Source organism: Streptomyces beigongshangae, assembly GCF_019710745.1.
In the GTDB taxonomy this organism is placed as follows: domain Bacteria; phylum Actinomycetota; class Actinomycetes; order Streptomycetales; family Streptomycetaceae; genus Streptomyces; species Streptomyces beigongshangae.
This window is the reverse complement of the sequence record NZ_JAHKJW010000005.1, coordinates 161,742-218,795: the sequence shown is the minus strand read 5'-3', so window position 1 is coordinate 218,795 and position 57,054 is coordinate 161,742. Positions and strand designations below refer to the sequence as shown.

50 protein-coding genes are annotated in these 57,054 nt (G+C 70.7%); 23 read left to right on the top strand and 27 right to left on the bottom strand.

The genetic code is table 11. The annotated features are described in order from the left end of the window. Nucleotides 1-153: 153 nt before the first annotated feature. Nucleotides 154-1,491 carry an MATE family efflux transporter gene (locus KM933_RS06160; RefSeq protein ID WP_221348911.1) on the bottom strand — a complete coding sequence of 446 codons (1,338 nt, stop codon included), beginning with the start codon at nt 1,489-1,491 and terminating at the stop codon, nt 154-156. Between the two features lie 459 nt (nt 1,492-1,950). Between KM933_RS06160 and dnaB the strand changes: the two genes are divergently transcribed. Together dnaB and KM933_RS06150 are read left to right on the top strand one after the other, a co-directional pair. After that, on the top strand, nt 1,951-3,426 hold the full coding sequence (dnaB, locus tag KM933_RS06155) for a replicative DNA helicase (RefSeq protein WP_221348909.1): 1,476 nt from the start codon (nt 1,951-1,953) through the stop codon (nt 3,424-3,426). Between the two features lie 118 nt (nt 3,427-3,544). Then, complete coding sequence (locus KM933_RS06150; protein WP_221348907.1) at nt 3,545-4,945, top strand: serine hydrolase domain-containing protein; 1,401 nt, start codon at nt 3,545-3,547, stop codon at nt 4,943-4,945. Between the two features lie 57 nt (nt 4,946-5,002). Here the strand turns inward: KM933_RS06150 and KM933_RS06145 are convergent, their stop codons facing one another. Continuing rightward, entirely contained in the window at nt 5,003-5,455 is a 453-nt protein-coding gene (locus tag KM933_RS06145; RefSeq protein WP_221348906.1) for a GNAT family N-acetyltransferase, read from the bottom strand. A gap of 78 nt (nt 5,456-5,533) precedes the next feature. Next, the gene (locus tag KM933_RS06140) at nt 5,534-5,998 is read right to left on the bottom strand and encodes a MarR family winged helix-turn-helix transcriptional regulator (protein ID WP_221348904.1); all 465 of its coding nucleotides are present in this window, start codon (nt 5,996-5,998) and stop codon (nt 5,534-5,536) included. A gap of 139 nt (nt 5,999-6,137) precedes the next feature. On the opposite strand from KM933_RS06140, the gene KM933_RS06135 reads away from it, so the two are divergent. Next, entirely contained in the window at nt 6,138-7,400 is a 1,263-nt protein-coding gene (locus KM933_RS06135) for an MFS transporter (RefSeq protein WP_221348902.1), read from the top strand. A 12-nt stretch (nt 7,401-7,412) separates the two neighbouring features. Beyond that, nucleotides 7,413-7,850 carry a GlcG/HbpS family heme-binding protein gene (locus KM933_RS06130; protein WP_221348900.1) on the top strand — a complete coding sequence of 146 codons (438 nt, stop codon included), beginning with the start codon at nt 7,413-7,415 and terminating at the stop codon, nt 7,848-7,850. A gap of 9 nt (nt 7,851-7,859) precedes the next feature. Here KM933_RS06130 and KM933_RS06125 read toward each other — a convergent pair whose 3' ends face one another. Continuing rightward, on the bottom strand, nt 7,860-8,726 hold the full coding sequence (locus KM933_RS06125) for a GNAT family N-acetyltransferase (protein ID WP_221348898.1): 867 nt from the start codon (nt 8,724-8,726) through the stop codon (nt 7,860-7,862). Nucleotides 8,727-9,385: 659 nt separating this feature from the next. Here KM933_RS06125 and KM933_RS06120 point away from each other — a divergent pair. Further along, on the top strand, nt 9,386-10,813 hold the full coding sequence (locus tag KM933_RS06120; RefSeq protein WP_221348896.1) for a globin domain-containing protein: 1,428 nt from the start codon (nt 9,386-9,388) through the stop codon (nt 10,811-10,813). 149 nt (nt 10,814-10,962) lie between these two features. Here KM933_RS06120 and KM933_RS06115 read toward each other — a convergent pair whose 3' ends face one another. The 4 genes from KM933_RS06115 to KM933_RS06100 form a co-directional block, all read right to left on the bottom strand. Continuing rightward, a complete protein-coding gene (locus KM933_RS06115; protein WP_221348894.1) occupies nt 10,963-11,445 on the bottom strand; it encodes an NUDIX domain-containing protein in 483 nt (160 codons plus the stop codon). 66 nt (nt 11,446-11,511) lie between these two features. Next, the gene (locus KM933_RS06110; protein ID WP_221348892.1) at nt 11,512-12,417 is read right to left on the bottom strand and encodes a LysR family transcriptional regulator; all 906 of its coding nucleotides are present in this window, start codon (nt 12,415-12,417) and stop codon (nt 11,512-11,514) included. A 249-nt stretch (nt 12,418-12,666) separates the two neighbouring features. Then, nucleotides 12,667-13,806 carry a cystathionine gamma-lyase gene (locus KM933_RS06105; RefSeq protein WP_260333105.1) on the bottom strand — a complete coding sequence of 380 codons (1,140 nt, stop codon included), beginning with the start codon at nt 13,804-13,806 and terminating at the stop codon, nt 12,667-12,669. Between the two features lie 205 nt (nt 13,807-14,011). Continuing rightward, entirely contained in the window at nt 14,012-14,389 is a 378-nt protein-coding gene (locus tag KM933_RS06100) for a phage holin family protein (RefSeq protein WP_221348888.1), read from the bottom strand. A gap of 60 nt (nt 14,390-14,449) precedes the next feature. Between KM933_RS06100 and KM933_RS06095 the strand changes: the two genes are divergently transcribed. The 4 genes from KM933_RS06095 (at nt 14,450) to KM933_RS06080 (ending at nt 16,699) form a co-directional block, all read left to right on the top strand. After that, nucleotides 14,450-14,767, top strand: coding sequence for a cupin domain-containing protein (locus tag KM933_RS06095; RefSeq protein WP_221348887.1), 318 nt, complete (start codon nt 14,450-14,452; stop codon nt 14,765-14,767). Nucleotides 14,768-14,940: 173 nt separating this feature from the next. After that, nucleotides 14,941-15,153, top strand: a complete 213-nt coding sequence (locus KM933_RS06090; RefSeq protein ID WP_221348885.1) for a DUF5326 family protein — start codon at nt 14,941-14,943, stop codon at nt 15,151-15,153. A 202-nt stretch (nt 15,154-15,355) separates the two neighbouring features. Then, on the top strand, nt 15,356-16,159 hold the full coding sequence (locus KM933_RS06085; RefSeq protein WP_260333104.1) for an IclR family transcriptional regulator: 804 nt from the start codon (nt 15,356-15,358) through the stop codon (nt 16,157-16,159). 99 nt (nt 16,160-16,258) lie between these two features. Beyond that, the gene (locus KM933_RS06080) at nt 16,259-16,699 is read left to right on the top strand and encodes an SsgA family sporulation/cell division regulator (RefSeq protein WP_221348882.1); all 441 of its coding nucleotides are present in this window, start codon (nt 16,259-16,261) and stop codon (nt 16,697-16,699) included. A gap of 7 nt (nt 16,700-16,706) precedes the next feature. On the opposite strand, the gene KM933_RS06075 is transcribed toward KM933_RS06080, so the two are convergent. After that, a complete protein-coding gene (locus tag KM933_RS06075; protein WP_260333103.1) occupies nt 16,707-17,981 on the bottom strand; it encodes a YibE/F family protein in 1,275 nt (424 codons plus the stop codon). A 21-nt stretch (nt 17,982-18,002) separates the two neighbouring features. On the opposite strand from KM933_RS06075, the gene KM933_RS39035 reads away from it, so the two are divergent. Next, nucleotides 18,003-18,167: a hypothetical protein gene (locus KM933_RS39035; protein ID WP_260333102.1), complete on the top strand. Its 165-nt coding sequence runs from the start codon at nt 18,003-18,005 to the stop codon at nt 18,165-18,167. Between the two features lie 242 nt (nt 18,168-18,409). Further along, nucleotides 18,410-20,284 (top strand): phosphomethylpyrimidine synthase ThiC, encoded by a 1,875-nt coding sequence (gene thiC / locus KM933_RS06070; protein ID WP_260333101.1) that lies wholly within the window; start codon nt 18,410-18,412, stop codon nt 20,282-20,284. A 267-nt stretch (nt 20,285-20,551) separates the two neighbouring features. Here thiC and KM933_RS06065 read toward each other — a convergent pair whose 3' ends face one another. The 3 genes from KM933_RS06065 to KM933_RS06055 form a co-directional block, all read right to left on the bottom strand. Next, on the bottom strand, nt 20,552-21,424 hold the full coding sequence (locus tag KM933_RS06065; RefSeq protein WP_221348878.1) for a hypothetical protein: 873 nt from the start codon (nt 21,422-21,424) through the stop codon (nt 20,552-20,554). A 183-nt stretch (nt 21,425-21,607) separates the two neighbouring features. Further along, complete coding sequence (locus KM933_RS06060) at nt 21,608-22,795, bottom strand: metallophosphoesterase (protein WP_221348876.1); 1,188 nt, start codon at nt 22,793-22,795, stop codon at nt 21,608-21,610. A gap of 191 nt (nt 22,796-22,986) precedes the next feature. Further along, entirely contained in the window at nt 22,987-24,099 is a 1,113-nt protein-coding gene (locus KM933_RS06055) for a LacI family DNA-binding transcriptional regulator (RefSeq protein ID WP_221348874.1), read from the bottom strand. Nucleotides 24,100-24,530: 431 nt separating this feature from the next. Between KM933_RS06055 and hisC the strand changes: the two genes are divergently transcribed. The 6 genes from hisC to KM933_RS06025 all read left to right on the top strand — a co-directional run bounded on the left by hisC (nt 24,531) and on the right by KM933_RS06025 (nt 35,443). Then, nucleotides 24,531-25,637, top strand: a complete 1,107-nt coding sequence (hisC, locus tag KM933_RS06050; RefSeq protein WP_221348872.1) for a histidinol-phosphate transaminase — start codon at nt 24,531-24,533, stop codon at nt 25,635-25,637. Nucleotides 25,638-26,103: 466 nt separating this feature from the next. Then, nucleotides 26,104-27,609, top strand: a complete 1,506-nt coding sequence (locus tag KM933_RS06045; RefSeq protein WP_221348870.1) for a cytochrome ubiquinol oxidase subunit I — start codon at nt 26,104-26,106, stop codon at nt 27,607-27,609. A gap of 17 nt (nt 27,610-27,626) precedes the next feature. Beyond that, nucleotides 27,627-28,631: a cytochrome d ubiquinol oxidase subunit II gene (gene cydB, locus KM933_RS06040; protein WP_221348867.1), complete on the top strand. Its 1,005-nt coding sequence runs from the start codon at nt 27,627-27,629 to the stop codon at nt 28,629-28,631. Between the two features lie 203 nt (nt 28,632-28,834). Then, nucleotides 28,835-32,413, top strand: coding sequence for a thiol reductant ABC exporter subunit CydD (gene cydD / locus KM933_RS06035; RefSeq protein WP_221348866.1), 3,579 nt, complete (start codon nt 28,835-28,837; stop codon nt 32,411-32,413). Nucleotides 32,414-32,544: 131 nt separating this feature from the next. Continuing rightward, on the top strand, nt 32,545-34,224 hold the full coding sequence (locus tag KM933_RS06030; RefSeq protein WP_221348863.1) for a sensor histidine kinase: 1,680 nt from the start codon (nt 32,545-32,547) through the stop codon (nt 34,222-34,224). 172 nt (nt 34,225-34,396) lie between these two features. Continuing rightward, nucleotides 34,397-35,443 (top strand): peptidoglycan DD-metalloendopeptidase family protein, encoded by a 1,047-nt coding sequence (locus KM933_RS06025; protein ID WP_221348861.1) that lies wholly within the window; start codon nt 34,397-34,399, stop codon nt 35,441-35,443. 51 nt (nt 35,444-35,494) lie between these two features. On the opposite strand, the gene KM933_RS06020 is transcribed toward KM933_RS06025, so the two are convergent. The 6 genes from KM933_RS06020 to KM933_RS05995 form a co-directional block, all read right to left on the bottom strand. Further along, a complete protein-coding gene (locus tag KM933_RS06020; protein ID WP_221348859.1) occupies nt 35,495-36,382 on the bottom strand; it encodes a Cof-type HAD-IIB family hydrolase in 888 nt (295 codons plus the stop codon). Nucleotides 36,383-36,456: 74 nt separating this feature from the next. Beyond that, nucleotides 36,457-37,359: an LLM class flavin-dependent oxidoreductase gene (locus tag KM933_RS06015; protein ID WP_221348857.1), complete on the bottom strand. Its 903-nt coding sequence runs from the start codon at nt 37,357-37,359 to the stop codon at nt 36,457-36,459. A gap of 68 nt (nt 37,360-37,427) precedes the next feature. After that, nucleotides 37,428-37,745 (bottom strand): hypothetical protein, encoded by a 318-nt coding sequence (locus KM933_RS06010; RefSeq protein ID WP_221348855.1) that lies wholly within the window; start codon nt 37,743-37,745, stop codon nt 37,428-37,430. After that, on the bottom strand, nt 37,685-38,680 hold the full coding sequence (locus KM933_RS06005) for a hypothetical protein (protein WP_260333098.1): 996 nt from the start codon (nt 38,678-38,680) through the stop codon (nt 37,685-37,687). Before KM933_RS06005 ends, KM933_RS06010 begins: the two co-directional genes overlap by 61 nt. A gap of 210 nt (nt 38,681-38,890) precedes the next feature. After that, nucleotides 38,891-39,439 (bottom strand): RNA 2'-phosphotransferase, encoded by a 549-nt coding sequence (locus KM933_RS06000; protein ID WP_221348853.1) that lies wholly within the window; start codon nt 39,437-39,439, stop codon nt 38,891-38,893. Between the two features lie 187 nt (nt 39,440-39,626). After that, nucleotides 39,627-41,453 (bottom strand): SDR family oxidoreductase, encoded by a 1,827-nt coding sequence (locus KM933_RS05995; RefSeq protein ID WP_221348851.1) that lies wholly within the window; start codon nt 41,451-41,453, stop codon nt 39,627-39,629. Nucleotides 41,454-41,684: 231 nt separating this feature from the next. On the opposite strand from KM933_RS05995, the gene KM933_RS05990 reads away from it, so the two are divergent. The 5 genes from KM933_RS05990 to KM933_RS05970 all read left to right on the top strand — a co-directional run bounded on the left by KM933_RS05990 (nt 41,685) and on the right by KM933_RS05970 (nt 45,744). Continuing rightward, nucleotides 41,685-42,701, top strand: a complete 1,017-nt coding sequence (locus KM933_RS05990; RefSeq protein WP_221349007.1) for an ABC transporter ATP-binding protein — start codon at nt 41,685-41,687, stop codon at nt 42,699-42,701. Then, nucleotides 42,691-43,644, top strand: coding sequence for an ABC transporter permease (locus KM933_RS05985; protein ID WP_221348849.1), 954 nt, complete (start codon nt 42,691-42,693; stop codon nt 43,642-43,644). Before KM933_RS05990 ends, KM933_RS05985 begins: the two co-directional genes overlap by 11 nt. A 49-nt stretch (nt 43,645-43,693) precedes the next feature. After that, nucleotides 43,694-44,605 (top strand): ABC transporter ATP-binding protein, encoded by a 912-nt coding sequence (locus KM933_RS05980; RefSeq protein WP_221348848.1) that lies wholly within the window; start codon nt 43,694-43,696, stop codon nt 44,603-44,605. Nucleotides 44,606-44,616: 11 nt separating this feature from the next. Beyond that, nucleotides 44,617-45,336, top strand: a complete 720-nt coding sequence (locus KM933_RS05975) for an ABC transporter permease (RefSeq protein WP_221348846.1) — start codon at nt 44,617-44,619, stop codon at nt 45,334-45,336. Nucleotides 45,337-45,462: 126 nt separating this feature from the next. Beyond that, a complete protein-coding gene (locus KM933_RS05970; protein WP_221348844.1) occupies nt 45,463-45,744 on the top strand; it encodes an SGM_3592 family protein in 282 nt (93 codons plus the stop codon). Between the two features lie 338 nt (nt 45,745-46,082). Here KM933_RS05970 and KM933_RS05965 read toward each other — a convergent pair whose 3' ends face one another. From KM933_RS05965 to KM933_RS05925, 9 genes are all read right to left on the bottom strand, one after another. After that, complete coding sequence (locus KM933_RS05965) at nt 46,083-46,943, bottom strand: HAD family hydrolase (protein WP_221348842.1); 861 nt, start codon at nt 46,941-46,943, stop codon at nt 46,083-46,085. A gap of 5 nt (nt 46,944-46,948) precedes the next feature. Then, nucleotides 46,949-48,226 carry a serine--tRNA ligase gene (gene serS, locus KM933_RS05960; RefSeq protein WP_221348840.1) on the bottom strand — a complete coding sequence of 426 codons (1,278 nt, stop codon included), beginning with the start codon at nt 48,224-48,226 and terminating at the stop codon, nt 46,949-46,951. 548 nt (nt 48,227-48,774) lie between these two features. Then, entirely contained in the window at nt 48,775-49,707 is a 933-nt protein-coding gene (gene pheA, locus KM933_RS05955) for a prephenate dehydratase (protein ID WP_221348838.1), read from the bottom strand. A gap of 80 nt (nt 49,708-49,787) precedes the next feature. Continuing rightward, nucleotides 49,788-51,266 (bottom strand): iron uptake transporter deferrochelatase/peroxidase subunit, encoded by a 1,479-nt coding sequence (gene efeB, locus KM933_RS05950; RefSeq protein WP_430727285.1) that lies wholly within the window; start codon nt 51,264-51,266, stop codon nt 49,788-49,790. Between the two features lie 8 nt (nt 51,267-51,274). Next, nucleotides 51,275-53,254 carry a copper resistance CopC/CopD family protein gene (locus KM933_RS05945; RefSeq protein WP_221348833.1) on the bottom strand — a complete coding sequence of 660 codons (1,980 nt, stop codon included), beginning with the start codon at nt 53,252-53,254 and terminating at the stop codon, nt 51,275-51,277. Nucleotides 53,255-53,268: 14 nt separating this feature from the next. Then, nucleotides 53,269-53,823, bottom strand: coding sequence for a copper chaperone PCu(A)C (locus KM933_RS05940; RefSeq protein WP_221348832.1), 555 nt, complete (start codon nt 53,821-53,823; stop codon nt 53,269-53,271). After that, nucleotides 53,820-54,497: an SCO family protein gene (locus KM933_RS05935; protein ID WP_221348830.1), complete on the bottom strand. Its 678-nt coding sequence runs from the start codon at nt 54,495-54,497 to the stop codon at nt 53,820-53,822. The genes KM933_RS05940 and KM933_RS05935 overlap by 4 nt, the downstream gene beginning before the upstream one ends. 120 nt (nt 54,498-54,617) lie before the next feature. Further along, nucleotides 54,618-55,370, bottom strand: a complete 753-nt coding sequence (locus KM933_RS05930; protein WP_221348828.1) for a YcnI family copper-binding membrane protein — start codon at nt 55,368-55,370, stop codon at nt 54,618-54,620. A 128-nt stretch (nt 55,371-55,498) separates the two neighbouring features. After that, nucleotides 55,499-56,374, bottom strand: a complete 876-nt coding sequence (locus KM933_RS05925; protein ID WP_221348826.1) for a hypothetical protein — start codon at nt 56,372-56,374, stop codon at nt 55,499-55,501. A gap of 223 nt (nt 56,375-56,597) precedes the next feature. On the opposite strand from KM933_RS05925, the gene KM933_RS05920 reads away from it, so the two are divergent. Then, nucleotides 56,598-57,053, top strand: coding sequence for an ATP-binding protein (locus KM933_RS05920; protein WP_221348824.1), 456 nt, complete (start codon nt 56,598-56,600; stop codon nt 57,051-57,053). The last annotated feature ends 1 nt before the right edge of the window (nt 57,054 follow it).

Genomic DNA, 57,054 nt, shown 5'->3' with positions numbered 1-57,054 from the left:
CAGAGCTGAGAGAAGGGCCGCACCCGCTCGGGTGCGGCCCTTCTTCAATCAGCTCTTCAATCAGCTCGTCAATCAGCTCTTCAGTCAGCGCGGGCTCCGTTTCACGTGAAACGGCATATGGAGCGCGTTTCACGTGAAACGGCCGGCATACGGTCAGCGGGTGGCACCCACGACGACCCAGTGGCCCGAACGCGTGCGCAGCCACAGGGTCAGCATCCGCACCGCCATCATGAGGGTCATCGCGGCCCAAACCGCAGTGAGTCCGCCACCGGCGGCAGGTATGAGCAGTGCCATCGGCGCGAAGACCGCCAGGGTGAGCAGCATGGCCCGCGCAAGATACGGCCCGTCTCCCGCGCCCATCAGTACGCCGTCCAGGACGTAGACGACGCCGCAGACCGGCTGGGAGAGCGCCACCATCAGCAGGGCGGGCAGCGCGATGCCATGGACGGTCGGGTCACTGGTGAACAAGGGGAGGAACAGAGGACGAGCGGCGATCACCAGGCCACCGAGTACGACGCCGACGGCGATGCCCCACTCAACCATCCGTCGGCAGGCTTCCCGGGCTCCCTGGGTGTCGCCCGCGCCGAGGTGGCGCCCGATGATCGCCTGCCCGGCGATGGCGATGGCGTCGAGCGCGAAGGCGAGCAGGCTCCACAGGGACAGGATGATCTGGTGGGCCGCGATGTCGGCGTCCCCGAGCCGGGCGGCCACCGCGGTCGCGATCATCAGGATCGCACGCAGTGAGAGGGTCCGGACGAGCAGAGGTGCGCCGGCCCGGGCGCAGGCGCGTATGCCGGCGGCGTCGGGTCGCAGGGAGGCGCCGTGCCTGCGGGCTCCGCGGACCACCACGACGAGGTACGCCACGGCCATACCGAGCTGGGCCATGACGGTTCCCCAGGCGGATCCGGCGATGCCGAGGTCCGCGCCGTAGACGAGACCCGCGTTCAGGGCGGCATTGGCGACGAAACCGGCGACGGCGACATAGAGCGGGGTCCTGGTGTTCTGCAGACCGCGCAGGACACCGGTGGCGGCGAGGACGACGAGCATGGCGGGGATGCCGAGCGCCGAGATGCGCAGATAGGTGACGGCGTACGGGGCAGCTGTGTCCGAGGTCCCGAAGAGCCCCACCAGAGCGGGTGCGGTGGGCAGGACGACGGCTATGACGGCGGCGCCGAGCAGCAGGGCGAGCCAGATTCCGTCCATGCCCTGACGGATGGCGGCCTGCAGGTCTCCTGCTCCGACCCGGCGGGCGACGGCGGCCGTGGTGGCGTACGCGAGGAAGACGAAGACGCTGACAGCCGTGGCGAGGAGGGCGGAAGCGACTCCCAGACCGGCGAGCTGCGCGGTGCCGAGGTGGCCGACGATGGCTGTGTCGGCCATGAGGAAGAGAGGCTCGGCGATGAGCGCGCCGAAGGCCGGAACCGCCAGCGCGACGATCTCTCTGTCGTGCCTGCGCCGGGTGACCCTGGAGGGCGCGGGAGCCTGTGTCATGCACATCAATCTAATCTTCCACAGGTAAGAGATGCAAACGCTGTAAGACCCTTACTGGCAAACGCGTGCGACGCCCTGCCGCACACTGTTCGCACGGATCTTGGTCCGATGGGAAAAGTTTTTCTTCTGCACAGCCGGTGGATGGGATAAGTGCAGGTCAGGAGCGCTGTGGAAAAGTTGCTGAGGGCTTGTTCACAGGGCTGTCCACCGGGTCGTGCACAGGTTTTGCGGGGTTCTCCACAGCATCGGGGCTGTCGTCCACAGGGCCTGTGGATAACCAGATTGGCTGACGCTGCCCGCGGGCCTACCGTGGTGCGGCACCCTCTCCCTCCTCCGTCCTCGGAAACCCCGCAAAACCGACGCGTCAGAACCGGAGTTGGGCGTCTTATTTGTCAGTGTCGTGCCGTAGGAATGAGGGGCACGGCGAGGTCCGCTCGGCGGACGGGAGGAGGTGGCCCGGTGAGTATTTCCGAGCCCTTGGACGACCCGTGGGCCGACAGCGGTCCCAGCGATCGTCTGCCCGCCTCCCGTCGGCGCCACGACGGTGGCCGGAGCCGTGAGGACCAGCACGACCGCGGTGCGGACAACGGCGCCTGGGACGGTGCGGGCTCCTCCTTCGAGCGCGTCCCGCCGCAGGACCTGGACGCCGAGCAGTCGGTCCTCGGCGGCATGCTGCTCTCGAAGGACGCCATCGCCGACGTCGTCGAGGTGCTCAAGGGCCACGACTTCTACCGGCCCGCGCACGAGACCGTCTACGGCGCGATCCTCGACCTCTACGCCAAGGGCGAGCCGGCCGACCCGATCACCGTCGCCGCCGAGCTCACCAGGCGCGGTGAGATCACCAAGGTCGGCGGCGCGACGTATCTGCACACCCTGGTCCAGACGGTCCCGACGGCGGCCAACGCCGAGTACTACGCGGAGATCGTCCACGAGCGCGCCGTCCTGCGCCGCCTGGTCGAGGCCGGTACCCGCATCACGCAGATGGGTTACGCGGCCGACGGCGACGTGGACGAGATCGTCAACAGCGCCCAGGCCGAGATCTACGCGGTCACCGAGCAGCGCACGACCGAGGACTACCTGCCGCTCGGCGACATCATGGAGGGCGCGCTGGACGAGATCGAGGCGATCGGCTCGCGGTCGGGGGAGATGACCGGTGTGCCGACGGGCTTCACCGATCTCGACCAGCTCACGAACGGACTGCACCCCGGCCAGATGATCATCATCGCGGCCCGTCCCGCCATGGGAAAGTCGACGCTGGCGCTGGACTTCGCCAGGGCCTGCTCGATCAAGCACAACATGCCGAGCGTGATCTTCTCGCTGGAGATGGGCCGTAACGAGATCGCCATGCGTCTGCTGTCCGCGGAGGCGCGCGTGGCCCTTCACCACATGCGTTCGGGCACGATGACCGACGAGGACTGGACCCGGCTCGCCCGCCGGATGCCGGACGTATCGGCCGCTCCTCTCTACATCGACGACTCGCCGAACCTGTCGATGATGGAGATTCGCGCCAAGTGCCGCCGCCTCAAGCAGCGTGCCGACCTGAAGCTCGTCATCATCGACTACCTGCAGCTGATGCAGTCGGGCGGCAAGCGCTCCGAGAGCCGCCAGCAGGAGGTCTCGGACATGTCGCGAAACCTGAAACTGCTGGCCAAGGAGCTGGAACTGCCCGTCATCGCGCTGTCGCAGCTGAACCGCGGTCCCGAGCAGCGCACGGACAAGAAGCCGATGGTCTCCGACCTGCGTGAGTCCGGCTCCATCGAGCAGGACGCGGACATGGTGATACTGCTGCACCGCGAGGACGCCTACGAGAAGGAGTCCCCACGCGCCGGCGAGGCGGACATCATCGTGGGCAAGCATCGAAACGGCCCGACGGCCACCATCACGGTCGCTTTCCAGGGCCACTACTCACGCTTCGTGGACATGGCGCAGACCTGACGCCCGCCCGGAACAGACCTGATGGCCGCCCAGGAGCCGATGTGATCTCCGCCCCGGAAAGGACGCCGCGGAGGTAAATGCGCTCGACGCGGGAGGCCAGGGCGGGTGGACTTGCGCCATGACGACGACACCCGGGCAGACGCCCGCGGAAGAGCTGCTTCCCGCCACGCGCCGTGCCCTGCTGCACACGATCGCCACCGCCCAGGCAGAAGGGCGGGCACCGTCGCTGGTCGCGGCGGTGGTGCGGGGCGGGAAGACGGTGTGGCACGGGTCCCGCACCTCGGTGGAAGGGCACGGACCCGACGAGAACGTGCAGTACCGCATCGGTTCGATCACCAAGACGTTCACCGCCGTCCTGGTCCTGAGACTGCGCGACGAGGGGACGCTCGACCTGGGCGATCCCCTGGAGAAGCATCTTCCGGGCACGGGAGCGGGGGAGGCGACGATCGCCGAACTCCTGGCGCACACCGGAGGGCTGGCCGCCGAGTCGCCGGGCCCCTGGTGGGAGCGCACCCCCGGCTCGCTGCGCCCCGAACTGGCCGACGTCCTGGGCGAGCGGCCGCACCGGCATCCGGTGGGGCGGCGGTTCCACTACTCGAACCCCGGCTACACGCTGCTGGGGGCGTTGATCGAAGAGGTGCGGGGCGCTCCGTGGGAGGACGTCCTGCGGCGCGAGGTGCTCGAACCGCTGGGGATGCGCCGGACGAGCGGACAGCCGCGGACACCCCACGCCGGCGGCTGGGCCGTGCACCCCTGGGCGGACGTCATGCTTCCCGAGCCGAGCGAGGACCTGGGGCGGATGGCGCCGGCCGGACAGCTCTGGTCGACCAGCGGTGACCTGGCACGCTTCGCGGTTTTCCTCACGCACGGCGACGACCGGGTGCTGAGCACGGAGTCCGTACGCGAGATGCGGACGCCCGCCGCACCGGCCGGGGCGGAGGAGGTTGCGGCCGGCGCCGCGTACGGACTGGGGATGCAGATCCAGCACCGGGACGGCCGGACCCTGGTGGGGCACGGCGGTTCCCTGCCGGGCTTCCTCGCCGGACTCATGATCGGAGTCGAGGACGACCTGGCCGCCGTCGTGCTCGCCAACTGCACCTCCGGCCCGCCGGTGTCGGCGGTCGCCGCCGACCTCGTACGCATCGTCGCGGAGGCCGAACCCCGGATTCCCGAGCCCTGGCGGTCCCTGCCCGAAGTGGACCGGGCCGTACTGGATCTGGCGGGGCCGTGGTACTGGGGGACGCATGCCTTCGCGCTGCGGCTGACGGCCGACGGGGACGTCACGCTCGGACCGCTGGCGGGCGACGGCCGGCGCTCGCGCTTCCGGGCCGGGGACGACGGAAGCTGGACGGGACTCGACGGCTACTACGCCGGTGAGCTTCTACGGGCGGTGGAAGGACCGAACGGGTCGGTCACCCACCTGGACCTCGGCTCGTTCGTGTTCACGCGGCAGCCGTACGGTGACGGGGCTCCTGTCCCGGGCGGGGTGGACCCCGAGGGGTGGCGAGGGATCAAGTAGGCGTCCTGTTTCACGTGAAACAGGACGCCTTGGGTGTGTTGTTTCTCCTGGACGCGTTCAGAGCCGCAGCTTGAAGCCGACGTGCGACGCCTCGAAACCGAGACGCTCGTAGAACCGGTGCGCATCGGTCCGGGTGGCGTCGGAGGTGAGCTGCACCAACTGGCAGCCCTCGCTCCGGGCGCGGTCCAGGGCCCACTCGAGGAAGTGGGTGCCCAGACCGCTGCCCCGCTCGTCGGCGTGAACGCGTACGGCTTCGATGATCGCGCGGGTGGCTCCCTTGCGGGCCAGCCCGGGGACGATCGTGAGCTGGAGGGTGCCGACGACCCGGCCCTCGCGCACGGCCACGACCACGTGCTGGTGAGGATCGTTGTTCAGGCGTTCCAGCGCGGTCAGATACGGGGTCAGGTCGTCCGGTGACTCGCGCTGGGCGCCCAGGGGGTCGTCGGCGAGCATCGCGACGATCGCGGGAAGGTCGTCCGCGGCCGCGGGGCGTACTTCAAGATCTCCCATGCCGACAGCCTATGCATAGCGCATCCGGTACCGGACGGGTCTGCAGCGTGCCCTCCCGCCCCGCTTCGGGTCTGTCGCCTATGCGGGCGCGGGCAGACCCGCCGATTCCACGACGCGTACCAGAGGGGCCAGTTCGGGGTTCTCGGCCGCTTCGTCCAGCGCCTCGCGCAACGCCGCCTCGTTGGTGGGGCGGGCCTTCGCGAGGAGTTCGAGTCCCGCCTCGCTGACGTTCGTGTAGATGCCCCGGCGGTCGGTGGGACACAGGTAGCGAGAGAGCAGACCCCGGTCCTCAAGACGGGTGACCAGGCGCGTGGTGGCGCTCTGGCTGAGGACGACCGCGTCGGCGACCTGGTTCATCTGCAGGTGCCCGCCCTCTCCGTCGTGCTGGCGGCTGAGGACGTCGAGCAGCGAGTACTCACGCACGCTCAGACCGTGCCGACTCTGCAGGGCCCGCTCGATGTGCGTCTCGATCCTCCCGTGCAGCAGGGAGAGGGCGCACCAGCCCTGGGCGAGAGCGGTGAGCGCGGGATCCGTCGCTGTCATGGCGTTTCCTCCGTCCTGGAGCGGCTGTCACCAGGGTAGGGCACAGCCGCAATAGCCCGCGCTTGCATTTATCCCGCGTCTGCAACTATTGTGAACGCACTTAAAGCGCCCCTGCAATCTTCTGGGAAGGTTCTCCCCCATGCCTCTCGCGCTTCTGGCCCTGGCGATCGGGGCCTTCGGAATCGGGACCACCGAGTTCGTGATCATGGGTTTGCTGCCCGAGGTCGCGAGTGACTTCGGTGTCTCCATCCCCACTGCCGGTTTCCTCGTGACCGGCTATGCGCTGGGAGTCGTGTTCGGCGCGCCCCTCATGACGGTCCTGGGCACCAAGGTGTCCCGCAAGCGGATGCTGATGCTGCTGATGGGCCTGTTCATCGTCGGCAACCTGCTCTCCGCCGCCGCCCCCACGTTCTCCGTCATGCTGGTCGGACGCGTGGTCGCCTCGCTCGCGCACGGTGCCTTCTTCGGTATCGGCGCGGTCGTCGCCGCCGACCTGGTCGCGCCGGACAGGAAGGCCGGTGCCATCGCGATGATGTTCACCGGCCTGACCGTCGCCAATGTCGTCGGCGTACCGCTGGGCACACTCATCGGGCAGTCCGCCGGCTGGCGCCTCACCTTCGCGGGCGTCGCGGCCCTGGGCGTCCTCGGGCTGGCCGGCATCGCCTGGCTCGTGCCCGACGCGTCCAAGCCGGAAGGCGTGCGACTCCGGCACGAACTGGCCGCCTTCAAGAACGTCCAGGTCCTGCTGGCCATGGCGATGACCGTCCTCGGCTTCGGCGGAGTCTTCGCGGCGATCACCTACATCACGCCGATGATGACGCATGCCGCCGGTTACGCCGACGGTTCCGTCACCTGGCTGCTCGTCCTGTTCGGCCTCGGCATGGTCGGCGGCAACCTCGTCGGCGGCAGGTTCGCCGACCGCGCACTGATGCCGATGCTGTACGTGTCACTGGGCGCCCTCGCGGTCGTCCTCGCCCTGTTCACCCTCACCGCGCACAACAAGATCGCGGCGGCCGTGACCATCGCCCTGATCGGCGCCCTCGGCTTCGCCACGGTTCCGCCGCTGCAGAAGCGGGTGCTCGACCAGGCGCACGGTGCGCCGACGCTCGCCTCCGCCGTGAACATCGGCGCCTTCAACCTCGGCAACGCCCTGTCGGCATGGCTCGGTGGCGTCGTGATCGCCGCCGGCCTGGGATACACCGCCCCCAACTGGGTCGGCGCCGTCCTGGCGGCCACGGCCCTGCTGCTCGCCGTCCTCTCGGCCGCCCTGGAGCGCCGTGACGACGCGGCGCGAGGAACCGGCGCAGCGCACGGGGCTGACGCGACCGACCCGGCCGCCGTGACCGTCGCCCAGCCGGAGCGGGCGCAGTCAGCGCAGTCACGGGCCGTCACCCACCACTGAGGAGAAACCCTTATGAGCACCACCACCGTCATCCCGCTGTCCATCCAGGACGCCGAAGCTCTCGTCACGGTCGCCCGTCGTACGGCGGAGGCCGGCGGTGTCGCCGCCAGCGTCACGGTCCTCGACGCGGGTGGCCACCTGCTCGCCTTCCGGCGGGACGACCGAGCGGTGCTGATCTCGGGTGAGACCAGCACGCGCAAGGCGTACACGGCGCTGCAACTCGACGCCCCCACCGCGGACCTCGTCGAGGCCGTGCAGCCGGGCGGCCTCTTCCATACCCTGCCGACCGCGCTCGACCGCCCGCTCCTGTTCATCGCGGGCGGAGTCCCGGTCCACCGCGACGGCCGCCTGATCGGCGCGGTCGGAGTCGGTGGCGGCGCGCCCGAGCAGGACCACGCCTTCGCCACGGCCGCGGTACGGGCCCTCGTGCAGGAGGACGGGCACGCCTAGAGAGGTGGCTCAGCCCGCCGCCACCGTGAGCGGGGCGAACCGCCGCGTCCAGTCGCCGGGCAATTCCCCGATGCCGTACGTCATGACCGCGTTGAAGCCTGTGGGGGCGAGCCCGCGCTCCTTCACCCACGCGAGCAACTCCTCGTGCCGTACGTCGATGTCGGTGCGCAGAGGGAGGTCGGTACGGGAGGCCAGTGAGGCGACGAGCGCCTTCGCCACCTCGGTGTCCCGGGCGATCAGCGGGCCCACGACCTGGCTGTCGATATTGGGCCAGGCCGCCGCGTACCCGATGACCCGGCCGTTCTCCTCGGCGACGCGCAGCTGGTCGGAGAAGGCGGGCAGCCGCGTGATCATATGCGTCCGGTCGGCGCCGAAGACCCCCTCGTCCAGGAGCAGGATCGCGGCGAGGTCCCCGGCCGTGGCCGGACGCGTGGCGACCTCGGGCTCCGGGCCGCCGGGAGTGAAGGTGCCGCGGACCATCTCGGCCCTGCCTACGGCCTTGAAGCCGAGCTCCTCGTAGAGAGGGCGTCCGTACGGCGTGGCGTGCAGGGTCAGCGGGGTGGTCCCCAGCTCGGTCATGACATGGCGCATGAGCCGCCGCCCGATGCCCCGGCGGGCGTGCTGCTCGGCGACCAGAACCATACCGATGGCTGCCAGGTCGGGCTGGTCCCGTGGCCCGTAGGAGGTGACGACGCAGGCGGTGACGAGACCTCCGCCGGGGTCGTCGATCCCGTAACCCGTGCCGGCGGCGAGCAGCAGACCCCACTTGTGTTCCTCGCGGGGCCAGCCCCGGTTCTCGGAGAGGTCGGCGCAGGCGGAGAGATCGCGAGGCGTCAGACGGCGGATGGGCAGAGCGGCGGGGGAAGGAGTCGACACGCAGGTCAGGCTGTCCGACACAGGGCTCCGGCGTCCACCGGTTTGCGGGTGGTCGTACAGATCCTTTGCCCTCGTCGGGTCAGTTTCACGTGAAACACCGTGCCGAGTGCAAGATCCGACGGCGTCCGACAGTGGGACTGGCACCGTGTACGGGCCTCGGAGTACAGGGCGAGACTTCATCTCCTCCGGGGCCGTTCACTCACTCCCATGAAGGGCGTGATCTACGGGATGCCTATGAATTGGTGTGCCCCGTCCGGTAATTGAGAGAACCGCGGGGATGTCCTCCCACAATTCCTGACGTAAGGAAGCCTGGACTTGTACGTCGGACGGCGGCCGGTATGGTCGACTCCGGTTCGTGTCCGGCGAGGTGGCCGCACCTCTTCGCATCCCGTCGGGGCGAACGGAGAGCAATGCAGCGTAATGGGGCAGGGAGATCCAAGACTCGCATTTCTGTTTACATGACCGGCCGTCGGTACCGGGTGGGATGCTGCGGTGGCAGTAGTGCGGCCAATGTCACATTGCCGGCTCACTTGTTCGCAGGTGTGTGAGCCGGGGTTCAATGTGCCGTATTGGCCGGCAGGGCGGACGGGGTGGAGCAAGCAGTCAGCGGGGGAAAGCGAGCATCTTCCGACCGAGGAGGTGCGCAGACCGACCGAAAGATGTTCGAGGCGAGGCACAGCATGGACGCTCCGGCCACCACGTCGGCCGACAACGGCACTTCAGGGGGTGGCGGCGGAGGCGGCTGGTTCACGCCGCACACACCGCCCGAACCGCCCGCGGACGGCAGGCAGGAGGCGACCGAGGGGCGGCGTCTGGCCGCGTTCCGTCCCGTCGGCAGGTCCGCGGCAGGGGAGGGCGGCCCCGTGCGGCGCCGAATACCCCCGAACGCCGATTCCGGCCCGACCGCCCAGCCCGGCCCGATCGCCGATCCCGGCCGGGCTGTTCAGCAGGGTCCGGCTGCCGCCCGACCCGCCTCTCCCGATGCCGTTCTCATCCGCCGCACCATGGACGCGGTGGAACCGGTCGCCGACAAGGTCACCTCGTACTTCTACGCGTTGCTCTTCGTGCGCCACCCCGACCTGCGCCCCCTCTTCCCCGCCGCGATGGACGCCCAGCGGGACCGGCTGCTCAAGGCGTTACTGACCGCGGCCGAGCACATCGACAACACCGAGGTACTCGTCGCATACCTGGAGAACCTCGGCCGCGGTCACCGCAAGTACGGCACCCGCCCCGAGCACTACCCGGCCGTCGGGGAGTGCCTCCTCGGCGCCCTCAGCCGGTTCGCGGAGCCGGTCTGGAACCAGGAGACGGAAGGGGCCTGGGTCAGGGCGTACACGAAGATCTCCCAGGTGATGATCGACGCCGCGGCCGAGGACGAACTGCGTGCCCCGGCCTGGTGGTATGCCGAGGTGGTCTCGCACGATCTGCGGACCCCGGACATCGCCGTCGTCACGGTCCGGCCCGATCAGCCGTACCCCTTCCTGGCCGGGCAGTACACGAGCCTGGAGACCCCCTGGTGGCCGCGCGTCTGGCGGCACTACTCGTTCGCCTCGGCGCCCCGGTCCGACGGACTGCTGTCCTTCCACGTGAAGGCGGTCCCGGCGGGCTGGGTCTCCAGCGCGCTGGTGCACCGCGCCCGCCCCGGCGACGTCATCAGGCTCGGGCCGCCCGCCGGCACGATGACCGTGAACCACACCACCGACAGCGGGCTGCTCTGCCTGGGCGGCGGCACCGGCATCGCACCCATCAAGGCTCTGGTCGAGGACGTCGCCGAGCACGGGCGGAAGCGGCCGGTCGAGGTCTTCTACGGTGCCCGCACCGATCACGACCTGTACGACATCGACACCATGCTCCGGCTGCAGCAGAGCCACTCATGGCTGTCGGTGCGCCCCGTGATCGACCAGCAGGCCCACCTCCAGCTGCCCGACGTGGTGCGCGAGTTCGGCCCGTGGGACGAGTACGACGCGTATCTCTCGGGGCCGCCCGGCATGATCCGCAACGGTGTGGACGTCCTCCGGGACATCGGCATCCCGTTCGAACGGATCCGTCACGACGCGGTGGAGGAACTCGTCGCGACACGCGACTGACTCCGCCCAGGACCGACGTGCACGGAAGGTCCCGCCCCCCCCGGGCCCCGGCTCGCACCACCCGACCCGGCGGGCTTCGGCTCGCAATGGTGGATCGGCGCCCCGGCTCGCCGCGGCGGAGCGGAGCACCGGTCCACCGCCTCGGGGCGTCAACCCAGGTCGGGCGCGTGCATCGCCCGTACGCCCTCGATGTTCCCGTCGAGATAGTGCCGCAGCGAGAGCGGTACGAGATGGACGGAGGCGATGCCGACCCGGGTGAAGGGAATCCGCACGATCTCGTACTCGCCGCAGGGCTCCTCGATCTCGGGACCGTGACGCAGCGAGGGGTCCATGGACTCCAGGCGGCAGACGAAGAAGTGCTGCACCTTCACACCGGTCGAGCTGCTGTCCTCGCCGATGTGCTCGACGGTGTCGACGAAGCAGGGCACGACATCGGCGATCTTGGCGCCGAGTTCCTCGTGCACTTCACGGTGGAGCGCCTCGACGACGGTCGTGTCCTCCGGCTCGACTCCACCGCCGGGTGTCAGCCAGTAGGGATCGACTCCGGGCTTGGTCCGCTTGATCAGGATCAGGTCGTCGCCGTCCAGCAGGACAGCCCGGGCGGTGCGCTTGACCACGGGTCGATCGGTCATGGGAGGAATGTGGCCCGGTTGGTTCCACGTGAAACATCGCCGTGCCGACCGGACGAAGCATCTCCGTCACGACCAGCCGGCAGCGGCCCGGGTCAGCCATTCGTGCGCCCGCGCGATATGGGGCATGGCCAGAGTGCCGGTGCGTACCACCAGAAAGTACGTACGAATCGGAGGTACTGCCGGCTCGGTCAGCGCGACCACGTCGCCCCGCCGCAGAGCCGGCCCGCACAGGTACCGGGGCAGCACCGCGAGCCCCGCGCCGGTGGTGGCACAGGCGAGCACCGCGCGCAGGTCGGGGACGATGACGGTACCGGACGCGGCGGGCAGGGAGTCGAAGACGGAGGCCCAGTAGCGGGTGAGGAACGGCAGTGACTCGTGCACCTCCACCACCGGCAGGTTCTCCAGTGCGTGTGCGCCCTTGTGCCGTAATGCGCCGGAGCCGATACGGGCGACCCAGCGCGGTGCGGCGACCAGTACGTGCTCCTCGTCGCAGAGCGGAGTCGCGGTGAGCAGGGAACCCCGTGGGCGGGCCGTGCTGATGGCCAGATCGTGATGCCCGGCGGCGAGTCCTTCCAGCGATTCCTCCGCATTGCCGAAGGAGGCCCGCAGCGCGAAGCCGTGGCCGTCGTCGCCGATCAGCTCGGTGAGTGCGGGCAGTGCGCGTTCGGCGGTGAATTCCGGCGGTCCGGCGAGGTGGAGGGTGCGCAGGGAGGAGTCCGCACCGAGACCGGTCTCGGTGATCTCCACCAGGGCGTCGAGGTGCGGGGCGGCCTTGTGGGCGAGTTCGTCGCCGATCGTGGTGGCGGTCACCCCGCGGGCCTGACGCAGGAACAGAGGGCGGCCCAGCTGCCGTTCGAGCGTGCGGATCTGGGCGGTGACGGCGGGCTGTGAGAGGCCGAGCAGGGCGGCGGCGCGGGTGAAGGAGCCGGCCCGGTGCACGGTCACGAAGGTCCGCAGCAGAGCCAGGTCCATGGCGTTCCTTCCTTCCCCGGCTCCTCGGAAGTCCCCCACTATAAATATGTCGATAGGCTTCTGTCGCTACCGTGATTGGACACTGACACAGAGTCAACTAGCCTTGTGCGCGCGGTTCTCGGTATGCGGAACCGGGACGGTCCGAGCCACGAGGGGGGAGGCTCGGGCCGTCCACTGTCCGCTCGTCCGCCGTCCGTCCGCCCGTCCGCCGTACGTACGACGGCTACCGGCCGGCCGCCCGGCGCATGCTCACTTCGCGGACACTTCGAGCGCCCGCAGGACGTCCGCCACGAGGTCCTCAGGATCTTCGGCACCGACCGAGAAGCGGATGAAGCCTTCCGGAACCGCGTCGCCGCCCCACCGGCCGCGCCGCTCGGCCGTCGACCGCACCCCGCCGAAGCTCGTCGCGTCGTCCACCAGCCGCAGCGCGTCGAGGAAACGGTCGGCACGCGCGCGCGTGGGCAGCGTGAACGACACCACGCACCCGAAGCGCCTCATCTGCTGCGAGGCGATCCTGTGCGAAGGGTCGCCGGGCAGCCCCGGATAGCGGACCCCGAGCTCCTCGGACCAGTCCCGCAGCGTTTCGGCGATGATCTGCGCGGTCGCGTTCTGCCGGTCCACGCGCATCTGCAGCGTGGCGAGCGAGCGATGCGCGAGCCATGCCTCCATGGGGCCCGGGATCGCTCCGACGATCTTGCGCCAGCGCCGGACGGAGGCCATCGCGGAGGCATCGACACCCGCGACGTACCCCAGCAGGACGTCTCCGTGACCGGTGAGCTGCTTGGTGCCGCTGGCCACGGAGAAGTCGGCGCCCAGCTCCAGCGGCCGCTGCCCGAGCGGGGTCGCCAGGGTGTTGTCGACCGCGACGAGACAGCCGCGGGCGTGGGCCGCCTCGACGAGCCGCCGCACGTCGCACACGTCGAGCCCCGGGTTCGACGGGGTCTCGATCCACAGCAGCTTCGCTCCGTCGAGGACCCCGAGCTGGGCGTCGCCGCCGGTCGGCGCCGTACGCACCTCGATCCCGTACGCCTCCAGCTGTCCGCGTACCAGCGGCAGGGCCTGGTAGCCGTCGTCGGGCAGCACGACCGTGTCACCGGCGCTCAGCTGCGAGAAGAGGACGGCCGAGATGGCGGCCATGCCGGACGCGAGGACGAGCGTCTCGACGCCGTCCCGTCCCGGGGCCTCCAGTTCGCCGATCGCGCGTTCCAGATGGGTCCACGTCGGGTTCTCGTCGCGCCCGTAGGTGTACGGGCCGGTCGGGTCGCCCGGCAGGTGGAAGTGGGCGGCGAAGACCGGGCCCGGGAGGGTCGGCTCGTGTTTGACCGGTTCGGGCAGTCCTGCCCGCACGGCACGGGTGCCGTCACCCGCTCCCTCGTAGGAGTCCGTCATGCTGCCTGTCCTTCCCCTTGCCCACATGCTGCGGCGAGCAGTCCGGAGCCCGCCGCCCCCACTCTCTCAGGACCCTTCTCGAAACCAGCCATCCCCCCACAAGAGGGATCCGGCGGAGGGGGTCGGCAGAGAGGTCCGGCAGAGGGACCGGGTACGTCGAGGCCGCCGGTCGGAGAGGGCGCGGGGCGGCGGAACGCCCGGTCGCTCAGTCCCTGTCCGGGAGGACGACGTTCAGCGCCCAGGACACGATCGAGACGATGAGACCGCCCAGGACGGCGGTCCAGAAACCGTCGACGTGGAAGCTCAGGTCCAGCTTGTCCGCCAGCCACGAGGTGAGCAGCAGCATCAGGGCGTTGACGACCAGCGTGACCAGGCCGAGCGTGAGGATGAACAGGGGGAGGGTCAGGACCTGCACGACCGGCTTGACCAGAATGTTCACCAGACCGAAGAGCAGCGCGACGAGCAGGAGCGTGCCGACCTCCTTGCCCGTGCTGTCACCGGTCAGTGTGATCTTGTCCAGCAGCCAGACCGCCACGGCCAGAGCGGCCGCGTTGGCGATCGTCTTGACTAAGAAATTCTTCATGTGTCTGATCGTGGCAGAAGAGACCGGACACGAGCAGCGGGGCAGGGGCGGACCAGAGCGATGAAGGCATTCCGGCTGGACGAACTGGAGGCGGAGCGCGCCGCCAACGACGGCGCGTACCTCCAGTTCCTGCGCGAGAAGAACATGTCGGTCGGCCTGTACGCGCTGGACGCGGGCACGCAGGACCCACAGCAGCCCCACCGCCAGGACGAGGTGTACTTCGTCGTGAGCGGCCGGGCCGCGATCACGGTGGGCATGGAGACGACGCAGGTGGCGCGCGGCAGCGTCGTGTACGTTCCGGCGGGGGTGGCCCACAAGTTCCACCACATCAGCGAGGATCTGCGGGTTCTGGTGGTCTTCTCTCCGCCGGAGAGCTGACACCGCTCTCAGGGTTCCCTAGGGGGACGGTCAGGGGAGGACAAGGGGTGCGAAGCCCCCGCCGGCGCCCCTGCCGCGCCTAGCATCGAGGACAGGACGAGCCGGGACCCGCCGGATCACGGAACGGGCCGGTACAGACTCGGAAACGGGCAGAGAGACGAGGGACGAGGGCGATGCGGGAGATCTTCGCGGGGATGCCGTGGTGGGTTAAGTGGGTCGCGGTGCCGGTCATCGCCCTGGTCGTGTTCGGCGGCCTGATAGCGAGCGTCGTCGGCTTCGTGATCGGCCTGCTCTTCAAGCTGTTGGTCTTCGTGGCACTGGTCGGCGGCCTGATCTACGTGGTGCGGAAGTTCATGTCGACCTCCTCGTCGAGGAGCGACTGGTAGACGGCGGCGCGGAGGGCGGGGGCCGGCAGTTCCCTCGGGCAGTTCCCTCGGGTGGGGGAAGTTTTCGATGCATGGCGTAAGCGATCGGTGGCAGGCGGTTAAAGTCCGGAACTCGACGCGAGGTCGATCCTCGCGGGCTGCGTACCGAACCCTCCCGTGAATCCCCCGCACGGGCGGCCCCCTCGCGCTTCGGGAGTGACCCTTGGCCACGGTTGACACCGCGTCCGCAGGACCGCAGGCCGCCATCTCCGAGCCGCACACCACGACCCTCATCGGCTCGGTCCGGCGGGCGATGCGTCTCCTGGAGTCCGTGGCGCGTCACGAACAGGGGGCGCCCGCGAAGCAACTGGCCCGGGAGGCCGGGCTTGCTCTCCCCACGGCGTACCACCTGCTGCGCACCCTGGCGCACGAGGGCTATCTGCGCCGCGAGAAGGGACTGTTCTTCCTCGGTGAGGCCACCGAGCGCCTGAGCGGCAGCGGCGCCCAGCAGAAACGTCGCAGCACGCTCTCCGACGCGCTGGGCAGCTGGCGCGACGCGATCGGTGCCCCGGTGTATTACGCCGTCTACCGGAACGGCGAGATCGAGCTCCAGTGCGTCGCGGACACCCCGGGCAATCCGGCGGTCGAGGAGTGGGCGGACTTCCGCGAGACGGGGCACGCGCACGCGCTCGGCCAGTGCCTGCTGTCCCAGCTCGACGAGGACGCGCGCAGGGACCATCTCGACCGCCATCCCACGCAGGCCCTCACGCCGTACACGGTGCGTGACGACCGGGCCCTGCTGCGACGCCTCGCGTCGACGCGGCGCATGCAGCCCGTGATCGAATGCCAGGAGTACGCGCTGGGTGTGGTCTGTGCCGCGATCCCGATCACGATGGGCAGTACGGCCGCCGCGGTGGCCCTCTCCCTGCCGTCCCACCAGGCCGACCGGCTGCTGTCGGCGGCACGGCAGTTGCAGACAGGGATCGACGGACTGCTGGCCACTTTTGCGCTCTCTATCAGCATCTGAAAACTCACTCCTTGTGATCTGGTGTACACGATGAGCAAGATGCCAGAAGTGCTTAGGTGGACGATCCCCGGCCATGGACGGCAAACGACAGGGCAAGTGATGAGCGAGTCGGTAGTACAGGCAGAAGTCATGATGAGCTTTGTCGTCTCGGAGGAACTTGCCTTCCGGATCCCGGTGGAGCTGCGTTACGAGACCTGCGATCCCTACGCCGTGCGTCTGACCTTCCATCTGCCGGGTGACGCCCCGGTGACCTGGGCCTTCGGCCGCGAGCTGCTGATCGACGGAGTGGGCCGCCCGTGCGGCGACGGAGACGTGCACATCGCCCCTTCGGACACCGAGGGGTTCGGCGATGTGCTGATCCGGCTCCAGGTGGGTGCGGACCAGGCACTGTTCCGCTGCGGTACGGCGCCCCTGCTGGCGTTCCTCGACCGGACGGACCGGCTGGTCCCCCTCGGGCAGGAACGGTCCCTCGCCGATTTCGACACCCATCTGGACGAAGCTCTGGACCGCATCCTGGCGGAGGAACAGAGCGCGGGGTGAGGCGGACTCAGTGCTTGCGGCGGCGGCCGCTCCCACCGCGCAGCGGCGCCCTCGAACCGGTCTGCGGCTGCGGCTGCGGTTCCTGGGCCGGGGCGGCGTTGCCCGGACGGTCCGCCGACACCACCAGGGCTGCAAGGGCGGTCGTGACCGGCACGGAGGCGACCAGTCCGATCGAGCCGACCAGGGTGCGCACGATCTCCTCCGCCACCAGTTCGCTGTTGGCCACCGTCCCCACGCTGCTCTCGGCGATGGAGAACAGCAGCAGCAACGGGAGCGCCGCGCCGGCGTAGGCGAGGACGAGCGTGTTGACGACGGACGCGATGTGGTCGCGGCCGATGCGGATGCCCGCGCGGTACAGCCCCCGTCGGCCCATCGTCGGATTGGCCTCGTGGAGTTCCCACACCGCCGACGTCTGCGTCACCGTGACGTCGTCGAGCACACCGAGCGAGCCGATGATGACCCCCGCGAGCAGCAGACCGCTCATGTCGATGGACGGGTACAGCCCGTGGATCAGGCCGGTGTTGTCATCGGTGTTACCGGTCAGGGCGGCCCAGTCGATGAACAGCGAGCCGAGCAGCCCGATCAGCAGCAGGGACAGCAGGGTCCCCAGTACCGCGACCGAGGTCCGGGCCGAGAGGCCGTGGCACATGTAGAGCGCGATCAGCATGATGGCGCTGGCTCCGACCACCGCAACGACCAGCGGGTTCGACCCCTGCAGGATGGCAGGCAGGATGAAGAACGTCAGGATCAGGAAGCTGACGGCGAGTGCGACCAGCGCCATGACACCGCGCATCCGGCCCACCACGACCACGGCGAGGGCGAAGATGCCGGCGAGCAGCGCCATCGGGAACTTGCGGTTCACGTCGGTGACCGAGTACTGCAGCTCTTCGGGGGCGTCGGGCGCGTACGCCACGATCACCTCCTGACCCTGTTCCAGCTGCCGTGAGGAGTCCGGCTGGACGATCTCCGTGAAGGTACGGCCCTTGTCCTTGCCGGAGTCCACCCGGACCGTGGCCTTCTTGCAGGTGCCCGAGGCCTGTTGCTGGGCCGACGAGCCCTCGGCGGTCGAGGTGTCACCGGTCGGGGTCCCTCCGGAGGCGTTCACCGACTTGCAGTCGACCTTGTCGACCTTCGTGACGGTGGCCTGCTGGGTCTGCCGGTCGAAGCCGACACCCGTGCGCTCGTGTTCGGGAGCGCCGCCGGGCCAGAGCACTGCGAGGCCGACGACGACCGCTGCGGCGAAGGGAATCAGCACCGCGGCGATGATCTTGCGCAGGCGCATGGAGGCAGGGGCCGCGGGGCCATGACTGTGCGAGTGGCCGTGCCCGCCGTCACCGGGCCGGCCGCCCCCGCCACCCCCTCCGGGGCCATGGGATCCGGGTCCGCCGCCTTGTCCGGGTCCGCCGCCGTGACCGTGGCCGTGGCCGTCATGGCCGTGTCCGTGGGGCGGTTCGGACGGCGGGAGTGAGGGCTGCTGCGTCGTGGTCACTGACCGATCATCGCAAGAACGAGAGATGCCTACTGTTCACCGCGCCCATTGTGACGCTAGCGTGGAAGCACCTTTTGCATACGCGGGAGCTCGGAGCACCGGGCTGAGAGGGCGCTGACCTCCGTATCCGCGATGTTTCACGTGGAACATCGCCGAACGGAAAACGCTGCGTCGACCGCCGAACCTGTTACCGGGTAATGCCGGCGTAGGGAGTAGGTCTCATGACCGAGAACAGCGTACGCACGCCTGTCTCCAGCCAGACGAACGGGGCGCTCACCCCGGCCGACGGCACCGATGGGTCCGCGCCGTCCGGGAGCGACGGGCCGGCGGCCCCGCCGGAGAGCGGCGGAACGGGGCGGTCCATCGGCTGGCACAAGGCATATGTCGAGGGCTCGCGCCCCGATCTGAGGGTGGCGGTCCGTCAGGTGCACCTCACCAACGGCCGTTCGGTGACCCTGTACGACACGTCCGGGCCGTACACCGATCCGGCCGTCGCCACCGAGGTACGCAGGGGTCTGGCGCCTCTGCGGGACCACTGGATCGTCGCCCGCGGCGACACCGAGGAGTATCCGGGGCGTCCCGTGCGCCCCGAGGACGACGGGATCAAGCACACCTCGCCGCGCGGCGGTCTGCGCAACCTCGACGCGGTCTTCCCGGGGCGTCCGCGGCTGCCCCGCAGGAGCCGCGACGGGCGTGCGGTGACCCAGCTCGCGTACGCGAGGCGGGGCGAGATCACACCGGAGATGGAGTACGTGGCCATCCGGGAGAACGTCGCCCCCGAAGTCGTACGCGAGGAGATCGCGGCGGGCCGTGCCGTGCTGCCCGCCAACGTCAACCACCCGGAGATCGAGCCGATGATCATCGGCAAGCGGTTCCTGGTGAAGGTCAACGCCAACATCGGCAACTCCGCGGTCACCTCCTCCATCGAGGAGGAGGTCGACAAGATGACCTGGGCGACGCGGTGGGGCGCCGACACGGTGATGGACCTGTCGACCGGCCGCAACATCCACACCACACGGGAGTGGGTGCTGCGCAACTCCCCCGTGCCCATCGGCACGGTCCCCCTCTACCAGGCACTGGAGAAGGTCGACGGGCGGGCCGAGGAGCTCACCTGGGAGATCTACAAGGACACGGTCGTCGAGCAGGCCGAGCAGGGCGTGGACTACATGACCGTCCACGCGGGTGTGCGTCTGCCGTACGTCCCGCTGACCGCGAACCGCAAGACCGGCATCGTCTCCCGCGGCGGCTCGATCATGGCGGCGTGGTGTCTGGCGCACCACAAGGAGTCGTTCCTGTACGAGCACTTCGAGGAGCTCTGCGAGATCCTCGCCGCGTACGACGTCACGTACTCACTGGGCGACGGCCTGCGGCCCGGGTCGATCGCGGACGCCAACGACGCGGCGCAGTTCGCGGAGTTGCGCACGCTCGGTGAACTCACCCGGATCGCGAAGCGTTTCCACGTACAGACCATGGTCGAGGGCCCGGGACATGTCCCGATGCACAAGATCAAGGAGAACATCGACCTTCAGCAGGAGATCTGCGAGGAAGCTCCGTTCTACACGCTCGGCCCGCTGACGACGGACGTCGCCCCGGCGTACGACCACATCACCTCCGGTATCGGTGCCGCGATGATCGCCTGGTGGGGCACGGCGATGCTCTGCTACGTCACGCCCAAGGAGCACCTGGGCCTGCCGAACCGTGACGACGTCAAGACGGGCGTCATCACCTACCGGATCGCGGCCCATGCTGCGGATCTCGCCAAGGGGCACCCGGGCGCACAGGAGTGGGACGACGCGTTGTCGGACGCCCGCTTCGAGTTCCGCTGGGAGGACCAGTTCAATCTGGCCCTCGATCCGGACACGGCCCGGGAGTTCCACGACGAGACGCTCCCGGCCGAACCGGCCAAGACGGCGCACTTCTGCTCCATGTGCGGCCCGAAGTTCTGTTCGATGAAGATCAGTCACAGCATCACCGAACAGTTCGGGGGCACGGCGTCCGCGGGGGCCTCGCCCGAGGAGGTCGCCGAGGGCATGCTCCAGAAGTCGAGGGAGTTCGCCGCGGCGGGCAACCGGGTCTATCTGCCTCTGGCGGACTGAACCGGCGCACCCACCGGCTCCGTCCGTCCGCGCGAGGGGACCCCGCCGGCCCCGCCGGGGTCTCCTCGCCGGCCACCGCTGTCCTGGCGCACCCTGCCCGGTCGAACCTCGTCCTGGCGCACCCCGCCAGGGCAGCGGAGGCCAGGCGTACCTCGCCGAGGCGTGACCTGCCGAGGCAGAGAAAAGATCGACGACGGTGTCCCGTCGTCGATCAGTCTCGGCAGGCAGGCTCCTTGACCGGGTTGCTCGGGATGCTCGATTACTCGGTTACTCGGGAGCGTGCTCCGGCCCCCCGAAGTCCGGGCTGCTGAAGTCCGGACTCGAGAAGCTGGGGCGGGGACCCGCTGCCGGTCCGCCGTCGGGGCTGCTGAACCCCGGTCGGTGGTAGCCGAGCTGCGGGATCCGGTTGGCCGGTGCCGACGGCTGCGTACGGCCGAGGGCGGCGGTGCCCGGGTCCGCGAGGGCCGCCCTGAGGAACGGCATGATGCCGTCCTCCAGGAGGGCGTCGCGCCACGCCTGCCTGGCGCGGTCGACCTCCTCGTTGTGTTCGCCGTGCGCGTCGGCCTGGAGCGAGCTGGCGCCGTTGCGCAGGGCGGTGAGCAGCAGACCGACCGCGGCGACCAGGATCGCGGCGGCCGTGATGGCGCCGAAGACCCAGCCCGTGGTGAGGAGGGTCTGGGTGATGCCCGGCTGGGGGTCGAGCATCTTCAGGATGTAGCCGACGAGCAGGAAGATCGCCGCGGCCGTGCCGGCGAGGACGGGAGCGAGCACGGCGACCACCGCGGCGACACCCGCCCCGGCGGTCTCGGTGACCTCTCCCATGGTGGTGGCGAGCCCCACCGCGCTCGTGCCCGGATCCGTGGAACTGGGGGATCCTTCACGGACGGGAGGGGTGGACGGCGCCGGCCGGCGCAGTTCCTCGCGGACCTTCACGTAGTGCTGGTACTCGGTCGCCGCGGCCGCCGTGATGAGTGCGGTGGCGTTGAGCGCCATCGTGCGCAGCTGTTCGGGATTGAGCCGCTGACCGACAGCGGCGAGTTCCGGTCGGTGTGGTGCGGAGCGCAGCGCCTCGTCGAGGATCCGCTCGTACTCCTGGCGGTCCTCGATCAGCAGGTGCTGCGGAACGCTGTTCATGTGCATCCCCCGATGCTCCGTAGGGCTTGGGGCTCGGCATGCTGACGAGCCGTCGGGCAGAAACGGAGGGGAGCCTGCTACGGATAAGCCGATGGTAGAGCGGGGACGGCACAGGGTGACAGAGGGTTTCCAGAATTTGCCCCGGTACCGCGTATGTCCTCCACCGAAGGACAACTGCCCCGGAATGGCTCAGTTATCCAGGGGAAGTTGCTGTACCAGCAGTTTTCCGGCCATGGTCACGCCGCCGTCCATCCCGATCGCGAGTTTGTCGGCGTACACATGGGGTTCTTCGACGACAGGGGCGGACGAGTCCCCGCCGTCCTCCGAACCGACGTCCCCCCGGAGGTACGGAATGGGGCTGTGGCCGTGGACGATGCGTGAACCGCCGTACGTCTCCAGCAGGGAGCGCACCGCCTGCGCGCCACCGTCGTCGCGGAACGCGAAGCGCTTGGTGAACTTGCGGAAGAGGTCCCAGCACTCGTCGGCGTCATTACGGGTGAGGGTTTCGCGGATGGTGTCGTTGACCGCTTCGATGGAGTCGCCGTAGTCGAGATAGGCGGTCGTGTCGGAGTGCACGAGCAGGTGCCCGTCGGCCAGTTCCATCGCGTCGAGGCGGGCCATCCACTGCAGATGGTGGTCCTGGAGGCGCTCCATATCCGTCTTCTGGCCACCGTTGAGCAGCCAGGCGGCCTGGAAGGTGGCGGTCCCCGCCCCGGAGTTGACGGGGGTGTCCCCGAACCGCCGGGCGCCGAGCAGCAGCAGCTCGTGGTTGCCCATCAGCGCCTTGCAGTAGCCGCCGGCCGCGGCGGCCTCCGCGGACAGCCGCATCACGAGGTCGATGACGCCGATCCCGTCGGGCCCGCGGTCGGTGAAGTCGCCGAGGAACCACAACCGCGAGGTCCCGGCGACCCAGCGGCCCTCGCTGTCGATGAGCCCTTTCTCGCGCAGCGCGGCGACGAGCTCGTCGAGATAGCCGTGCACGTCACCGACCACGTACAGCGGTCCCGGCCCCTCGTCGGGCTGCGGAACCCGCCCGGCCTCGGGATCGACGGCCACCTGAACCGTGTCACCGCGGTTGATGACGGGCAGATCGCGCTCCGTCGGCGTGTAGCCTTCCGGCTCCCCGCCCGGGACGCCGGCCCCACCGTGCGGCGGTCCCGCGTAGGGACCCGGCTGCCCGTACCGCTCCGCGGGCCCGGTGTACGGCTCGGCGGCCTGGTCGTACGGCTCGGCCGGGCGGTCGTACGGAGCCGTTGGCTGCGGGTGGGGTCCGGGCGGCCCCGCGTACGGACCGGCATCGTGGACGTACGCCGGCACGCGGAAGTCACGCACCGTCGGCGTCCGCATCTCGGGTCCCTGACCGGCCCCCTGAGTCATCGACCCCTCCACCACCATCGCGCCGCATCTGCACCGCGTCGGACTGCCTGGTCGCAGCGGCCCGCGGTGTCGTCCGCCCATCATAGGAATGCGGATCGCGCCATGTGATGACCCAGGGGTGGTGAATCGGGGCGGAGCCCCGGTTCACCGTGGTTTTCTCCCGAATTGAGAGGGCCTTCCCCCGTGTGAGGTCACTCCTCCTCCGGGGACCTGGGTGGACTGACGGTCGTCCGTGGCGGCCGTCGCTCGGAAGAGGTGCGCACGATCAGCTCCGTCGGTATCACCTGTTCGACCGGTTGATCGGTTTCCACCCCCTCGATGGCGTCGATGAGGAGCTGGACCACGGCCGTACCGATACGTCGTGGTTTGAGGGAGAGCGTCGTGACGGGCGGCTCGGTGTTGGCGTAGACGGTGGACTCGCTGCAGCACACGAGAAGCAGGTCGTCCGGTACGCGCAGCCCGTAGCGCCGGGCCGCCGCGAGGAGGTCGGTGCCGTTCGGGTCGAACAGTCCGTAGACGGCGTCGGGCCGGTCGGGCCGGGCGAGCAGCCGGTCGGCCGCGACCGCTCCCGCGCAGGGATCGTGCGCGGGATATGCCTCGTACACGGGGTCCTGGCCCACGCGCTCGCACCAGCGGAGATACGCGGTCGTGGAGAGGTGGGTGTACGTGTCCGTGGTCGTGCCCGTCAGCAGGCCGATCCTGCGGGCCCCGGCGTCGGCCAGGTGGTCGAGGATGCCCAGGACCGCGGCCTCGTGGTCGTTGTCCACCCAGGCGGTCACCGGCAGCGAGCCGGCCGGGCGGCCGTCCGAGACCACGGGTAACCCCTGGCGGACCAGTTCGCTGACGACGGGGTCCTGGTCGGAGGGGTCGATGACGACCGTCCCGTCCAGGGCCACGTTCGACCACACGTCGTGGCGCGAGGTGGCGGGGAGGATGACCAGGGCATAGCCCCGTGCGAGCGCGGCCGAGGTGGCGGATCTGGCCATCTCCGCGAAGTACGCGAACTCCGTGAAGGTGAAGGGCTCGTCTCCGTAGGTCGTCACGGTCAGGCCGATGAGGCCGGACTTGCCGGTACGGAGCGTCCGGGCCGCCGCGGAGGGGCGGTAGCCCAGCCGGTCGGCGACCTCGCGGACATGGCGTCTGGTGGCGTCCGGAAGCCGCCCCTTGCCGTTGAGCGCGTCGGACACCGTCGTAATGGAGACTCCGGCGGCCGCGGCCACGTCTCTGATGCCGGCCCGGCCCGGCCGGCTGCCTCGGCGGGAGGTATCCGACCGGCTCACCTGGTGCTTCCCTGCTGCTGTCATGGCGAGCCGATAGTAGGGCTCATGAGGTGGGGTAGTGCGGACGCATATGCACGCGTTGACAGGCACGTTTCTGCATGGTCAAAAATGGACAACTGCCTTTGAAAGAAAGAAGGTTGACCGTTTAAATGGCAGTACGTCACTTGTCGACGCGCATAGGCCTGCCAAATGAGCCATGTTTCGAAGAGGTCTCAACTCACCTGCACGAGGGATGCGCGCCACGGCGCAAGCTACCGGCGCGGACCATGAGGGACGGCGCGCCCTCTCTTTCGTACGCCTTCGGGTGCCGATGCCCGGGAGTGCGCCCCGGATGTCCGGCGCCGTCCGGGACATCGGTCCCGGGCCGTACGCGGCGGCCCCGAACCCTCTTAAGGTGAGCAGTATTGGCAGCCGGCGGTGGTGACGAGCCGGCCACGGTCACGAGGAGGACTGCGGTGAGCGAGACGAGCCCGAAGCTGCGAGCCGAGCTGGAGGACATCCCCACCTACAAGCCGGGGCGCGGCCCGTCGGCGACCACCGCCGAAGCCGCTCCGGTGGTGTACAAGCTGTCCTCCAACGAGAACCCCTATCCGCCGCTGCCGGGCGTGCTGGAGAGCGTGAGCACGGCGGCCGGCGCCTTCAACCGCTACCCCGACATGGCGTGCACGGGACTGATGAGCGAGCTGTCGGACCGGTTCGGTGTGCCGCTCACGCACCTGGCCACCGGCACCGGCTCGGTCGGCGTGGCCCAGCAGCTGGTGCAGGCGACCTCCGGACCGGGCGACGAGGTCGTCTACGCCTGGCGGTCCTTCGAGGCGTACCCGATCATCACGCGTATCAGCGGGGCCACGGCGGTCGAGGTGCCGCTGACGCCGGGGGACGTGCACGACCTCGACGCGATGGCGGACGCGATCACCGACCGGACGCGGCTGATCTTCGTCTGCAACCCGAACAATCCCACGGGGACGGCGGTGCGGCGGGCCGAGCTGGAACGATTCCTCAACCGGGTGCCCGGCGATGTCCTCGTGGTCCTCGACGAGGCGTACCGGGAGTTCATGCGTCCCTTCGAAGGCGAAGGGGGCGAGGTGCCGGACGGTGTCGAGCTCTACCGGGAGCGGCCGAACGTGTGCGTGCTGCGTACGTTCTCCAAGGCGTACGGTCTCGCCGGGCTCCGGGTCGGCTTCGCGATCGCCCACGAGCCGGTGGCGGCGGCGCTGCGCAAGACCGCCGTGCCCTTCGGCGTGAGCCAGCTCGCCCAGGACGCGGCGGTGGCGTCGCTGCGGGCCGAGGACGAGCTGCTGGGACGGGTCGGTGCGCTGGTGGCCGAGCGCGCGCGTGTGGTCGGGACGCTGCGCGGACAGGGCTGGACGGTGCCGGACACGCAGGCGAACTTCGTGTGGCTGCGGCTCGGGGACCGGACCGCCGACTTCGCCGCGGCGTGCGAGCGGGCCGGGGTCATCGTGCGGCCGTTCGCGGGCGAGGGGGTCCGTGTGACGGTGGGCGAGACCGAGGCCAACGACATCTTCCTGCGGACGGCGGAGAACTTCCGCAAGGAGCTCTAGCCGCTTCCGGCCCGGCGGTCCGCGCCTCCGCGCGCNACGACATCTTCCTGCGGACGGCGGAGAACTTCCGCAAGGAGCTCTAGCCGCTTCCGGCCCGGCGGTCCGCGCCTCCGCGCGCTCCGGCCGTGCCTCCTGTGCCCGGTGCCTCCTGTGCCCGGGGCCTTCTGCGTCCCCGGTCGTCCCGGTCCACGAACCAGGCCCCGGCGTCCCGTGAAGACGGGACGCCGGGGCCTGACGTCTATGGCGTAACTCACTTTCCCAAAAAGCGCCTCCGACCTGCTCTTTTGCTTCGGATGCGCTTGGGTCCGCGCCTGGCGACCCCCGGCTGTCACATCCCGAACGGGCATGCTGCATAATTGCTTGTGAATGTGAACGCGTTCACAAGCGAGTCCAGTTACTCCCGCGATGTCCAGGACGAGCGGGACAAACTGCCGCCGTTATGACGGCGACGCAAGGAGATGACGACGTGGAATTGGCTCTGGCGCCGGAAACAGTGGCCCGATGGCAGTTCGGCATCACCACCGTCTACCACTTCCTCTTCGTCCCGCTCACGATCTCGCTCGCCGCGCTCACCGCGGGCCTGCAGACCGCCTGGGTGCGTACGGAGAAGGAGAAGTACCTCAGGGCCACCAAGTTCTGGGGCAAGCTCTTCCTGATCAACATCGCGATGGGCGTCGTCACGGGCATCGTGCAGGAGTTCCAGTTCGGGATGAACTGGTCCGACTACTCGCGCTTCGTCGGTGACGTCTTCGGGGCCCCGCTCGCCTTCGAGGCCCTGATCGCCTTCTTCTTCGAGTCCACCTTCATCGGACTGTGGATCTTCGGCTGGGACAAGCTGCCGAAGAAGATCCACCTGGCCTGCATCTGGATGGTCTCGATCGGCACGCTCCTGTCGGCGTACTTCATCCTCGCGGCCAACTCCTGGATGCAACACCCCGTCGGTTACCGGATCAACGAGCAGAAGGGCCGGGCCGAGCTCACCGACTTCTGGCTGGTCCTGACCCAGAACACCGCGCTCAACCAGGTCTTCCACAGCTTCTCGGCGGCCTTCCTGACGGGTGGGGCCTTCATGGTGGGCATCGCCGCGTTCCACCTCATGCGCAAGAAGCACATCCCGGTGATGCGGACCTCGCTGCGGCTCGGCCTGGTCACGATGGCGGTCGGCGGCATGCTCACGGCGATCAGCGGCGACACCCTCGGCAAGGTCATGTACGAGCAGCAGCCGATGAAGATGGCCGCCGCCGAGGCGCTGTGGGACGGCGAGAAGCCCGCGCCCTTCTCGGTCTTCGCTTACGGAGACGTCGACGAGGGGCACAACAAGGTGGCCCTGGAGATACCCGGTCTCCTCTCCTTCCTCGCCCACAACGACTTCGACTCGTACGTGCCCGGCATCCACGACGCCAACAAGGTCCTCCAGGAGAAGTTCGGTCCCGGCGACTACAAGCCCATCGTCCCCGTCGCCTACTGGGGCTTCCGCTGGATGATCGGCTTCGGCATGGCCTCCTTCTCGCTGGGTCTGCTGGGGCTGTGGCTCACCCGGAAGAGGTTCCTGCTGCCGGCCGCGCTGCGGACCAGGGAGGACGAGGTGCCGCGGCTGGTGCTGCTGAAGAAGCCGCTCGGGGCCAGGCTCACCCGGCTGTACTGGCTCCTCGCCCTCTGGACGATGGCGTTCCCGCTGATCGCCAACGGGTGGGGCTGGATCTTCACCGAGATGGGCCGCCAGCCGTGGGTCGTCTACGGCGTGATGCAGACCCGGGACGCGGTCTCCCCCGGGGTGTCGCAGACCGAGATGATCATCTCGCTGGCCGTTCTGACGACGATCTACGCGATCCTCGCCGTCGTCGAGGTGAAGCTGCTCGCGAAGTACGTCAAGGCCGGACCGCCCGAGCTCACCGAGGCCGACCTCAACCCGCCCACGAAGATCGGCGGCGATCCGCGGGACGCCGACAAGCCGATGGCCTTCTCGTACTAGGCCCAGGGAGCCGACTCATGGAACTGCACGACATCTGGTTCGTTCTCATAGCCGTCCTGTGGACGGGCTACTTCTTCCTGGAGGGCTTCGACTTCGGGATCGGTGTCCTGACCAAGCTGCTCGCCCGGAACCGGACCGAGAAGCGGGTGCTGATCAACACCATCGGTCCCGTCTGGGACGGCAACGAGGTGTGGCTCCTCTCGGCGGGAGGCGCGACCTTCGCCGCCTTCCCCGAGTGGTACGCCACGCTCTTCTCCGGTTTCTACCTGCCCCTGCTGCTCATCCTCATCTGCCTGATCGTGCGCGGGGTCGCCTTCGAGTACCGGGTGAAGCGGCCGGAGGAGCGGTGGCAGCGCAACTGGGAGAACGCGATCTTCTGGACGTCGCTGCTCCCGGCGTTCCTGTGGGGCGTGGCCTTCGGCAACATCGTGCGGGGCGTGAAGATCGACCAGGACATGGAGTACGTGGGCAGCCTCTGGGACCTGCTCAACCCGTACGCCCTCCTGGGCGGCCTGGTGACGCTGACGCTGTTCACCTTCCACGGGGCGGTCTTCGCGGCGCTCAAGACGCTCGGTGACATCCGGGAACGGGCCAGGAAGCTGGCGGGCGGACTCGGACTGGTGACGGCCGCGCTCGCGCTGGTCTTCCTGCTGTGGACCCAGGTCGAGAACGGCGACGGCAAGAGCCTGGCCGCGATGGCCGTGGCCGTGATCGCCCTGGTCGGAGCCGTCGGGGCGAACCAGGCGGGACGTGAAGGCTGGTCGTTCGCCCTGTCCGGCCTCACCATCGTCGCCGCGGTCGCGATGCTCTTCCTGACGCTCTTCCCGAACGTCATGCCGTCCTCGCTCGACGAGGAGTGGAGCCTGACGGTCACCAACGCCTCGTCGAGCCCGTACACGCTGAAGATCATGACCTGGTGTGCGGTGATCGCGACGCCGATGGTGATGCTCTACCAGGGCTGGACGTACTGGGTGTTCCGCAAGCGGATCGGCACCCAGCACATCGCCGAGACCGCGCATTGAGCACCGCCGCGTACTGAGCGCTGCCGTGCGCCGAGCACCGCCGTGTACTGAGCACCGCCGTGTACTGAGCACCGCCGTGTACTGAGCACCGCCGTGTACGGGGGCCGCTGAATCCGGGTCGTGTTTCACGTGAAACACGACCCGATGAGAAGAAGGTGTGTTTCACGTGAAACACACCAGCTCGACCCAAGGGTGTGTTTCACGTGAAACCGATCGACCCGCGACTTCTCCGATACGCCCGCGCCACCCGCTTCTTCCTGATGGCGGTCGTCGGTCTGGGAGTCCTGGGAGCAGGGCTGGTCGTCGCCCAGGCCGTGCTCATTGCCGAAGCGGTGGTCGGCGCCTTCCAGTACGACCTGTCAGCCGGCGAACTCCGTACCCCGCTCCTGCTGCTGGTGGCCGTGGCGGCCGGGCGCGCGCTCGTCTCCTGGCTCACCGAACTCGCGGCGCACCGGGCCAGTGCGGCGGTCAAGTCGCAGCTGCGGGGGCGGTTGCTGGAGCGGGCCGGAGCGCTGGGTCCGGGGTGGCTGAGCGGGCAGCGGACGGGGTCGCTGATCGCGCTCGCCACCCGCGGAGTGGACGCCCTGGACGACTACTTCTCGCGTTACCTGCCGCAGCTGGGGCTCGCGGTGGTCGTGCCCGTCGCCGTACTCGCGCGGATCGTCACCGAGGACTGGGTGTCGGCGGCGATCATCGTCGGCACGCTGCCGCTCATTCCGGCCTTCATGATGCTCATCGGCTGGGTCACGCAGTCCCAGATGGACCGCCAGTGGCAGTTGCTGTCCCGGCTCTCCGGGCACTTCCTGGACGTGGTCGCCGGGCTGCCCACCCTCAAGGTGTTCGGCCGGGCCAAGGCGCAGGCCGAGTCCATCCGGCGCATCACCGGGGAGTACCGGCAGGCGACCATGCGGACCCTGCGGATCGCCTTCATCTCGTCCTTCGCCCTGGAACTGCTCGCCACGCTCTCGGTCGCCCTGGTCGCGGTGACCATCGGAATGCGACTCGTCCACGGTGAGATGGAGCTGTACGACGGACTGGTCGTGCTGATCCTGGCGCCCGAGGCGTATCTGCCGCTGCGCCAGGTCGGGACGCAGTACCACGCGGCGGCGGAGGGGCTGTCGGCCGCCGAGGAGATCTTCGCCGTCCTGGAGACGCCCGTGCCGGTGTCCGGGACCGGGATCGCCCCTTCCTCCGACGAACTGCGCTTCGAGGGCGTGACGGTCCGGTACCCGGGGCGGTCGTCCGACGCGGTGTCGGACGTGTCCTTCACGGTACGGCCCGGGGAGACGGTGGCGCTCGTCGGTCCCAGCGGTGTGGGCAAGACGACTCTCCTGAACGTACTGCTGGGGTTCGTCGGGCCCACGGCGGGACGAACCGTTGTCGGGGGAGTCGATCTGGCGGAAGTCTCCCTGGAGGCATGGCGTGCGCGGGTCGCCTGGGTGCCGCAACGGCCCCATCTGTTCGCCGGGTCCGTCGCCGAGAACGTACGGCTGGCGCGGCCGGAGGCGGACGACTCCGCGGTACGCCGGGCGCTGTCCGACGCCGGGGCCCTGGAGTTCGTGGACGTGCTGCCCGACGGGGTGCACACGGTCCTCGGGGAGGACGGCGCCGGGCTCTCCGCGGGACAGCGGCAGCGGCTGGCCCTGGCACGGGCGTTCCTCGCGGACCGGCCGGTGCTGTTGCTGGACGAGCCGACGGCCTCGCTGGACGGGGCGACGGAGGCCGAGGTCGTGGAGGCCGTGCGGCGCCTCGCCGTCGGACGGACCGTGCTCCTGGTCGTCCACCGGCCGGCCCTGCTGGGCGTGGCCGACCGGGTCGTGCGGCTGGCGCCGGCGCAGTCGGCGGACCGCGCCACCTCGCCCGACGGCACGGACCGCTCGGCACGCTCCGGCGGCACGCAGCCCGACGGCTCTGACGGCGGCACGCGGCCCGGTCGTTCCGACGGCGGTACGGAGGCCGGAGGGCCCTCCGGCGTTCCGGCGGTCGTGCCGGTGGCGGACGGGGACGGGGCGCCCGTGCCCCCGGAGAGGCGGAACGGCGTGCTCGTACGTGTGCGCGCCATGGCCGGGCCCCGCCGCGGACGGCTCCTGCTGGCCCTGCTCCTCGGCAGTCTCGCGCTCGGGAGTGCCGTCGGTCTCATGGCCACCTCGGGCTGGCTGATCTCCAGGGCCTCGCAGCAGCCACCCGTCCTCCACCTGATGGTCGCCGTGACGGCCACGCGGGCGTTCGGCATCGGGCGGGCCGTCTTCCGGTACGCCGAACGGCTGGTCTCCCACGACGCCGTGCTGCGGATGCTCGCCGACACCAGGGTCGCCGTGTACCGGCGCCTGGAACGGCTTGCGCCCGCGGGACTGCGTACCGCCCGGCGCGGTGACCTGCTTTCCCGGCTCGTCACCGATGTCGACGCGCTGCAGGACTACTGGCTGCGCTGGCTGCTGCCCGCCGCCGCGGCGGCCGTCGTGTCCGCCGGGTCCGTCGGGTTCACGGCCTGGCTGCTGCCCGAGGCCGGTGCCGTCCTCGCCGTCGGGCTGCTCGCCGCCGGTCTGGGCGTTCCGCTGGTGACCGGCGCCGTCGCGCGCCGGGCCGAGCGGCGGCTGGCCCCGGCACGCGGTGTGCTGGCGACCAGGGTGGCCGACCTCCTCACGGGAACGGCCGAGCTGACGGTCGCGGGCGCGCTCCCCGCCCGTACCGCCGGGACGAGGCGGGCCGACGCGGAACTGACCCGCATCGCCTCGCGCGCCGCCACCGCCACCGCGCTCGGCGACGGGCTCACGGCGCTGATCTCCGGACTCACCGTCGCGGCCACCGCGTTCGTCGGGGTCCAGGCGGTCGCCGGGGGACGGTTGAACGGGGTGGTGGCGGCCACCGTCGTCCTCATACCGCTCGCCGCCTTCGAGGCCGTCCTGGGGCTGCCTCTCGCCGCCCAGTACCGGCAGCGGGTGCGCAGGAGCGCGGAGCGCGTGTACGAGGTCCTGGACCAGCCCGAGCCGGTACGGGAGCCCGAGCTGCCCGTGAAGGCACCCGAGTCGCCCTTCCCGGTGGTCCTGAAGGGGCTGACCGCTCGCCACGGGGGCCAGGAGCGGGACGCGGTCGCCGGGGTGGACCTGGTACTCGAACGGGGGCGCCGGATCGCCGTCGTCGGGCCGTCCGGCTCCGGCAAGACGACACTGGCGCAGGTGCTGCTGCGCTTCCTGGAGGCACGCACGGGGACGTACACGCTGGGCGGTGCGGACGCGTACGGCATGGACGGTGACGACGTACGGCGCCTGGTCGGGCTCTGCGCACAGGACGCGCACCTGTTCGACAGCTCGGTGCGCGAGAACCTGCTGCTCGCGAAGAAGGGCGCGACCGACTCCGAACTCCGCGACGTGCTGGGACGGGTGCGACTGCTCGACTGGGTCGACGGGCTGCCCGACGGGCTCGACACCCTGGTCGGCGAGCACGGCGCGCGGCTGTCGGGGGGACAGCGGCAGCGGCTGGCGCTGGCCCGGGCCCTGCTCGCGGACTTTCCCGTGCTGGTGCTCGACGAGCCCGCCGAGCACCTCGACCTGGCCACCGCCGACGCCCTCACCGCCGACCTGCTGGCCGCGACCGAGGGGCGTACGACCTTGATGATCACTCATCGGCTGGCGGGACTGGAGGCGGTGGACGGGGTGGTCGTCCTGGCCGGGGGGCGTGTGGTGCAGCGAGGGGCGTTCGCGGAACTTGTGCGTGCGGAAGGGCCGTTGCGGGACATGTCCGAGCGGGAGAGCCGGACGCAGCTGCTGGTCGTCGCGCGCTGAGGTTCGCACGGGCCGGCGGTTCGCCCGGGTCGAGAGCCCGCCCGGATCGAGGGCTCGCACGGGAAGAGCGGGACGAGCGGGGCGAAGAAGCTCGACTTTGCAGGGTAAAAAGGGCCAATTAGGCTCGGTGCATGTCGGTCGAGCCGGGGCCCGGTGGTGCCCCGAACCCAGAAGACGTGCCGCGGTTGCTGGAGGCGATGCGGGCGGTCGGGGGCGGGCTCCAGCTGCGGTCCACGCTGGAACGGATCTGCGAGACCGCGGCGGAGCTGGCGGACGCGCGGTACGCGGCGGTCGGGCTGACGGCGGAGTGCGGGGACGGAGCCGCCGGGCGCGGGCCCGCCGAGCCCGGACTCGCCGAGTGGGCGGGCGGGGACACCGACGGACAGGCGGTCCGGTGGATCGGACGGCTGCCGGACGGGTGCGAAGGGCTCGGCCGTTCACCCGCGGCCGGTTCCCTGAGGGTCCCGATCCGCGTGCGGGGCGAGGACCTCGGCGCCCTCCACCTCGCCGGGAAGCGCGACGGAGGGCCGTTCGCCGAGCAGGACCTCGACATGCTGCGCGTACTGGCACGTGAGGCGGGCATCGCCCTGGGCAACGCGCGGCTGTACGAGGCCGCCCAGCGGCGCGGGCGCTGGATCGACGGTTCCGTGGCCGTCACCACCGCGCTGCTCTCCGGAGGAGACGCGGACGAAGCCCTCCAGGTGGTCGCGGAACAGGCCCGCCGGCTCTCGGACTCCCTGGCGGGGCTCGTGCTGCTGCCCGCGGCGGAGGGCGGTCTGGAGACCGTCGCCGTCGCGTGCGGACGGCCGTCCGAGCTGCTGGGTCTGGTCGTGCCGCCCGAGAACGCGATGGCGGGCGAGGTGCTGGCCGGCGCGGCCGTGTTCGTCGAGGACGCGGCCCGTGACCCGCGGATGCCCGCCGGCCTCGTCCGCGGTCACGGACCGACGATGTTCCTTCCGCTGCGGAGCGGCGGGCGGGTCCTGGGGGCCCTCGTCATGGCACGGGCAGGGGACGGGCGTCCGTTCACGGAAGCGGAACGCACCCTGGCGACGCAGTTCGCCTCGCAGGCCGCGCTCGCGCTGATGATGGCCGAGGCACAGCGCGACAGGGAGCGGCTCGCGGTCTTCGAGGACCGCGACCGGATCGCTCGCGACCTGCACGACCTCGTCATCCAGCGGCTGTTCGCCACCGGGATGCTGCTGGAGGGCGCACAGCGGCGGTCGGTTCTCCCCGAGGTGCGGCAGGGCGTCGGGAAGGCGGTCGACGAACTCGACGTCACCATCCAGGAGATCCGCACGGCCGTCTTCGCGCTCCAGCAGGGACCGGAGGAGTTCCCGACCGGGCTGCGGACGCGGGTACTGCGCGAGATCACCATGGCCGCCGTACCGCTCGGCTTCGAACCGTCGCACCGCTTCGTCGGCCCCGTCGACACGGTGGTCGGCGAACTCACGGCCAAGAACCTCATCGCGGCCCTGCGCGAGGCCCTGTCCAACGCCTTCCGGCACGCCGGGGCGTCCCGCATCGACGTCACCGTGGACGCGACGGTACGGCTGCCGGGCGGGGAACCCGGGGTACGCCTGACGGTTGCGGACGACGGCGTCGGCATCCCCGAGGGAGGCAGACGCAGCGGCCTCAGGAACCTGAAGCGCAGGGCGGAGTCGCTCGGCGGCGACAGCTGGTACGGGCCGGGACGGTCAGGGGACGGCGACAGTGACGGCAACGGCAACGGCAACGGCGACGGCAACGGCGACGGCGACGGCGACGGCGACGGCGACGGTGGTGCGTCGGTGGTCTGGGAGGCGCCGTACTGAGCCGTACTGAAGGACCGGCCGGGCGTTGCTCCGGTACCGGTCCGGTGTCGGCCTCCCGTACCGGTCCGGCCCCCGTTCGGCCCAGCGCAGTGGCTCCTTCCGTGGCAACCGCTCCCCCGGGTGCACGACATGAACGGGACCGGAGCGGTCCGCGCGCGGCACGATCCATGCCATGCGCTCACCCCGTCGTCGCCCCCTGCTCGTCCTGGTGCTGCTGTGCACGGTGGCCGTCCTGCCGGTGAGGCCCACGCCGGCCGCCGGGGACGCGGAGGACTCCGGCGGGACGAGCGCCGAGGTCGCGCGGCTGTACGAGGAGACGTCGCTGGCGGCCCAGGAGTACGAGGCCGGGCGCCGCAGGGCGGAGTCGCAGCGCGTCCGGGCACAGCGCCTGGACCGGCTCCTCGAACGGAGGCGGCAGGACATCGCGGCGCTGCGCGGGGACCTCGGCAGGCTCGCGCGCGCCCAGTACCGCAGCGACGGCGGGCTCTCGCACACCGTGCGGATGCTGCTCGCGGAGAGCCCCGAGGAGCTGATGCGCGGGCAGCGCGCCGTCCGGCGGGCCGATCTGGCGGTCAGCAACGCGGTCACCAGGAGCCGCCGGGCCGACGCACGGCTCGCCGACGACGAGGCGAGGGCGGCGTCCGCGTGGCAGGCGCTGGACCGGCGCAACGACGAGCTCGCCGGGATCAAGCGGGACATCGAGCGGAAACTGGAGAAGGCCCGGCGGACACTCCAGGGAGAGGCGGACGCCTCGGCCGCCGCGGGTGCGTGCCGGGGTGCGGTCCGGCTCGACGAGCCGCGCACGACCTTCACGCAGCCGTGGGTTCCGCCGGTGGAGACGTACGCGCTCTCCGCGGGGTTCGGCGACGGCGGTGAACGCTGGGCGCGCCGGCACACCGGGCAGGACTTCGCCGTGGACATCGGCACGCCGGTGCGCTCGGTCGGCAAGGGGCGCGTGGTGAGGGTGTCGTGCGGGGGGGCGTTCGGCATCGAGGTCGTGGTGAAGCACGCGGGGGGCTACTACACGCAGTACGCCCACCTGGCCGCCGTCACCGTGGACCAGGGGGACAGGGTGTCCACCGGGCAGTGGGTCGGCCAGTCCGGCACGACCGGCAACTCGACGGGACCGCACCTGCACTTCGAGGTGCGGCTGACCCCGCACCTGGGTTCGGGGATCGATCCGCGGGAGTGGTTCGCCGCGCGGGGGGTCGAACTCTAGGCGGGGGTTTTTGCCCCCGCCTCGTCCTTCCGGGCTTGCGGCGCCGCTCCCCTACCGGCGCTCCGCGAGTATCCGCTCGATCACGACGGCCACCCCGTCCTCGGTGTTGGCGGCCGTGCGGCCGGACGCCGCGGCGATCACGGCGGGGTGCGCGTTGCCCATCGCGTACGACGTGCCGGCCCAGGTGAGCATCTCCACGTCGTTCGGCATGTCACCGAAGGCGACGACCTCCTCGTGCGAGATACCGCGCTCGGCGCAGCACAGCGCGAGGGTGCTGGCCTTGGAGACGCCGGGGCCGCTGATCTCCAGCAGCGCGCTGGGGCTGGAGCGGGTCACGTCGGCCCGGTCGCCGATGGCCAGCCGGGCGGTCATGAGGAAGTCGTCCGGGGCGATCTCGTGGTGGTACGCGAGGATCTTGAGCACCGGCTCGTCGGCACCGGGGGCGTCCGGCGCCAGGATCTTCTCGGCGGGCGCGAGGACGTCGGGGACCTCCATGTGCAGCTTGGGGTACGCCGGCTCCTGGTTGAAGCGGTAGGTCTGCTCGACGGCGAAGACCGTGCCCGGGGCGGCGTCGCGCAGCAGCCGTACGGCGTCCAGCGCGTTCTCCCGCGCCAGTTCCCGGACCTTGACGAAGCGGTGGGCGCCGGGGCCGCCGTGCAGATCGACCACGGCGGCGCCGTTCCCGCAGATGGCCAGGCCGTGACCGTGGACGTGATCGCTGACGACGTCCATCCAGCGGGCCGGACGCCCGGTGACGAAGAAGACCTCGATGCCCGCCTCCTCGGCTGCTGCCAGAGCGGCCACCGTGCGGGGTGAGACGGCCTTGTCGTCGCCCAGCAGGGTGCCGTCGAGGTCCGTGGCGATCAGGCGGGGCGGGAGGGGGGAGGCCGGAATCCCGGGCCGTCGGGTCGCTGAAGTCACCCCGCCATTCTCCCGCATATGCCCGCACGGGCGTGCGGCGGTCCGCGCAGGTGAGTGCCATAGGCTCCCACCTGCGCTTCTGCTACCCGTGCTCAGCCGAGCTGCGCGGTCGCCTCCAGCGCGATGCGTTCGAACACCTTCATGTCCGACGCGAAGTCGGAGTCCGGGATCGGCCAGTGGATCACGATGTCCGTGAAACCGATCTCCATGTGGCGGCCCGCGAAGTCCACGAACGCGTCCAGGGACTCCAGCGGACGGCCGCGGTCCGGCGTGAAACCGGTGAGCAGGACCTTGTCGAGCTCGCCCGCCTCGCGGCCGGCCGTCCCGCACGCGGCAGCCAGCCTGTCCACCTGGCCGCGAAGAGCCTGGAGCGACTGCTCGGGAGTGCCCGCCTCGAAGAGCTTCGGGTCGCCGGTGGTCACCCATGCCTGCCCGTGCGCGGCGGCGAGCTTCAGTCCGCGCGGGCCGGTGGCGGCCACCGCGAAGGGCAGCCGGGGGCGCTGGACGCAGCCGGGGATGTTGTGGGCCTCGCGCGCCGAGTAGAACGTGCCGTCGTACGACACGGAGTCCTCGGTGAGCAGGCGGTCGAGCAGCGGTACGAATTCGGCGAAGCGGTCGGCCCGCTCGCGCGGCGTCCACGGTTCCTCGCCGGTGCGCAGCAGCGTCGTGGCGTCGAAACCGGAACCGCCCGCGCCGACGCCCAGCGTGATCCGGCCCCCCGAGATGTCGTCGAGCGAGATCAGCTCCTTGGCGAGGGCCACCGGATGCCGGAAGTTCGGGGAGCTCACGAGAGTACCCAGGCGCATATTCCGGGTAGCGGTCGCCGCTGCGGTCAACGTGGGTACCGCCCCGAACCACGGCCCGTCCCGGAAGGTGCGCCAGGAGAGGTGGTCGTAGGTGTAGGCGGCGTGAAAACCGAGGTCTTCGGCGCGCCGCCAGACCTTCTGTCCCTCGCCCCACCTGTGGATGGGAAGGATTACGGTGCTCAGTTGCATGCCCACGACCCTATGCTTCGGTGACTGGGAGCAACGGCAGCACCGGACATCCTCGGCCGGGGGTGCCTTCAGCCCTCGCGATAGCGCGCGAAGACGCGGGCGCGCTCCTGCTCCCAGGTCCAGTCTGCGGCCGTCCGGTGAAACGGGGTTCCGTTCGCCGGCTCGAAGAACTGGCCCGCGGGTCTGCCGGTCGCCTTGAGGATCACGATCGCGGAGAGCATGGGCTCCATCCCCTCGCTGTCCCGGCGGCAGGCGTCACCGAGCAGGTGGCTGATCGTCGGGCCGCGGTGGTGGACGCCGTGGTTCTTCGCCTTCAGCTCCTCGCTCAGGGACTTGTACCAGCCGTCGGTACGGCCTTCCCGCGCCCAGCGCCGAAGGATTTCCATCGTCTCGTCCAGCGCTGCCTCATAGGTGGCGTCGCCCTGTCCCATCCGAACCCCCGGTCCTCGGTGGCTCCCCGACTCAGCCGTATGGCGTCGATGACGAGCGCGGGATCCGCCGCGGTGTGCACCTGCAGGACTGCCCGGAACTGCCGGTGCCGCCCCTCGGGCGGGTCGACGCGCAGCGAGACACCCACCTCGGCGGTGAGCGCGGTGGTGGTCTCCTCGGCCCACTCGCGCAGGGCGGGCACGGAACGCGTCTCGCGCCAGGCGTACGGCACCGCACCCATGGCGAGGGGCGTGGCAGGGGTGCGGACCAGATCGTCGGCGACCGCGTCGCAGAACTGGCGTACCAGCGCGGCCGGGTCGGCGATCCGCAGCGGGGCCGGGCCCGGCTCGGGCAGACAGTGGGCGTGGGGCGGGAAGGCGGCGGCGAGGGCGTCCAAAGTCTGACGCTGGACGACCGTGCAGGGGCCCGTCCGCCAGATGTCGTGGCCGGCGGGGGTGAGGGCCGGACGGAGACGGCCGTCGGCGAGCAGCCGCAGCGCGAAGCGAGCGGCAGCCTGCCACGCCGCGGCGGACGGATGCGGCGGCTGTGCCCCGGCCAGAGCGGCCACGGCGAGGGCGACGGGAAGCGCGTAACCCTCCACCCTGCGCCGCCGGACCGACCGGCCGTGCGGCAGCACCAGCTCCGCCGAACCGGTCTCGACGCCCGCGGGCGCCACGCCGCCGGCTGCTGCCCCCACGGGCTGCCACAACAGCAGCCGTCCGAGGCGGGCGGGCTCGCCCGGCAGGAACACCGCCGCCCAGCCGTCGTCGAACAGATCCCTCGCGAAGGCGGTTGCCTCCGGCGTGGCCATCGGCGTGGCCATCGGCGGCGCGACTCCCGTGCCCGTGTGCGGTTCCCGTACGACGACCCGTGCCATGCTCTTTCGCCCCATCGATTCCAGGCAACCCGCATCGTGCCCCGCTCAGCACCCGACGTGTCCGGGCCCGCCCTCATCCGCAGGTACGGGGCCCTGTCCGACGTGGCGCCCGTGCGCTGATCGGCCGCTTGCCGGCGCCGGGCAGCCCATCATGGCGGCCGGGCACGACCGCGTTCAAACCCGGACGCATGATGGCGGGCCGTGCCCGGGTCAGTGCCCGGAGGATCAGTGCCCGGCCGGGAACCGCAGGTAGTGCGGGGGTACGGCGGCGGTGAGCCAGACGCCGTTGGCGCTGACCTTGAAGACATGGCCGTCGCGGTGCATGGCCCCGGTGTCCACGGAGAGCACGACGGGGCGGCCGCGGCGGCCACCGACGCGGGTCGCGGTCCCGCGATCGGCCGAGAGGTGCACGTCGTGCCGGTTCATGGGCCGCAGGCCCTCGGCCCGGATCGCGTCCAGGTTGCGGGCGACGGTGCCGTGGTAGAGGTACGCGGGCGGGGTCGCCGCCGGCAGCCCCAGGTCGACCTCCACGGAGTGGCCCTGGCTGGCACGGATGCGGACACCCTCGACCGCGAAGCGCCGCTTGTCGTTGTGCGCCACCACGTGTTCGAGTTCGTCCCGGGTGAACCGGAAGCCGTGTGCGGCCGCCGCGGTCAGCAGCGTGCCGATCTCGACCCATCCGCCCTCGTCGAGCGTGAGCCCGATCCTTCCGGGCTGGTGCCGCAGATGCTTCGAAAGGTACTTCGACACTTCCACAGCGCGTCTTTCGTCCATGCCGCCAGGGTGCCTGTGGAGACGATGATCACGCAGGTGATTTTGCGCCGGAGGTTTGATCCACAGGCAAGTGCGTTATCCACAGGGCCAGTTGATATTCCTGTGGACAACTGCCCGGCTGCTCACTGCTGTTCAGCGGCGGGTGGGGCGGGCTTCGCTCAATGTTCCGCATGGTGACGGTGCCCGGTCACGACGGTGGCTCCGCCCGTGCGAGCGCGCGCACAACCCCGGGAGCGAACCGGGACAGGAAGCGGCCACCGCGGGCCTCCGCCGTCACGGGCACCACGGCCTCGTTGCGGGCCACGGCCCGCAGGACGGCCTCGGCGACCTTTTCCGGCGGGTAGTTGCGCAGCCCGTACAGCCGCGCGGTCTTCTTCCGGCGCCGTTCCTCCTCCTCGGTCTCCTCGGCGTCGACTCCCGCGAAACGGGCCGTCGAGGTGATGGAGGTGTTGACGAACCCGGGGCAGATCGCCGAGACACCGATGCCCCGGCCCGCCAGCTCGGCGCGCAGGCACTCGCTGAGCATCAGCACCGCCGCCTTGGAGGTGCTGTAGGCGGGCAGCGCCTTCGAGGGCAGGTACGCGGCCGCCGACGCGGTGTTGACGATGTGGCCGCCCTGCCCGCGCTCGGCCATCTGCTTCCCGAAGAGCCGGCAACCGTGGATCACCCCCCACAGATTGACGTCGAGGACCTTCCGCCAGTCCTCCACGGTGGTGTCGAGGAAGGAGCCGGACAGCCCGACACCGGCGTTGTTCACCAGGACGTCGACCACTCCGTACTCGACGGCGACCTTCGCGGCGAGCCGCTCCATGGCCTGCTCGTCCGAGACGTCGGCCGTCTCGGCCCAGGCTTCCGGGGCGCCGGCGTCCCGGGACAGCTCCGCGGTGCGCGCGGCGCTCTCCGGGTCCCGGTCGACGGCCACCACGCGCGCGCCCGCTCCGGCGAACGCCAGGGCGGTGGCCCGTCCGATGCCGCTGCCCGCGCCGGTGACCAGCACGAGCTGCCCGCCGAAGCGTTCGGCGTACGGGCCGCGCACCCCGGTCGTGGGGCGGCCGTCCTCGGTCGTGGGGCGGCCGCCCTCGGTCGCGGGACGACCGTCCCCGGGTGTGGGACGACCGCCCTCGGTCGCGGTCGCGAACTCGGTGATCCAGGCCGCCAGCAGGTCGGGCCGGGTGCGCGGGACCCAGTGCTTCGCGGGGAGGGCGCGGCGCACCAGCCGGGGCGCCCACGACTCCAGTCCGTCGTAGAGCCTCTCCGACAGGAACGCGTCGCCCAGAGGGACGACGAGCTGCACGGGCGCGTGCGCGTACGCGTCGGCGCGCGGCCTGCGCAGACGTGGACGGATGTTGTCGCGGTACAGCCAGGCGCCGTGAGCCGCGTCCGTGGGCAGCGACGGCGTCGGATAGTCGCCGGTGGGGACCTTCTCCAGCCGGCGCAGGACCTTCGGCCACCGCCTGCCGAGAGGGCCGCGCCAGGCGAGCTCGGGCAGCACGGGGGTGTGCAGCAGGTACACGTACCAGGACCTGGCGCCCTGGCCGAGCAGCTGACCCACCCCGCGGGGGGTCGGACGGGACACACGCTCCTTGATCCAGTGCCCGAAGTGGTCGAGGGAGGGACCGGACATCGAGGTGAAGGAGGCGATCCGTCCTTCCGTGCGCCCGGCCGTGGTGAACTCCCAGCCCTGCACCGAACCCCAGTCGTGGCCCACCAGGTGCACCGGCCGGTCCGGGCTGACCGCGTCCACGACCGCCAGGAAGTCGTCCGTCAGCTTCTCCAGGGTGAACCCGCCGCGCAGCGGCCGGGGCGCGGTGGACCCGCCGTGGCCGCGCACGTCGTACAGCACCACGTGGAAACGCTCCGCCAGACGCCCGGCGACCTCGGACCACACCTCCTTGGAGTCCGGGTAGCCGTGCACGAGCACCACCGTGGGCCGCGCGGGATCGCCCAGCTCGGCGACGCACAGCTCGACTCCGCCCGTACGTACCCGGCGCTCGCGCGCACCGTGAAGGGTCACTCGTTCTCCTACCGTCCGTTCCGGTCCGACCGCGGTACGCGTGCGTCCGTGATGCGGCTCCGACGAATGTGGCAATTGTCGGAAGGCGCGTCAACAGAGCGTTCCCCCATCGCCCCGGTCGTTCGACCTGAGGGGGACCCCTACGGGCTCGTACGACTGGAGGGTGACAGCGATACAGCTCCCAGGTCTGACGACTGATGTGGCGTGCGCCACTACCTTCGAACCGTGACTGTGATCGCGACCGAAAGCCTGAGCAAGCGGTTCCCGAGGGTGACCGCTCTTGACCGGCTCTCCGTGGACGTCGGACCCGGTGTGACCGGACTCGTCGGAGCCAACGGAGCCGGCAAGTCCACATTGATCAAGATCCTGCTGGGTCTGTCCCCCGCCACCGAGGGCCGTGCCACGGTGCTCGGCCTCGATGTCGCCACCAAGGGCGGCGAGATCCGCGAGCGCGTCGGATACATGCCCGAGCACGACTGTCTGCCGCCCGACGTCTCGGCCACCGAGTTCGTCGTCCACATGGCGCGCATGTCCGGCCTGCCCCCGGCGGCGGCCCGTGAGCGCACCGCGGACACGCTGCGCCACGTCGGCCTCTACGAGGAGCGGTACCGCCCCATCGGCGGCTACTCGACGGGCATGAAGCAGCGGGTGAAGCTCGCCCAGGCGCTGGTCCACGACCCGCAGCTGGTCTTCCTCGACGAGCCGACGAACGGCCTCGACCCGGTCGGGCGCGACGACATGCTCGGCCTGATCCGCCGCATCCACACCGACTTCGGCATCTCCGTGCTGGTCACCTCGCACCTGCTCGGAGAGCTGGAGCGCACCTGCGACCACGTCGTCGTCGTCGACGGCGGCAAGCTCCTGCGGTCCAGTTCCACCACGGACTTCACCCAGCGCACGGCGATCCTCGCGGTCGAGGTCACCGACACCGACGAGCACCCGGACGGCACCGCCGCGCTGCGCGACGTACTGCACGCGCGCGGGATCGACACCCACGACGGCAGCGGTCTCCCGGGCGCGGGCCACATCCTCCTGCTCACCGCGCAGGGCGAGGAGACGTACGACCTGGTGCGGGACACCGTCGCCGACCTCGGTCTCGGCCTGGTGCGGATGGAGCAGCGCAGGCACCACATCGCCGAGGTCTTCAAGGACGGCGACGAGCAGACACCCAAGGACGGCGACGGACAGCGCGACGGCGGACAGGCTGGCGACGAACAGCGGAAGGAGGCGGTCCGCCATGGCGGTTGAGCAGCCCCGGACACAGGTCTCGGCCCAGGCCCAGACCCAGGCCCAAGCCCAGGACCCGGCTCGCGCGGGCGAGCAGACCCGGATCCACAACATCGGCTACCGCAACTACGACGGCCCGCGCCTCGGACGCGCGTACGCCCGCCGCTCGCTCTACTCGCAGTCCCTGCGCGGCGCGTACGGCCTCGGCCGCTCGGTGAAGTCCAAGGTGCTGCCGATGCTGCTCTTCGTGGTGATGTGCGTCCCCGCGCTGATCATGGTCGCGGTCGCCGTCGCCACCAAGGCGAAGGACCTGCCCGTCGACTACACGCGCTACGCGATCATCATGCAGGCCGTCATCGGCCTGTACGTCGCTTCCCAGGGACCGCAGTCCGTCTCGCGCGACCTGCGCTTCAAGACCGTACCGCTGTACTTCTCGCGCCCCATCGAGACCGCCGACTACGTGCGCGCCAAGTACGCGGCCCTGGCCTCGGCGCTGTTCATCATCACCGCCGCGCCGCTGCTCGTGCTGTACGTGGGCGCGCTGCTGGCCAAACTCGACTTCTCCGACCAGACCAAGGGTTTCGCACAAGGGCTCCTCTCCGTGGCACTGCTCTCCCTGCTCTTCGCCGGCATCGGCCTGGTCATCTCGGCGGTCACCCCGCGCCGCGGCTTCGGCATCGCCGCCGTCATCGCCGTGCTGACCATCTCCTACGGGGCGGTGTCCACCGTCCAGGCCATCGCCTACGACCAGTCCAGCAACGACGCGATCGCCTGGCTCGGGCTCTTCTCGCCCATCACGCTGATCGACGGGGTCCAGACCGCGTTCCTGGGCGCGTCCTCCGCCTTCCCCGGCGGCGCGGGCCCCTCCGGCGCCGAGGGCGTCGTCTACCTGCTCGTCGTCCTGGGCCTCGTCGCGGGCTGCTACGGCCTCCTGATGCGCCGCTACCGAAAGGTCGGACTGTGACCGCCCGCCCGTCGTCCGCCACCACCCTTCCAAGGAACGGGCCGCGCCCATGAGCACCCTCACCATCGACCACGTCTCGCGCTGGTTCGGCAACGTGGTGGCCGTCAACGACATCACCATGACCATCGGCCCGGGCGTCACCGGCCTGCTCGGCCCGAACGGCGCCGGCAAGTCCACCCTCATCAACATGATGGGCGGCTTCCTGGCCCCCTCCACCGGCTCCGTCACCCTCGACGGTCGGCCGACCTGGCGCAACGAGGAGATCTACCAGCAGATCGGCATCGTCCCCGAACGCGAGGCGATGTACGACTTCCTCACCGGCCGCGAGTTCGTCGTCGCCAACGCCGAACTGCACGGCCTCGGCGAGAAGGCCGCCCACCGGGCCCTCGCCACGGTCGAGATGGAGTACGCGCAGGACCGCAAGATCTCGACGTACTCCAAGGGCATGCGCCAGCGCGTGAAGATGGCCTCCGCGCTCGTCCACGACCCGTCGCTGCTGCTGCTCGACGAGCCCTTCAACGGCATGGACCCGCGGCAGCGCATGCAGCTGATGGACCTGCTGCGGCGCATGGGCGACGAGGGCCGTACGGTCCTCTTCTCCTCGCACATCCTCGAAGAGGTCGAGCAGCTCGCCTCGCACATCGAGGTGATCGTCGCCGGACGGCACGCGGCCAGCGGCGACTTCCGCCGCATCCGCCGCCTGATGACCGACCGCCCGCACCGCTACCTGGTCCGCTCCGGCGACGACCGCGCGCTCGCGGCCGCGCTCATCGCCGACCCGTCGACGGCCGGCATCGAGGTGGACCTCCAGGAGGGCGCGCTGCGCATCCAGGCCGTCGACTTCCCCCGTTTCACGGCGCTGCTGCCGCGGGTGGCCCGCGACCACGGCATCCGGCTGCTCACGGTCTCGCCGTCCGACGAGTCCCTCGAGTCCGTCTTCTCGTATCTCGTCGCGGCGTAGGAGGCCGAAAGATGTACGACCCCACAGTCGCCCGGCTCACCTACCGCGGCCTCCTCGGCCGCCGCCGGGCCCTCATCCTGGGCGCCCTGCCCGTCCTGCTGATCGTCATCTCCGTGGCCGTACGCGGCTTCACGGGTGCCGACGACCAGGTGGCCGCGGACGTCCTCGGCGGGTTCGCGCTCGCCACGATGGTGCCCCTCATCGGTGTCATCGCGGGCACCGGGGCGATCGGCCCCGAGATCGACGACGGCTCGGTCGTCTACCTGCTCGCCAAGCCGGTCAAGCGCCCCACGATCATCTTCACGAAGCTGATCGTCGCCATCGCCGTCACCATGGCGTTCTCCGCGCTCCCGACGTTCGTCGCCGGGATGATCCTCAACGGCAACGGCCAGCAGATCGCCGTCGCCTACACGGTGGCCGCGCTGGTCGCCTCCATCGCGTACGCCGCGCTCTTCCTGCTGCTCGGCACCGTCACACGGCACGCGGTGGTCTTCGGACTCGTCTACGCACTCGTGTGGGAGGCCCTCTTCGGGACCCTGGTCTCCGGGGCGCGGACGCTCAGCGTCCAGCAGTGGTCGCTCGCGGTGGCCCACAAGGTGTCCGGCGGAGACCTCGTCACCTCGGACGTGAGCCTCGTCACCGGCACGGTGCTGCTGGTCGCGGTGACCGTCGCCGCCACCTGGTTCGCCGGCCGGAAGCTGCGGACGCTGACGCTGGCCGGCGAGGAGTAGCCCTCGCGGAACAGTCCGGCAGGGGCGGCTCCACGCATGTGTGGAGCCGCCCCTCGTGATCTTGAAGTCGGTTTTACGCGGGCCGCGGCACAGTGGTCCGAGGGGATGCGGCGAGGAGGAACGGGGATGGCGGAGAAAGCACCGGGGAGCGGCGGTCGGGGATCCGGCGAGGACGGGGCGGGCCCCGCCGGGGAGGTCGGTGAGGTCGGGAAGGTCTGGGACGGGCTGGTCCTCGACGAGGACTTCATACGGTCCGCCGAGGCGGCCGAGCCGTCCGCGCGGGCCCGTATGCTCACGGCCCGCTGGCGTGACGGCGGCCCCGACCCGCAGCCGTGGCGTTCCGACGAGCCGCCCGCGGGGTGGTTCTTCAGCAAGGCGCGGCGCCGCGGGTGGCGCCGCCGCCGCTGACCGCGGTCCGCGGCGGTCCCCGCCACCGGGTGCCCTTCCGTCCGGTGGCGCCCGGCCTGTCCGGTGGTGCCCGGCTTTATTCGGTGGTGCTCGACCCGGTCCACGGGCACAGTGGTGATGTCCGGGTCGCCGGGTTCCCCGGCGCCGAGGTCCGGGAGAGGAGCGCGGCGATGCCCGTCAGCGGCGGTTCGTCGAGCTCCCGGCAGGGCAGTGCACGGGCTCCGGAGCAGTCGGCTCCGACGGGCCCGCCCCGCAGGGGGAGCTGCCCGGGGCGGCCGCTTCGAGCGCGCACCTTGGCGCGGGCCGCCCACCCGGGCGCGGCGGGTGCCCCGGCCCGGTCACCGGCCCAGCAGTCGCTCCAGCACCACCGCGATGCCGTCCTCGTCGTTGGACAGGGTCAGCTCGTCGGCCACGGCCTTGAGCTCCCCGTGGGCGTTGGCCATCGCCACGCCGTGGGCCGACCACGCGAACATCGGGATGTCGTTCGGCATGTCGCCGAAGGCGATCGTGTCGGCGGCCTTCACGCCCAGGCGGCGGGCGGCCAGGGAGAGCCCCGTGGCCTTCGACAGGCCCAGGGGCAGGATCTCCACGATGCCCTCGCCCGCCATCACGATGCTCACCAGGTTGCCCACCGCCGCCCGTGCCGCGGACGCCAGTTCGTCGTCGGTGAGGCGGGGGTGCTGGATGTACATCTTCGTCAGGGGCGCGGCCCAGAGCTCGGCCACGTCGGTGAAAGGAACGGCCTCCAGCAGGCCCTGCACCCGGTAGCCGGGGCCGATGAGCACGTCCCCGTCGATGCCGTCGCGGCTCGCGGCGAGGGCCAGCGGGCCCACCTCCGCCTCGATCTTGGCGAGCGCGAGCCCCGCCAGCTGCCGGTCGAGGGTGACCGACGTGAGCAGCCGGTGCGACCCGGCGTCGTACAGCTGCGCGCCCTGACCGCACACCGCGAGCCCCTCGTACCCGAGGTCGTCGAGGATGTGCCGGGTCCAGGGCACCGCCCGGCCGGTGACGACGAGGTGCGCGGCACCCGCCACGGTGGCCGCGGCGAGTGCCTCGCGCGTGCGCGCCGAGATCGTGTCGTCGGAGCGCAGCAGCGTTCCGTCGAGATCGGTCGCGACGAGCTTGTAGGGGAACGCCCCCGCTGCCCCCGCCGCCCCGGTCGGCCCGGTGGTTCCGGCCGACGCGGCCGGCCCAGTCATGCCGCTCACTTCGCGATCGGCTCCAGCAGTTCACGGCCGCCCAGGTAAGGGCGCAGCACCTCGGGCACCCGCACGGAGCCGTCGGCCAGCTGGTGGTTCTCCAGGATCGCCACGATCGTGCGCGGCACGGCGCACAGCGTGCCGTTCAGCGTCGCGAGCGGCTGCACCTTCTTGCCGTCCCTCATGCGCACCGACAGGCGGCGGGCCTGGAAGCCGTCGCAGTTCGAGGCCGAGGTCAGCTCGCGGTACTTGCCCTGGGTCGGGATCCACGCCTCGCAGTCGAACTTGCGCGAGGCGGAGGCACCCAGGTCGCCCGAGGCCACGTCGATGACCTGGAAGGGCAGCTCAAGACCGGTCAGCCACTGCTTCTCCCACTCCAGGAGCCGCCGGTGCTCGTTCTCCGCGTCCTCGGGGGCGACGTACGAGAACATCTCGACCTTGTCGAACTGGTGCACGCGGAAGATGCCCCGGGTGTCCTTGCCGTACGTACCGGCCTCGCGGCGGAAGCACGGCGAGAAGCCGGCGTAGCGCAGCGGCAGCTTGTCGGCGTCGAGGATCTCGTCCATGTGGTACGCCGCGAGCGGGACCTCGGAGGTGCCGACCAGGTAGTAGTCGTCCTTCTCCAGGTGGTACACGTTCTCCGCGGCCTGGCCGAGGAAGCCGGTGCCCTCCATGGCGCGCGGGCGGACCAGCGCCGGGGTCAGCATCGGGACGAAGCCGGCCTCGGTGGCCTGCGCGATCGCCGCGTTGACGAGCGCGAGCTCCAGGAGCGCGCCGACCCCCGTCAGGTAGTAGAAGCGCGACCCCGACACCTTGGCGCCGCGCTCGACGTCGATGGCGCCCAGCGCCTCGCCGAGTTCCAGGTGGTCCTTGGGCTCGAAGCCCTCGGCGCCGAAGTCGCGGATCGTGCCGTGCGTCTCCAGGACGACGAAGTCCTCCTCGCCGCCGACCGGGACGTCGGGGTGCACGAGGTTGCCGAGCTGCTTGAGGAGGCGCTTGGTCTCCTCGTCCGCCTCGTGCTGTTCGGCGTCCGCCGTCTTCACGTCCGCCGCGAGCCGGCCGGCCTTCTGGAGCAGCTCGGCCTTCTCGTCGCCCGCGGCCTTGGGGATGAGCTTGCCGAGCGCCCGCTGCTCGGAGCGCAGCTCGTCGAAGCGCACGCCGGACGACCTGCGCCGCTCGTCGGCGGAGAGGAGGGCGTCGACGAGCGCGACGTCCTCTCCACGGGCGCGCTGGGAGGCGCGGACACGGTCGGGGTCCTCACGGAGCAGGCGAAGGTCAATCACCCCGCAAGGCTACCGGTGCGGGGTTCGGCGGGACGACCCGGTATTCCGCTATGCCCCTTCCGTCCCCTTGTGTGAGTGCCGAGATTCCGCCGTGCCGCGTCAATCGAGAAGGTCTGGCTCCCCGGGAAGGGGTGGGCGGGGTGTGGTGCGTTGACTGGATTCCCTTGTGAAGTACAGGACTTGGTGCGGAGTTGTCCACAGGGTCCCGCACTCCGGAAGAGTTATCCACAGGCTGTGCGAAAGATCTGTGGACAGTGGAGGTGATCGCTCCGAAATTCACATCCGGGACGAATGCCTCCCATGTCAAACCCCCTCCACGTGCACGTTCGGGTGGATTTGATCCGCTCTGGGGGGCGACTCGGGGAAACAGGCGGTCGAGGAGTGGCGCATGGGCTGTGGAGCCGACTGTCGACTGTGGACCGATTTGTCGACCGGCGCCCGCTTCGTTGTCGACTTGTCCCCAGGTCGAGAAGCGACCCTGTGGACAACTTCTGTGGACAAAGACAATCTGCAGGTAGGACCGCTCGGAATCTGCAAGGGAGGACCGCTCAGAAACGGCCGTCCTGGCAGCGCGCCAGCCAGTCCGAGGCGGCGGCGAACTCCCTGTCCGACGTACCGGCCCGCGGCGCGCGCACCTTCCCGGGGTCGACATCGGCCTGCGGGTAGGAACCGAGGAACCGCACCTGTGGGCAGACCCGCTTGAGCCCCATCAGCGCCTCGGCCACCCGGCGGTCCGCGATGTGGCCCTCCGCGTCGATGGCGAAGCAGTAGTTGCCGATGCCCTCGCCGGTCGGCCGGGACTGCAGCAGCATCAGGTTGACGCCCCGGACGGCGAACTCCTGGAGCAGTTCGAGCAGGGCGCCCGGATGGTCGTCGCCCTGCCAGATGACCACGGACGTCTTGTCCGCGCCGGTCGGCGCGGCGGGCCGGGCCGGCCTGCCCACCAGGACGAACCGGGTCTGCGCGTTCTCCGCGTCGTGGATTTCGGTCTGCAGGGGCACCAGGCCGTACCGCGCGGCGGCGAACTCACCGGCGAAGGCCGCGTCGTAGCGCCCCTCCTGCACCAGGCGGGCGGCGTCCGCGTTGGAGGCCGCCGACTCCCAGACGACGTCCGGCAGGTTGTCCTTCAGCCAGTTGCGCACCTGCGGCTGGGCGGCCGGGTGCGCGCTGACCGTCTTGATGTCGGAGAGCTCCGTGCCGGGCCGTACCAGCAGCGCGAAGGTGATCGAGAGGAGCACCTCCCGGTAGATCGACAAGGGCTCGCCGACGGCCAGTTGATCGATCGTGGTGGTGATGCCGCCCTCCACCGAGTTCTCGATCGGCACGAACGCGGCCTCGGCCTCGCCGGCCCGGACGGCGTCGAGCGCCGCGGGGACGGACACCATCGGGACGAGCTGGCGGGTGGCCGATTCCGGAAGGGTCCGCAGGGCCACTTCGGTGAAGGTGCCCTCGGGGCCGAGATACGCGTAGCTGGCTGGCATGGGCTCACCCTAATGGGCCGTGTGAGACCCGGCCCGCGCATTCCGGCACCGGGCGTGCACCGTGGCCCGGCGGGCGGATCTCACCCCTCCAGCAACCTCTGCCCCACGTACTCGCCCTCCGCCGCCCCGCCGGGCACCGCGAACAGTCCGCTCGCCTCGTGCCGGATGAACGGGGACAGCGCGTCCCCGCGGTCGAGCTTGCGCTGCACCGGGACGAAGCCGCGCAGCGGGTCGGCCTGCCAGCAGATGAAGAGCAGGCCCGCGTCCGGCACCCCGTCCGTGCCGATGCCGTCGTGGAAGGAGAAGGGCCGGCGGAGCATCGCCGCACCGCCGTTCTCGTCGGGCCGGGTGATACGGGCGTGCGCGTTGATGGGCACCACCAGCCTGCCGTCGCCGCCGGCCTTGTCCAGATCCATCGCGGTCGTCTCGGTGCCGCCGGACAGCGGTGCCCCGTCGGACTTGCGGCGCCCGATCACGTCCTCCTGATCCCTGACCGAGAGCTTCTCCCAGTCGTCGAGGAGCATCCGGATCCGGCGTACGACGGCGTACGAGCCGCCCGCCATCCAGGACGGGTCGCCCGCGTCGGGCACGAAGATCCGCCGGTCGAAGTCGGACTCCGACGGCTCGGGGTTGCGGGTGCCGTCGATCTGTCCCATCAGATTGCGGGTCGTCATCGGGCGGGTGGTGGCGCCGGGCGAGCGGTTGAAGCCGTTCATCTGCCAGCGCACCCTGGCCGCACGGCCCGCGTCCCGCTGGATCGCGCGCAGGGCGTGGAAGGCGACGAGGGAGTCGTTCGCGCCGATCTGGACCCACAGGTCGCCGTTGCTGCGGGACTTGTCGAGGTGGTCCGAGGAGAAGTCGGGCAGCGGGTCGAGGGCGATCGGGCGCTGCTTCTCCAGCCCCGTACGGGCGAAGAAGCTGTGCCCGAAACCGAAGGTGACGGTGAGGGACGAGGGACCGGCGTCGCGTGCCACGTCCGTGTCACCGCTCTCGGACGCCTCGCCCGCCATCAGCCGCCGCGCGGTCGCCGACCAGCGGCGCAGCAGGGCGGCGGCCTCCTTGCGGCCCGCGCCCGCCGCCAGGTCGAAGGCGACGAGATGGCCGCGGGCCTGCAGGGGGGTCGTGATGCCCGGCTGATGTTTCCCGTGAAACATCACCTCGTCCGCGCCCACCGAGCTGAGGAGTGCGGTCCGGTCGGCGGAGGGTGCGGCGGCGTACCCGGCGGCACCGCCCACCGCGCCCAGCGCCAGGCCCGTGGCACCGGCGGTACCGAGCAGGCGTCGCCGCGAGACGACGCCCCTGAAGGAGGGCTCGCGGGGCTTCCCGGGTTCTTGCGAGTCCCGGGACTCCTGGGACGGCACGGGCTCCTCGCGAGGACCGTGTCCGGCACGGTCGGCCCCGGTCCCGGTCCTGGCCCCGGCCCCGGTTCCGGTTCCGGGAACACCCCTCTTCGCGGACGCCCCTTCGGCTGCTTCGAGGGAGACCTCCGGGGCGGGGGTCTCCGGAGAGGCGGAGGCATCCGGAGGAGCGGAGTTCTTCGGGATGGACTGTTCAGCCATGGTGTCGCTCAGCCGATCTGCGCGTTCTTGTCGACGGTCACCTGGTCGATGTCGGACGTCCGTACGGTCACCGCGATCTCCCAGCTGCCCGCCATCGGGATCTGCACCCCGCTCGCCGTCCAGTGTCCGGTGGCGATGCGGTCGGGGACCACGGGCAGCGGGCCGATGTCCTTCGCCTCAAGGGTGAAGGCGACCTTGACCTCGGGGATGTCGAAGGCCTTGCCGTTCGTCCGCTCCACGTAGACGTGCATGTCGTTGCCGCCGACGCGGGCCGGGTCCAGCTCGATGCGGGCGATGCCCTTGCCGTCCTGGCCCCCCGTGTCGAAGGGGATGTCCAGCGACAGCGCCACACCGGTCTCCTCCGACGGGGCGGTGGCGCCGGCGGCGGCCTTCGCCTCCTCCTCCGTGCGCCCGGGTTCGGTGGACGTGAGCACGGTGGTGACGGCCAGCAGGACGACCGCGACGCCCGCCTCGGCGAGCACCGAGCGGCGCAGGCCCGAGCGGAGCGGGTCGGCGTCCCGCAGGCGCTTCACGCGCGCGGTGGCCACCGCGGCCCGCTGCCGCGCCAGTTGGGCGGCCCGCTTGCCGTCGCCGTCCGCGGCGGCCGGCTCCTTCTTGCCCGCACGCCCCTTGAGGTCCTTGGGGTCCTTGGGGTTCTTCGGGGCTTTCGAGCCCTTGGGCGTTCTCGACGCCGTGGCCCCGACCGGCACCTTCACCGGTTCCTCGGCCGGTGCCTGTAGGAGGCGGCCGGTCCACCGCCGGGAGAACCAGGCGACACCGACCAGGACGACCACCAGGCCGATCTTGATCATCAGCAGCTGTCCGTACCAGGTGCCCGTGAGCGCCGACCACGAGCCGACCTGCCGCCACGACTGGTAGATCCCGGTCACGACCAGCACGACCACGCTGCCGAACGCGAGGCGGGAGAAACGGCTCACGGCGGACGGATCGAGCGACGGGGTCCGGTAGAGCAGCACCAGCAGGGTCGACAGTCCGCCGAGCCAGACCGCGACGGCGAGCAGATGCAGGATGTCCGCGGGCATCGCGATGTTCGTCTGGAGGCCGGTCGAGGCGTGCTCGGCCATCGCCCACGTCGCCGCGAGACCGGCCGCCACGACGAACCCGCCGATGGCGAGTCCGAAGGTCAGGTCGCTCTTCTCCTTTTCCTTCTTCTCCTCGTCCTTCTCGTCCTCCTCCTCGTCGTCAGGCTTCTCGTACGCCCCGAAGAGCACGGCGACGAACAGCGCGGCCGCGGCGAGCAGCAGCAGCCGCGACACCAGGGCGGCGCCCGTCTTGGTCTGCAGCACCTGGCTGAGCAGGTCCAGGTCGAAGACGTCCCCGACCTCCCCCGAGCTGGTGTACGACCCGCGCAGCAGCAGCATGGCGAGGGTGGCGCCGGTCAGGGCGAGCCAGCCCGAGACCACGAGCCGCTGCACCGCCCGTACGCCCGAACCAGCCCGCCAGCAGGCCAGCACGAAGGCCGAACCGCCGATCAGGAGGATGAACCCCGTGTACGACACATAGCGGGCGAAGCCGTAGAGATTGCCCACGATCCCGCCGCCGGCCTCCTGTCCGGACACGGCGACGGAGGTCTTGGAGGGTGCCCCGATGGAGAAGACGAACGCCCCGGAGACGGGGTGGCTGTCCGCCGACACCACCTGGTAGGTGACGGTGAAGGTGCCGTCCGGCAGGCCGGAGTGCAGTTTCACGGAGTAGGTGTTGGTGCCCGCCGCGGACGTCTTGCCGGTGTCGACGCGCTCGCCCTTGGGATCGAGCACGCGCACCGAGTCGTCCGACATCGCGACCTGCTCGGAGAAGGTGAGCGACACCTGGGCGGGCGCCTCGGCGACCACCGCTCCCTGCTGGGGGTCGCTCCTGGTCAGTGCGGCGTGCGCGGAGACGGGCGCGGCCCCGGCGAGGAGCGCGCCGGTGACGGCGAGGAGCAGCAACAGCAGCGTCCGGACACGGGGAGCGGTGGTCTGACTCAACGGTGGTCCCTCCCTCAGTGGTGCGACGTGGTGGACGAATGCGAGGAGTGCGAGGAGTGCGACGAGTGCGAGGAGTGCGAGGACGAACCCTTCGCAGCCGGCGGCTGGTACGTGGCGGACTTCACCGGCATCTCGACCTTGATCGGGTCGGACTTGGTGAAGCGCAGTTCCAGGGACACCGTGTCGCCCTCCTTCGGTTTGCGCTTCAGCTTCTCGAACATGAGGTGGTCGCCACCGCTCTCCAGGACGAGTTCGCCGTGGGCGGGGATGTCGAGGTTCTTCACCTGCTCCATCGCCTGTCCGACGGTCGTGTGGAGGGTGACCTCGCCGGCGAGGTCGCTGGTGACGGAGGACAGCTTGTCGCCCTCGCCACCGGCATTGGCGATGACCAGGAACCCGGCCGCCATGGAGTCCGAGACCGGCTGCGGCATGTAGGCGGAGCCCACCGACAGTCCGTCCCCGTGCCGGTCCCCGCCCCCCGAACCGCCGGAGTCCGAGTCCCCGCAGCCCGCCAGTGCCAGCGCGGCGGCCAGCACGAGGGCAGCCACGGACGCCGTACGAGATGTCACGGCTTCGCGCCCTTGATCAGCGCGGGCAGGTCCTCGGTGTAGTCGTCGACGGTGGCGTCCTCGCCGTACAGCACGTACCCGGCGTCGGTCTTCGGCGAGAAGGCGATGACCTGCGTGCCGTGCATGGACGTGACCTTGCCGTCCTTGTCCTTCGTCGGCGCCTCGATGGAGATGCCGAGGGTGCGGGCGCCCGCCTGGATCGTGTCGAACGAGCCGGTCAGGCCGACGACGTCCGGGTCGATGCCCTTGAGCCACTTGCCGAGCGCGGCGGAGGTGTCGCGCTCCGGGTCGGTGGTGACGAACACGACACGCAGCGAGTCCTTCTCGGCCTGGGACAACTGCTTGTCCTGGGCCAGCTGCTTCTTGGCGACGGCGATGTTGTTCATGGTCAGCGGGCAGACGTCGGGGCAGTTGGTGTAGCCGAAGTAGACGAGCGTCGGCCTGCCCCGGGTCGCCTCGCGGAGGTCGTACTCCTTGCCCCGGGTGTCGGTGAGGACGAGGTCCGGCTTCTCGAACGGCTTGTCGAGAACCGTGGCGGCCTTGTCCGAACCGGCGTCGGTGGACACCTCGGCGACGGTGTTGTCACTGTCACCGCTGTCACCGCCGCCACAGCCGGAAAGGGTCAGGGCGGCCGCGGCGAACAGCGCGGCCACGGTGTAGGTCTTCTTGCGCATGGTGCGTTCTCCCGGGGACGCCGCACCCGACCGCATGGGTACGGGCCCGGCTCCCCGGCCGCGGAACGAGCGGCCGGGGACACCGGTGGGGCGTCCGACGTTGGGTCGGTGGGACTGGATTCAGGCGGTGGTGCGCCGACGGCCGGCGAGTACGCCGAACGCCACGCCGGCCACACCGACGACGATGCCGACGACGCCCAGCACACGGGCGGTGGTGTCGCTGCTGTCGGTGGCGGCCTCGGTGTCCGAGGTGTCGGCGGCGGCTTCCGCGTCGTCGCCCTCCTGCGCGTCGGCGGCGTCGTCGGCGGCGTCGGAGGCAGCCCCGTGGTGGTCGTCGGTGGCGGCGGACAGGGCGAGCACCGGAGCCGGCGCCTCGGGCTCCTCGGCGCCTTCCTCCTGGGTCTCGATCCAGCGCACGACCTCCTTGTTGGAGTACGTCTGGATCGCCTTGAAGACCATCTCGTCGGCGTCCTCGGGCAGCGCGCCGACGGAGAGCGGGAACTTCTGGAAGTAGCCGGGCTGGATGCCCTTGCCGTCCGCGGTCCAGGTGACCTTGGTGACGGCTTCGTTGATCTTCTCGCCGTGCATCTCGAGCGGCTTGTCGAGCCTGGACTTGGTGACCTCGACGTCCCAGCCGTCGACGGGCTGCGGCATGACCGAGGCGAGCGGGTGGTCGGCCGGGAAGCTGATCTCCAGCTTGGTGGTCGAGGCGTTGTCGCGCTCGTTCGGCACCTTGAAGTTGACCGTCGCGTAACCGCCCTTGGCGGCCGTGCCCTCGGGCTGCACGGTGACGTGCGCGAACGCGGGACCGGACAGGACGAGAACGGCGGAGGCGGCGACGACACCGGTCGCGGCGACACGAGAAGCCTTCATGGCAGGACACTCCACTTTCAGCACGGGTTCGGTGAGGAACTGGGGGGTGCGCGCGTGGAAGAGCGGGCACGCGCGCGTGCCGCACGACGGCACCCCTGGAGTGAGTACGTCAGAAGTGGTGCGTCGTGTCAGGCGGCGAGGGTGAACGCCCGGCAGGCCGGCGGACCGCGCCGTACGACCGAGTGCTGGAGGGCGGTGGTCCGCAGGGCCGGTGGCCCGCTCTCCCGGGCGCGCGGGACGCCCGGCGCCGCCGGGGCCGCGCCGGGCAGGCCCGTCAGCAGGGCGCGTACGAGTGCCAGGGCCGCGCGCAGGGGGGTGAGCGCCTTCTCCGCGACGCCGTGCGCCGAGAGGCGCAGGAGGCGTCGCAGGGCGATGTCGCCCCGGCGCAGCAACCATCCGGTGGCGACGGCGGCGAGAACGTGACACAGGAGCATCGACAGCGACGGCAGCACCGCCGCCGGGGCCCCGGTGGCGGCCGACACGGCGTCCGCCTGCTGATGCAGGGCGTGTGCGCCGCCCGGACCCGCGCTGTTCGCACCGCCCACGCCACTCGGGCCGCTTACGCCACTCATGCCACCCGTGCCGACCTGTGCGTCGGCGAGGATCCGCTGCGCCTGGGCGGGGCTGAGGGTCGCGACGGACGCGCCGCACACCAGTCGCGCGGCCCGGGCCACCAGCGAGGCGTCCACGAGCGAGGCGTCCGTGCCCGCGGCGGCGGTGGCCGTCGTGCCGTGCTGCCCGAGTCCGAAGAGCGTGTGCAGCACCGTCTGGCCGGCCGCGAGGAGCGCGGTGATGCCCGGCAGCGAGCGCTCGCGCCCGGCGAGCGGCGCCGCGACGGCGAAGACGGTGAGGAAACCGGCGCCGAGGGACCAGAGCGGAACCGTCGCGCAGGAGGCGACCGAGTGACCGGCCGCGGCCAGCACGACGCAGACCGCGGCGAACACCGCGGCCCTCAGGACCCGGAGATCACCTCCGGTGCGCGCGTACTGGTGGGGGGCAGTCATGGCGGCCTCATCATCGCACTGGCCCGTCCCGGACCGTACGCCAGGTCCACAAGATGGCGTACGGTCCGGAAGATCACGTTCTGGTGCAGGACGACGCACATACACCGGCAGATGGCGCCCGCGCATCCCCCTTGTGGGCGGCTTCACGCCCACGGCACGCTTACTTCCGGTGCCCGGCGGCAATACGTAACGGTATGTCGAGCCGCGGCCAGGAGGCTGGCGCATGAGCATCTGGTGGTCTCTCCATCTCCGGCGTGAGGCGGCGAGTGTTCCGCTCGCCCGGCGCCTGCTGATCGGCACCATGGAGTCGGCGGGGGTGGACCCGGACATCTCCTACGACATCTCTGTCGCACTGAGTGAAGCCTGCGCCAACGCCGTCGAGCACGGGGGCGACCCGGTGACGGGGGAGCCCGCCGAGGCGTACCGGGTCACGGCCTATCTGGACGGCGAGAAGTGCCGGATCGAAGTGACCGACTCGGGCCCGGGATTCCCGTCGGGGCGGAGCCGCGCGCCCCTGCGGCCCGCCCGCACCGACGCGGAGCACGGCCGGGGCCTGGGACTGATCCAGGAACTCGCCGACCACGTCCACATCGGCAACAGCTCCGTCAGGGGCGGGGCCGTGGTCAGCTTCGACAAGATGCTCAAGTGGCGCGAGGGCGCCCCACTGCCGGCCGTCTGAC

Bases quoted from the DNA above. Each gene is read 5' to 3' on its own strand.
- KM933_RS06160 (WP_221348911.1), bottom strand. From the start codon at position 1,491: ATGACACAGGCTCCCGCGCCCTCCAGGGTCACCCGGCGCAGGCACGAC.
- KM933_RS06150 (WP_221348907.1), top strand. From the start codon at position 3,545: ATGACGACGACACCCGGGCAGACGCCCGCGGAAGAGCTGCTTCCCGCC.
- KM933_RS06145 (WP_221348906.1), bottom strand. From the start codon at position 5,455: ATGGGAGATCTTGAAGTACGCCCCGCGGCCGCGGACGACCTTCCCGCG.
- KM933_RS06140 (WP_221348904.1), bottom strand. From the start codon at position 5,998: ATGACAGCGACGGATCCCGCGCTCACCGCTCTCGCCCAGGGCTGGTGC.
- KM933_RS06135 (WP_221348902.1), top strand. From the start codon at position 6,138: ATGCCTCTCGCGCTTCTGGCCCTGGCGATCGGGGCCTTCGGAATCGGG.
- KM933_RS06130 (WP_221348900.1), top strand. From the start codon at position 7,413: ATGAGCACCACCACCGTCATCCCGCTGTCCATCCAGGACGCCGAAGCT.
- KM933_RS06120 (WP_221348896.1), top strand. From the start codon at position 9,386: ATGTTCGAGGCGAGGCACAGCATGGACGCTCCGGCCACCACGTCGGCC.
- KM933_RS06115 (WP_221348894.1), bottom strand. From the start codon at position 11,445: ATGACCGATCGACCCGTGGTCAAGCGCACCGCCCGGGCTGTCCTGCTG.
- KM933_RS06110 (WP_221348892.1), bottom strand. From the start codon at position 12,417: ATGGACCTGGCTCTGCTGCGGACCTTCGTGACCGTGCACCGGGCCGGC.
- KM933_RS06105 (WP_260333105.1), bottom strand. From the start codon at position 13,806: ATGACGGACTCCTACGAGGGAGCGGGTGACGGCACCCGTGCCGTGCGG.
- KM933_RS06100 (WP_221348888.1), bottom strand. From the start codon at position 14,389: ATGAAGAATTTCTTAGTCAAGACGATCGCCAACGCGGCCGCTCTGGCC.
- KM933_RS06095 (WP_221348887.1), top strand. From the start codon at position 14,450: ATGAAGGCATTCCGGCTGGACGAACTGGAGGCGGAGCGCGCCGCCAAC.
- KM933_RS06090 (WP_221348885.1), top strand. From the start codon at position 14,941: ATGCGGGAGATCTTCGCGGGGATGCCGTGGTGGGTTAAGTGGGTCGCG.
- KM933_RS06080 (WP_221348882.1), top strand. From the start codon at position 16,259: ATGAGCGAGTCGGTAGTACAGGCAGAAGTCATGATGAGCTTTGTCGTC.
- KM933_RS06075 (WP_260333103.1), bottom strand. From the start codon at position 17,981: ATGCGCCTGCGCAAGATCATCGCCGCGGTGCTGATTCCCTTCGCCGCA.
- KM933_RS39035 (WP_260333102.1), top strand. From the start codon at position 18,003: ATGACTGTGCGAGTGGCCGTGCCCGCCGTCACCGGGCCGGCCGCCCCC.
- thiC (WP_260333101.1), top strand. From the start codon at position 18,410: ATGACCGAGAACAGCGTACGCACGCCTGTCTCCAGCCAGACGAACGGG.
- KM933_RS06065 (WP_221348878.1), bottom strand. From the start codon at position 21,424: ATGCACATGAACAGCGTTCCGCAGCACCTGCTGATCGAGGACCGCCAG.
- KM933_RS06060 (WP_221348876.1), bottom strand. From the start codon at position 22,795: ATGACTCAGGGGGCCGGTCAGGGACCCGAGATGCGGACGCCGACGGTG.
- KM933_RS06055 (WP_221348874.1), bottom strand. From the start codon at position 24,099: ATGACAGCAGCAGGGAAGCACCAGGTGAGCCGGTCGGATACCTCCCGC.
- cydB (WP_221348867.1), top strand. From the start codon at position 27,627: ATGGAACTGCACGACATCTGGTTCGTTCTCATAGCCGTCCTGTGGACG.
- KM933_RS06030 (WP_221348863.1), top strand. From the start codon at position 32,545: ATGTCGGTCGAGCCGGGGCCCGGTGGTGCCCCGAACCCAGAAGACGTG.
- KM933_RS06025 (WP_221348861.1), top strand. From the start codon at position 34,397: ATGCGCTCACCCCGTCGTCGCCCCCTGCTCGTCCTGGTGCTGCTGTGC.
- KM933_RS06020 (WP_221348859.1), bottom strand. From the start codon at position 36,382: ATGCGGGAGAATGGCGGGGTGACTTCAGCGACCCGACGGCCCGGGATT.
- KM933_RS06015 (WP_221348857.1), bottom strand. From the start codon at position 37,359: ATGCAACTGAGCACCGTAATCCTTCCCATCCACAGGTGGGGCGAGGGA.
- KM933_RS06010 (WP_221348855.1), bottom strand. From the start codon at position 37,745: ATGGAAATCCTTCGGCGCTGGGCGCGGGAAGGCCGTACCGACGGCTGG.
- KM933_RS06005 (WP_260333098.1), bottom strand. From the start codon at position 38,680: ATGGGGCGAAAGAGCATGGCACGGGTCGTCGTACGGGAACCGCACACG.
- KM933_RS06000 (WP_221348853.1), bottom strand. From the start codon at position 39,439: ATGGACGAAAGACGCGCTGTGGAAGTGTCGAAGTACCTTTCGAAGCAT.
- KM933_RS05985 (WP_221348849.1), top strand. From the start codon at position 42,691: ATGGCGGTTGAGCAGCCCCGGACACAGGTCTCGGCCCAGGCCCAGACC.
- KM933_RS05980 (WP_221348848.1), top strand. From the start codon at position 43,694: ATGAGCACCCTCACCATCGACCACGTCTCGCGCTGGTTCGGCAACGTG.
- KM933_RS05975 (WP_221348846.1), top strand. From the start codon at position 44,617: ATGTACGACCCCACAGTCGCCCGGCTCACCTACCGCGGCCTCCTCGGC.
- KM933_RS05970 (WP_221348844.1), top strand. From the start codon at position 45,463: ATGGCGGAGAAAGCACCGGGGAGCGGCGGTCGGGGATCCGGCGAGGAC.
- KM933_RS05965 (WP_221348842.1), bottom strand. From the start codon at position 46,943: ATGACTGGGCCGGCCGCGTCGGCCGGAACCACCGGGCCGACCGGGGCG.
- pheA (WP_221348838.1), bottom strand. From the start codon at position 49,707: ATGCCAGCCAGCTACGCGTATCTCGGCCCCGAGGGCACCTTCACCGAA.
- efeB (WP_430727285.1), bottom strand. From the start codon at position 51,266: ATGGCTGAACAGTCCATCCCGAAGAACTCCGCTCCTCCGGATGCCTCC.
- KM933_RS05935 (WP_221348830.1), bottom strand. From the start codon at position 54,497: ATGCGCAAGAAGACCTACACCGTGGCCGCGCTGTTCGCCGCGGCCGCC.
- KM933_RS05930 (WP_221348828.1), bottom strand. From the start codon at position 55,370: ATGAAGGCTTCTCGTGTCGCCGCGACCGGTGTCGTCGCCGCCTCCGCC.
- KM933_RS05925 (WP_221348826.1), bottom strand. From the start codon at position 56,374: ATGACTGCCCCCCACCAGTACGCGCGCACCGGAGGTGATCTCCGGGTC.
- KM933_RS05920 (WP_221348824.1), top strand. From the start codon at position 56,598: ATGAGCATCTGGTGGTCTCTCCATCTCCGGCGTGAGGCGGCGAGTGTT.